Genomic DNA, 57,671 nt, shown 5'->3' with positions numbered 1-57,671 from the left:
CGCTCCAGGCCACCATGGCCGTCCTGCTGTCGAAGCTCGGAGCCGGTGACGACATCGTCATGGGCGCCCCGATCGCCGGACGCACCGACGAAGCGCTCGATGACCTCGTGGGCTTCTTCGTCAACACCCTGGTACTGCGCACGGACCTGTCCGGGAACCCCTCGTTCAGCGAACTGCTCGGCCGCGTCCGGGAGACCGACCTGGCCGTCTACGCCCACCAGGACCTGGCCTTCGAACGGCTCGTGGAGATCATCAACCCGGACCGCTCGACGTCCCGGCACCCGCTGTTCCAGGTCATGATGTCGCTGGCCAACACCGACCGCGCCGACCTGACGCTGCCCGGCCTCGACGTCGCACCCCTCGACACCGGGACCGGCGCGGCCAAGTTCGACCTGGACTTCACCTTCGGCGAGCACTTCACCGACGACGGCGCACCGGCCGGAGTGACCGGACAGCTCCGGTACGCCACCGACCTGTTCGACCACGACGCCGCGACGGCGCTCACCGGCCGCCTGGTCCGGGTCGCCGAGGCGGTCGTCGCCGCCCCGGAGCGGCCCGTCCGCGCCATCGACGTCCTGACCGCGGCCGAGCGCCACCAGGCGCTGCACGAAGGCAACGACACCGACCGCGAGGCGCCCGCGACCACCGTCGTGCAACTGCTCCAGGACCGGGCCGAGGCGAGCCCGGACGCGGTCGCGGTCGAGGCCGACGACGCACTCCTCACCTACCGGGAACTGAACGAACGGGCCAACCGGCTCGCCCGCCGTCTCGCCGCGCTGGGCGCCGGACCGGAGCGGTTCGTCGCCCTCGCCGTGCCCGGTTCGGCCGCGATGCTGGTGGCGATGCTCGCGGTACTCAAGTCCGGGGCCGGCTACCTGCCCCTCGACCTCGACCACCCGGCCGACCGGCTCGCGTACGCCCTCGACGACACCGCGCCGCTGTGCGTGCTCACCACCACCGAAGCGGCGCCGCGACTCCCGGAAACGGCCCCCACCTGCCTGCTGCTGGACTCCCCGGAGACGGCGGCGGCCCTGGCCGGACTGCCGTCGCACGACCTGTCCGACGCCGACCGCACGGCTCCGCTGCTGCGCCGGCACCCCGCCTACGTGATCTACACCTCGGGCTCCACGGGGCGGCCCAAGGGCGTGGTGGTCGAGCACCACTCGGTGGCGAACTACCTCACCTGGGCGGTGCGGCACTACCCGGCCGCGCGTGGCGCCACGCTGGTGCACTCCTCCCTCGCCTTCGACCTGACGGTCACCGCCCTCTACACCACCCTCGCCTCCGGCGGCCGGGTCCACCTGAGCAGCCTCCGCGAACTGGCCGGCCGGAAGCCGGCCGACGGCGCCCCGGTGACGCTGATGAAGGCGACCCCCTCGCACCTGCCGCTCCTGGCGGAGCTGCCCGCGGACTGGTCGCCCACCGAGACGCTGATCCTCGGCGGCGAGGCCCTGACCGGCGAAGCCGTCGCCGCCTGGCGGGACCGGCACCCGGCCGCCACCGTGATCAACGCGTACGGCCCGACCGAGCTGACCGTCAACTGCGCCCAGTTCGAGCTGGCGCCCGGCGCCGAGCAGCCGTCCGGACCGGTGCCGATCGGCCGCCCGTTCTGGAACATGCGCGCCTACGTCCTCGACGCCGGGCTGCGGCCGGTACCGCCCGGCACGACGGGTGAGCTGTACGTGTCCGGAGCCCAGGTCGCCCGCGGCTATCTCGGACGTCCGGGACTGACCGCGGAGCGATTCGTGGCGTCGCCGTTCGAGCCAGGGGTGCGGATGTACCGCACCGGCGACCTGGCGCGCCGGCGCCCCGACGGCCTGCTGGAGTTCGCGGGCCGCGCCGACGAGCAGGTCAAGGTGCGCGGCTTCCGCATCGAGCCCGGCGAGATCGCGGCCGTGCTCGGCTCGCACCCCGCCGTGCGGCGGGCCGTGGTCGTCGCCCGCGAGGACGGCCCCGGCGGCGCCCGGCTCGTCGGCTACGCCGTGCCCGAGCGGGGTACGGCCGAGCCGGACGTGCGCGCGCTCCGTGCCCACGTGGCGGAGCGGCTGCCGGAATACATGGTTCCGGCCGCCGTCGTGGCCGTCGAGGACATACCGCTGACATCCAACGGCAAGCTCGACCGCGCCGCCCTGCCCGCACCCGACTTCGCCGAGGCCGGCCGCGGCCGGGCACCGCGCACCCCGCACGAAGAGGTGCTGTGCGGTCTGTTCGCGGAAGTCCTGGAGCTGGAGCGGGTCGGCGTCGACGACAGCTTCTTCGACCTGGGCGGCCACTCCCTGCTCGCCGCCCGGCTGATGAGCCGCATCCGCGGGGTGCTCGGTGTGGAACTGCCGCTGCGCACGCTCTTCGGCGCGCCCACCGTGGCGGGGCTGGCCGCCCGGCTGGAGACGGGCGGTGACGGGAACGCCCTCGACGTGCTCCTGCCGCTGCGCCCGCAGGGCAGCCGCCGCCCCGTCTTCTGCATCCACCCCGGAAGCGGCCTGGGCTGGTCCTACGCCGGTCTGCTCCAGTACCTCGACAGGGACACCCCGGTGTACGCGCTGCAGGCCCGCGGCTTGTCGGGCGGAGAGCTGGCGAAGTCCGTCGAGGAGATGGCCGAGGACTACCTGGAACAGATCCGGCGTGTGCAGCCCGAGGGGCCGTACCACCTCCTGGGCTGGTCGTTCGGCGGAGTCGTCGCCCACACGGTCTCCGCGCTGCTGGAGGAGCGCGGAGAGCAGGTCGCGCTGCTGACGCTGCTGGACTGCTTCCCGGTGAACCCGGTCAGCCGCCGCGAGGTCGAGGAGTCGATGCCGAAGGTGCGGGTCGCCGACGTGCACCGCGCCATGCTGGGCCTCTTCGACATCGAACTCACCGACGACGAGGCGGCGCAGCTCACCCACGAGACCACGGTGGAGCTGCTGACCACGAAGAACTCCGCCCTGGCCGGCCTCGGCGAGACCGAGGTCGCAGCCATGATGCACCTGACCATGAACCACACCGTGCTCGGCCTCGACAACAGGCCCCGGTCGGTCTCCGCGCCGACGCTGATTCTCGCCGCGACCGGAGGCGAGCACGACCACCAGCTCGAAGCAGGGACATGGGACCCCTACCTCACCGGCTCAGTCGAGTTCCGGCAGCTGAACCACCGGCACACCCAGATGATGAACCCGGAACCACTGCGGGAGATCGGCCCGCTCGTGGCCGAGAAACTCCGGAAGGCCGCGTCGCCTCCCACGCCCCTTCCCGCATCCCACCCCATGTCCCATCCCACGTCCCACCCCACCGAGTGACCGACCGCCGGAACGGCCGCCCATGAGCCGACCCGGGCCGATGCAGCACGGATTCGACACCGTCAGAAGAGGGAGCGAGAAGTTGGACGCCAAGGCATCGTGCGAAGAGGCGCTGTGCGCCCTGTTCGCCGAGACGCTCGGCAGGGACCACGTCGGCCCCCACGACGACCTCTTCGAACTCGGCGGTCATTCGCTGACGGCGATCAGGCTGCTCGTCCGGATCCGTGCCACCCTCGGCGAGGAACTGAAGATCAAGGAGATCTTCGACTTCTCCACGCCCGCCGCGCTGGCCGGACGGCTCACCGGAGCGGCCGCCGACGGCGCACGCGCCCCCCTCACCCGGGTCGAACGCCCCGACGTGGTGCCGCTGTCGTTCCCCCAACGTCGTTTGTGGTTCCTGCACCGGATGGAAGGCCGCTCGGCGACCTACAACGTTCCGCTGGCCCTCCGCCTCACCGGCACCGTCGACGCCGAGGCACTGCACACGGCCCTGCTCGATGTCGTCGGCCGGCACGAGTCGCTGCGCACCGTCTTCCCCGACGTGCACGGCGAGCCCTACCAGCTGATACGGGACCTCGACGAGGCCGACTTCCGGTGGGAGCGGCGGTCGGTGTCCGAGACCGACCTGGAGCGCACCCTCCGCGAGACGGCCCGGCACACCTTCGACCTCTCCACCGAGATCCCTTTCCGCGCCTGGCTGTTCGACACGGACGCGGAGCACAGCACGCTGCTGTTGTTGCTGCATCACATCGCGGGTGACGGGTGGTCGATGGCTCCGCTGACGCGTGACGTGGTGGAGGCGTACACCGCCCGTGTCGAGCAGCGCGACCCGGAGTGGTCCGAGCTGCCCGCGCAGTATGTCGACTACACGCTCTGGCAGCGCGACCGGCTCGGAGACGTCGACGATCCCGAGAGCGTCTACGCACAGCAACTCGACTACTGGCGTGCGGAGCTGGCGGAGCTGCCGGAGCAGGTGACCTTCCCGACCGACCGGCCCCGGCCGGCCACCGCCGGCTACGAGGGGATGCGGGTCGACTTCCGGCTGGACGCTGAGTTGCATCGGGGTCTGGTGGAGTTGGCGCGGCGGTCGAACACGACGGTGTTCATGGTGTTGCAGGCCGGTATGGCGGCGCTGCTGACCCGTCTGGGTGCGGGGACCGACATCGCACTGGGCAGTGGTGTGGCCGGCCGCACGGACGAAGCCCTCGACGACCTCATCGGTCTCTTCGTCAACACCTACGTCCTGCGGACGGACACCTCGGGCGATCCTGCCTTCGAGGAGCTCCTCGCCCGGGTGCGGGAGCGCAGCATGAGTGCGCACGAGCACCAGGACGTGCCGTTCGAGGACCTCGTCGAGGTGCTCAACCCGCAGCGCTCCACCAGCCATCACCCGCTGTTCCAGGTCGCCATGGTGCTGCAGAACGCACCGTCCGAAGACTTCCGCCTTCCGCACCTTCAGGTGAGCACCGAGTTCATCAGCACCGACACCTCGCGTTTCGACATGCTCGTCGAGATGTACGAACGCCACGACACCGCGGGTGATGTGGCGGGCATCGAGGCTCTGGTGGAGTTCGCGACGGAGTTGTTCGATCGGGTGTCGGTTGAGGGGTTGTTGGCGCGGTGGGTGCGGTTGTTGGAGCAGGTGGTGGCGGATCCGTCGTTGTCTGTGGGTGCGGTGGAGTTGCTGTCTGAGGGGGAGCGGGGGCGGCTGGCCGGGTGGAATGACACGGCGAGGGTGTTGCCGGAGGTGTCGCTTGCGGGGCTGTTCGAGGAGCAGGCGCGGCGTGACGGGGATGCGATGGCTCTGGTGTGTGGTGAGCGGTCGCTTTCGTATGGGGAGTTGAACGCGTGGGCGAATCGGCTGGCGCACTGGCTGATCGGCCGGGGCGTGGGGCCGGAGAAGCTGGTGGCGGTGGAGTTGCCGCGGTCGGTGGAGTTGGTGGTTGCGGTGCTCGCTGTGGTGAAGGCGGGTGGTGCGTATGTGCCGGTGGATCCGGAGTATCCGGAGGAGCGGCGTGCGTTCATGATCGAGGACGCGAATCCGTTGCTGGTGCTGGGGCCGCAGGAGCTGGCGCAGGATCTTTCGGGCTTCCCGGATTCCGACCTCGGAGTCGACGTTGAAGGTCACCAGGCCGCCTATGTGATTTATACGTCGGGTTCGACGGGCCGGCCCAAGGGCGTCGTGGTTTCTCATCGTGGTGTGGTGAGTTTGGCTCGAACCCAGATTGAAGGGTTGGGGGTCGGTTCGTCGAGTCGGGTGTTGCAGTTCGCGTCGCCGGGTTTTGATGCGGCGTTCTGGGAGTTGGTGATGGCTTTCGGTTCCGGTGCCGTGTTGGTGGTGCCGGAGGGTGGTCGTCTGGTGGGGGAGGACTTTCACCGGGTGGTGGCCGATCAGGGGGTTACGCATGTGACGTTGCCGCCGTCGGTGTTGGGTGCGGTGTCGGTGGGTGTGGAGTCCGGGCTGCCGTTGTTGGAGTCGGTGGTGTTGGCGGGTGAGGCGGCGCCGCCGGAATTGATCGGGCGGTGGTCGGCGGGTGGTCGGCGTGTGGTGAATGCGTACGGGCCGACGGAGTCGACGGTGTGCGTGTCGATGAGTGGTGGTCTGGGCGAGGGGGTGGTGGCGCCGATCGGTCGTCCTGTGGTGAATACGCAGGTGTTTGTGCTGGATGAGGTGTTGCGGCCGGTGCCTGCCGGTGTGGTGGGTGAGTTGTATGTGTCGGGTGCGGGGTTGGCGCGGGGTTATCTGAGGCGTGCGGGGTTGTCGGCGGAGCGGTTTGTCGCGTCGCCGTTCGAGCCGGGTGCGCGGATGTATCGCACGGGTGACCTGGTGCGGTGGCGTGCGGATGGCCAGCTGGAGTTCGCTGGACGCGCGGACGAGCAGGTGAAGGTGCGCGGCTTCCGCATCGAGCCCGGCGAAATCGAATCCCTTCTGACCAGTGATGCAGGAATTCTCCAGGCCGCGGTGGTTGCGCGTGAGGACATTCCGGGAGACCAGCGGCTCGCCGCCTATGTCGTGCCGGATCTGCGGGCGGCCGCCCACGCCGGTGCTGACCAGGGAGCCGCCTCCTCGGGTGGGGACGCTCAGGTCGAGGAGTGGCGGGAGATCTATGACTCGGTGTATTCGGGGGTGGGGTCTGGTGGTTTTGGTGAGGATTTTGCGGGGTGGGACAGTTCGTATTCGGGTGAGCCGATTCCGTTGGGTGAGATGCGGGCGTGGCGGGATGCGGTTGTTGAGCGGGTGCGTGGTTTTGGTGGTGGTCGGGTTCTGGAGATCGGGGTGGGGTCCGGTCTGTTGATGGGCCATTTGGCGCCTGGGGTTGGGGAGTATTGGGGTACGGATCTTTCGGGTGCGGTGATCGAGCGGCTTCGTGGTCAGGTGGCCGGGGCGGGGTTGTCGGATCGGGTGTGGTTGAGGTGTCAGGCGGCGGATGAGGTGGGGGATCTGCCGTTGGGGTATTTCGACACGGTGGTGATCAATTCGGTGGTGCAGTACTTCCCGGATGGGGAGTATCTGGCCCGGGTTCTGGATCGGGCGCTGGAGTTGTTGGCGCCGGGTGGCCGTGTGGTGGTGGGGGATGTGCGGCATGCGGGGTCGCTGCGGACTTTGCATGCGGCGGTGCATGGGGATCGGGGTGTGCAGGCGCGTGCGGTGGTGGATCGTGCGGTGTTGTTGGAGAAGGAGCTGGTGGTGGCTCCTGAGTTCTTCACGGAGCTGGCCGAGGGCGATGCTCGTGTCGGGGCTGTGGATGTGCGGCTCAAGCAGGGCGACTTCCACAACGAGCTGACGCGGCACCGGTATGAGGTGGTGCTGCACAAGGCGCCCTCCTCGGTGGCGGACGTCGCTGAGCTGCCTTGTCGTGCCTGGACGCCGGAGTTCGACATCGCCGAGGTGCAGTCGCCGGTGCGGATCTCCGGGATTCCGAATGCGCGGCTGGTCGGTGAGGTGGCTGCCGAGCGCCGTCTCGACGGTCTCGACGCGGGGGATCTGGGTTCCGGGGTGGATCCGGAGGAGCTGGTGGTGCGGGGTGCTGAGCTGGGGTTGCGGGTGGTGGTGACCTGGTCGTCCCGGTCGGTGGCCCTGTTCGATGCGGTCGTGCTGCCCGGGGACGGGGACGGGTCTGTGCTGTCGGGTGTGTATGTTCCGGCTGCTTCGGGTGGTCCGTGGGTGAACAGTCCGGTGGCTGCGCGTGGCATTGGGACTGTGGTGAAGGCGGCGCGTGACCAGTTGGTCAAGGGGTTGCCGGAGTACATGGTGCCCTCGGCGGTGATGGTGCTGGACCGGTTGCCGCTCACGCCGAACGGAAAGCTGGACCGCAAGGCACTGCCCGCTCCGGAGAACGCGGTCAGTGCGGGTGGCCGCAAGGCACGGACTCCGCAGGAGGAGACACTGTGCGGGCTGTTCGCCGAGGTGCTCGGTCTGGAGCGGGTCGGGATCGACGACAGCTTCTTCGACCTCGGCGGCCACTCCCTGCTCGTCACCCGGCTGGTGAGCCGCATCCGCAGCGTGCTCGGCGTCGAGCTTCCCATCAAGGACGTCTTCGAGGCCCCGACCGTGGCGCTGTTGGTCGAGCGGCTGCGTGGCGAAGGCCGAATACGTAGGTCGCTGGTGCCGGTGGAGCGGCCGGATGTGGTGCCGCTGTCGTTCGCTCAGCGTCGTCTGTGGTTCCTGCACAAGCTGGAGGGCCCCTCCGCGACCTACAACATGCCGCTTGCCTTCCGCCTGACCGGTTCCGTGAATGCGGAGGCGTTGCACGCTGCGTTGGCGGATGTGGCCACTCGGCACGAGTCGCTGCGCACCGTGTTCCCGGAGGTGGGCGGCGAGCCCCGCCAAGTGGTGCTCGATCCTGCTGATGCCGCGTTCGGCTGGGAACACCGTCGGGTGACCGAGGCGGAGCTGCCGACAGTGGTGCGGGAAGTCTCCCGCTACGGTTTCGAACTCGCCTCCGAGGCACCGATCAGGGCCTGGCTCTTCGACACGGATGGTGACACCAGCGTCCTCTTGCTGCTGTTCCACCACATCGCGGCGGACGGATGGTCGATGGGCCCGCTGGCGCGGGATGTGGTGGCGGCGTACACGGCGCGTTCGCAGGGTGGTGTGCCGCAGTGGTCGGAGTTGCCGGTGCAGTACGCGGACTACACGCTGTGGCAGCGTGAGCTGCTGGGCGACGAGACCGACCCGGACAGCCTCTTCACGCAGCAGGTCGGTTACTGGCGCGACAAGCTTGCGGATCTGCCCGAACAGGTGACCTTCCCGACCGACCGGCCCCGGCCGGCAGTGGCCTCGTACGCCGGTGAGACCGTCACGTTCGAGATCGAGGGAGCGCTGCACCAGCGCATGGCGGAACTGGCTCGCGGGACCGGTTCCACGGTGTTCATGGTGTTGCAGGCCGGTATGGCGGCGTTGCTGACGCGGTTGGGTGCGGGGACTGACATCGCGCTGGGCAGTGGTGTGGCGGGGCGTACCGATGAGGCGTTGGACGATCTTGTCGGATTGTTCGTGAACACCTTCGTGCTGCGAACGGACACCTCGGGTGATCCGGGGTTCGAGGAGCTGCTGGGCCGGGTGCGGGAGTCGAGTCTGGCCGCGTATGCGCACCAGGACGTGCCCTTCGAGCATCTGGTGGAGTTGCTGAACCCGAACCGGTCCACCTCCCACCACCCGCTCTTCCAGGTCGCACTCGTACTCCAGAACACCGACCAGGGGGACTTCACGCTCCCGGGGCTGCAGGTCAGCACTACCGAGGCCGATCCGGGCACCGCGCGGTTCGACATGCTGCTGTCGCTGACCGAACGGTACGACGCCGCCGGGGCCCCCACGGGGATCGAGACCGTCGTGGAGTACGCGACGGACCTGTTCGACCGTTCCACCGTCGAGGCGCTCTTCGACCGTTGGAAGCGACTGCTGGAGCAGACACTCAGCGATCCGGCGCAGTCCATCGGCAATGCCGTCCTGCTGACCGAGGCCGAGCGGCAGCAGACTCTGACGACCTGGAACGACACCGCGGCCGACGTGCGCCGAGAGACCCTCGTCAGCCTGATCGAGGCGCAGGTGACGCGTACTCCGGACGCCCCTGCTGTGCTGTCCGGCGACACGACGCTCAGCTACGCCGAGGTGAATGCGCGAGCCAACCGACTCGCCCGCCATCTGGTCACCCGGGGCGTCGGGCCCGAGCAACTGGTGGCCGTTGCGCTGCCCCGCTCCGCCGACACGATCGTGGCGTTCCTTGCGGTGATCAAGGCCGGTGCCGCCTATCTCCCGCTCGACCCCGAGGACCCGGTCGAGCGTCTCCGTCACACGCTGGATGACGCGCGGCCCGTACTGCTGCTCGTCTCCCGCGACCACGACCTCGGCGCCGTGGAGGCGGGGATCCCGTGCGTCGTCGTGGACGAGGGGTCGACAGTCGAGGCGGTCGCTCTGCACGACGCGTCCGACCTGACGGACGCCGACCGCGCGGCCCCGCTGACTCCCTCCGGCCCGCTGTACGTCATCTACACCTCCGGCTCCACCGGTCGGCCGAAGGGCGTCGTGGTCGAGCACCGCGGGCTGGCGAACAATCTGCAGTGGATGCAGGACGCCTACCCGGTCGGGCCCGGCGACGTGCTGCTGTTCCGCACCTCTGTGCGGTTCGACTCCGTCGGTCTGGAGATCTGGTTCCCTCTGCTGCACGGTGCCGCAGTCTGCGTGGCCCCCGGCGACGTGGTGCGCGATCCCCAGCGCCTCGTGTCCTTCATGGCCGAGAACAGCGTCACGGTCGCGCAGTTCCCGCCGTCCCTGCTGGCCAATCTGCCCGAGCCGCCTGCCGGGCATTCGGTGCGCCGTATCTGGGCCAGCGGCGAGGCTCTGCGTCCGGACCTCGCGACTCGTATCAGTGAGTCCTGGAACAGTGAACTCTCCAACTTGTACGGCCCGACCGAGATGACCATCCAGGTCGCCTCCTCCGTCTGGCAGGGGCCGGACGGTGCCGCGCACAGCGTTCCCATCGGACGGCCGATGTGGAACACCCGGCTGTTCGTTCTCGACGCGGGCCTGCAACCGGTCCCGGTCGGAGTCGTTGGAGAGCTCTATGCCGCCGGCGTCCAGGTGTCACGTGGCTATCTGCGGCGCCCGGGGCTGACGGCGGAGCGGTTCGTGGCGTCGCCGTTCGAGCCGGGTGCGCGGATGTATCGCACGGGTGACCTGGTGCGGTGGCGTGCGGATGGCCAGTTGGAGTTCGTGGGGCGTGCGGATGAGCAGGTGAAGCTGCGGGGCTTCCGGATCGAGCCGGGGGAGATCGAGTCGGTGCTGGCCGGCTGCGCGGGTGTGCGGCAGGCGGCGGTGGTGGCGCGTGAGGACGTGCCCGGTGACCAGCGACTCGCCGCGTACGTGGTGCCGGACCTCGAGGCGGCGGCCGCGGCCGGAGCCGACTCCGGTACGACGGCCGAGACCGCTGTGAGCGACGCACAGGTGGAGGAATGGCGGGAGATCTATGACTCGGTCTACGCCGAGAGCGCGTACGGCGAGTTCGGTGAGGATTTCGCCGGCTGGGACAGCGCATACACCGGTGAGCCGATTCCGTTGGGTGAGATGCGGGCGTGGCGGGATGCGGTTGTTGAGCGGGTGCGTGGTTTTGGTGGTGGTCGGGTTCTGGAGATCGGGGTGGGGTCTGGTCTGTTGATGGGGCACCTTGCGCCGGGGGTTGTGGAGTATTGGGGTACGGATCTGTCGGGTGCGGTGATCGAGCGGCTTCGTGGTCAGGTGGCCGGGGCGGGGTTGGCTGATCGGGTGTGGTTGCGGTGTCAGGCGGCGGATGAGGTGGGGGATCTGCCGTTGGGGTATTTCGACACGGTGGTGATCAATTCGGTGGTGCAGTATTTCCCGGATGGGGAGTATCTGGCCCGGGTTCTGGATCGGGCGCTGGAGTTGTTGGCGCCGGGTGGCCGTGTGGTGGTGGGGGATGTGCGGCATGCGGGGTCGCTGCGGACTTTGCATGCGGCGGTGCATGGGGATCGGGGTGTGCAGGCGCGTGCGGTGGTGGATCGTGCGGTGTTGTTGGAGAAGGAGCTGGTGGTGGCTCCGGAGTTCTTCACGGAGCTGGCCGAGGGCGATGCTCGTGTCGGGGCTGTGGATGTGCGGCTCAAGCGGGGTGGCTATCACAACGAGTTGACACGCCACCGGTATGAGGTGGTGTTGTACAAGGCGCCGTCGAAGGTTCGGGCAGTTTCCGGGATTCCCGGCCGTGTGTGGTCGCGGGAGTTCGATTTGGCGGATGTGGATGGTCCGGTGCGGATCTCGGGGGTTCCGAATGCGCGGCTGGTCGGGGAGGTGGCTGCCGAGCGGCGTCTGGACGGCTTGGATGCCGGGGATGCCGGTGTGGCGGTGGATCCGGAGGAGTTGGTGGTGCGGGGTGCTGAGTTGGGGTTGCGGGTGGTGGTGACGTGGTCGTCCCGTTCGGTGGCCCTGTTCGATGCGGTCGTGCTGCCCGACGACGGCGATGTAGGAGTGCTGTCGGGGGTGTATGTCCCGGCGGCTACGGGTGGTCCCTGGGTGAACAGTCCGGTGGCTGCGCGTGGTATCGGGGCTGTGGTGAAGGCGGCGCGTGACCAGTTGGTCAAGGGGTTGCCGGAGTACATGGTGCCGTCGGCGGTGATGGTGCTGGACCGGCTGCCGCTCACGCCGAACGGGAAGCTGGACCGTAAGGCGCTGCCCGCACCCGAGTACGCGGCGAGCGCGGGTGGCCGGAAGGCACGGACTCCGCGCGAGGAGACGCTGTGCGGGCTGTTCGCCGAGGTCCTGGGGCTGGAGCGGGTCGGGATCGATGACAGCTTCTTCGACCTCGGCGGCCACTCTCTCCTCACGACTCGGCTCGTCAGCCGCATCCGCAGCGTGCTCGGCGTCGAGGTTCCGATTGCGGCTGTCTTCGAGAACCCGACGGTGGCCGGCCTGGTGTCGCGCCTCACGGGCGACGGCCGCACGCGTGCGGCTCTGGTGGCGGTGGAGCGGCCGGATGTGGTGCCGCTGTCGTTCGCTCAGCGTCGTCTGTGGTTCCTGCACAAGCTGGAGGGCCCGTCGGCCACCTACAACATGCCGCTGGCGCTCAGGCTGAAGGGCGAGCTGGACGCGGATGCACTCGGCAGTGCCCTGCGTGACCTGGTCGTCCGGCACGAGTCGCTGCGTACGGTCTTCCCCGAAGCCGATGGCGAGCCCCGCCAGTCGATCCTCGATCCGCAGAGTGCGGAGCTGGACTGGCAGCGCTGCTCCGTGACGGAGGAGGAGTTGCCGAAGGTTCTGGAGGAGTCGGCTCGGTACGCGTTCGCGCTGGGGTCCGAGATACCCGTACGGGCATGGCTGTTCGACGTGGGACCGCAGGACGCCGTCCTGATGCTGCTGGTGCACCACATCGCGGGCGACGGTTGGTCCATGGGCCCGATCGCGCGAGATCTGGTGGCGGCGTACACGGCGCGTGTGCAGGGTGATGCCCCGCGGTGGTCGGAGCTGCCGGTGCAGTACGCGGACTACACGCTGTGGCAGCGTGAGCTGCTGGGTGACGAGAACGACCCGGACAGCCTCTACGCCCAGCAGGTCGACTACTGGCGAGACAAGCTGGCGGACCTGCCGGAGCTGGTGACCTTCCCGACCGACCGGCCCCGTCCGGCAGTCGCCTCGTTCGAGGGCACCCATCTCGACTTCACACTGGATGCGGAGCTGCATCAGCGCCTGGTCCAGCTGGCACGGCGGTCGAACACGACGGTGTTCATGGTGTTGCAGGCCGGTATGGCGGCGCTGTTGACGCGGTTGGGTGCGGGGACCGATATCGCGTTGGGCAGTGGTGTGGCGGGGCGTACCGATGAGGCGTTGGACGACCTTGTCGGGTTGTTCGTGAACACGTTCGTGCTGCGGACGGATACGTCGGGTGATCCGGGGTTCGAGGAGTTGCTGTCTCGGGTGCGGGAGTCGAGTCTGGCGGCGTATGCGCACCAGGACGTTCCCTTCGAGCACTTGGTGGAGGTGCTGAACCCGAATCGTTCGACCTCCCACCACCCGCTCTTCCAGGTCGCACTCGTACTCCAGAACGCGCCTGAAGGGGACTTCGATCTGCCGGGGCTGAGGGTGACGCCCGAAGACGTCGGGATCGGCCGGTCGCGCTTCGACATGCTGCTGAGCCTGGCCGAGCGCTCCGGCGAGCGCGGGGTGACCGGGACAGTCGAGTACTCCACGCGTCTCTTCGATCGGGTGTCGATTGAGGGGTTGTTGGCGCGGTGGGTGCGGTTGTTGGAGCAGGTGGTGGCGGATCCGTCGTTGTCTGTGGGTGGGGTGGAGTTGCTCTCGGGTGAGGAGCGGGAGCGGCTTGCCGGGTGGAATGACACGGCGAGGGTGTTGCCGGAGGTGTCGCTTGCGGGGCTGTTCGAGGAGCAGGCGCGGCACGATGCGGCTGCGGTGGCTCTGGTCCACGGACAGCGGAGCCTCTCCTATGGGGAGTTGAACGCGTGGGCGAATCGGTTGGCGCATTGGCTGGTGGGTCGTGGTGTGGGGCCTGAGGTGTTGGTGGGGGTGGAGTTGCCGCGGTCGGTGGAGATGGTGGTGGCTGTGCTTGCGGTGTTGAAGGCGGGTGGTGCGTATGTGCCGGTGGATCCGGAGTATCCGGTCGAGCGGCGTGCGTTCATGGTCGAGGACGCGGATCCGTTGCTGGTGCTGGGGCCGCAGGAGTTGGCGCAGGATCTTTCGGGCTTCCCGGAGACCGACCCGGGGGTGGCTGTGGAGGCGGCGCATCCGGCGTATGTGATCTATACGTCCGGTTCCACCGGCCGGCCCAAGGGGGTCGTGGTCTCCCACCGTGGTGTGGCCAGCCTGGCCCACACCCAGCTCCGGCGCCTGGGCACCACCCCCCGCAGCCGAGTCCTGCAGTTCGCCTCACCCAGCTTCGACGCGGCAGTCTGGGAACTGGTCGCCGCCTTCGCGGCCGGCGCCGCGATAGTGGTGCCCGACAGCGCCCGACTGGTCGGCGAGGCACTGCGAGATGTCCTGGCCGCCCAGCACATCACCCATGCGCTGATCCCGCCCTCCGTACTGGCGACACTTCCGGCGGGCTCCGAGGAGGAGCTCACGGAGTTCGCATGCGTGGTCGTCGGTGCCGAGGCGGCTCCGCCGGAACTGGTGGCGCGCTGGTCGCGGGGCCGTCGCGTGGTGAACGCCTACGGCCCGACCGAGTCGACCGTGGCGATCTCGATGAGCGACACCTTCTCCGATGACGTGGTGCCGATCGGTCGCCCGGTCGCGAACACCCGAGCCCACGTCCTGGACGAAGTACTGCGACCGGTTCCTGCCGGGGTGGTCGGTGAGCTCTACGCTTCGGGCGCCGGTCTGGCCCGTGGCTATGTCGGGCGGGCTGACCTGACAGCGGAACGTTTCGTGGCGTCCCCCTTCGAGCCCGGCACGCGGATGTACCGGACCGGCGACCTGGCCCGCTGGCGGGCCGACGGGCAGCTCGAGTACATGGGCCGTGCCGATGAACAGGTCAAGGTGCGTGGCTTCCGTATCGAGCCGGGGGAGATCGAGTCCCTCCTGACCGGCTGCGAAGGTGTCCGCCAAGCCGTGGTCCTGGCGCGTGAGGATGTGCCGGGGGACCAGCGGCTCGCCGCCTATGTCGTGCCGGATCTGGCGGCGGCGGCCACGACCGCCGAGGGCGATGCCGAAGAGACGCCGTCCGACGAGGACGCCCAGGTAGGTGAGTGGCGGGAGATCTATGACTCGGTGTATTCGGGGGTGGGGTCTGGTGGTTTTGGTGAGGATTTTGCGGGGTGGGACAGTTCGTATTCGGGTGAGCCGATTCCGTTGGGTGAGATGCGGGCGTGGCGGGATGCGGTTGTTGAGCGGGTGCGTGGTTTTGGTGGTGGTCGGGTTCTGGAGATCGGGGTGGGGTCCGGTCTGTTGATGGGGCACCTTGCGCCGGGGGTTGGGGAGTATTGGGGTACGGATCTGTCGGGTGCGGTGATCGAGCGGCTCCGTGGCCAGGTTTCTGAGGCGGGGTTGTCGGATCGGGTGCGGTTGCGGTGTCAGCCGGCGGATGCGGCGGGGGACCTTCCGTCGGGGTATTTCGACACGGTGGTGATCAATTCGGTGGTGCAGTACTTCCCGGATGGGGAGTATCTGGCCCGGGTTCTGGATCGGGCGCTGGAGTTGTTGGCGCCGGGTGGCCGTGTGGTGGTCGGCGACGTGCGGCATGCCGGATCGTTGCGAGCCCTGCATGCGGCGGTGCATGGGGATCGGGGTGTGCAGGCGCGTGCGGTGGTGGATCGTGCGGTGTTGTTGGAGAAGGAGCTGGTGGTGGCTCCGGAGTTCTTCACGGAGCTGGCCGAGGGCGATGGCCGTGTCGGGGCTGTGGATGTGCGGCTCAAGCGGGGTGGCTATCACAACGAGCTGACACGCCACCGGTATGAAGTGGTGCTGCACAAGGCGCCCACCACGGTGGCGGACGTCGCTGAGCTGCCTCGGCGGGCCTGGACGCCGGAGTTCGACATCGCCGAGGTGCAGTCGCCGGTGCGGATCTCGGGGGTTCCGAATGCGCGGCTGGTCGGGGAGGTGGCTGTCGAGCGGCGTCTGGACGGCTTGGATGCCGGGGATGCCGGTGTGGCGGTGGATCCGGAGGAGCTGGTGGTGCGGGGTGCTGAGTTGGGGTTGCGGGTGGTGGTGACGTGGTCGTCCCGGTCGGTGGCCCTGTTCGATGCGGTCGTGCTGCCCGACGACGGCGATGTAGGAGTGCTGTCGGGGGTGTATGTCCCGGCGGCTACGGGTGGTCCCTGGGTGAACAGTCCGGTGGCTGCGCGTGGTATCGGGGCTGTGGTGAAGGCGGCGCGTGACCAGTTGGTCAAGGGGTTGCCGGAGTACATGGTGCCCTCGGCGGTGATGGTGCTGGACCGGCTGCCGCTCACGCCGAACGGCAAGCTGGACCGTAAGGCGCTGCCCGCACCCGAGTACGCGGCGAGCGCGGGTGGGCGCAAGGCCCGGACTCCGCGCGAGGAGACGCTGTGCGCGCTGTTCGCCGAGGTGCTCGGTCTGGAGCGGGTCGGGATCGACGACAGCTTCTTCGACCTGGGCGGCCACTCCCTCCTCGCCACCCGCCTGATCAGCCGGATCCGCAGCGAACTACAGACGGAAGTCGCCATCGGCACGATCTTCGAGACCCCCACCGTCGCCGGGCTGGCCGATCACTTGACGACGGCCTCCCGCACAGCGGCGCGGAAGCGCCCGGCGCTGCGCCGCATGACACGACCGACCGGCAAGCCCTGAGGGATTCCCGGCGGCAGAAGGAGCCGCCCGGGAGAGAGCAAGCCGCGTGTCGGCTGAGCCACGAGATGGAAGAGAGAGGAACAGTCATGACCAACCCTTTCGAGGACCCCGACGGCACCTACGTCGTACTCGTCAACGACGAGGGACAGCACTCGCTGTGGCCCGAGTTCATCGACGTACCCGATGGCTGGACCGTCGCCAAGTCGGCTGACACGAGGGACGCCTGCCTCGCGTATGTCGAGGAGAACTGGACGGACATGCGGCCGGCCAGCCTGATCGCGGCCATGGCCGCCGCGGAGTCCTGAAGCGGCTGAAGGCCGCCCCCTGGTGGCGCTCTCAGTGGGAGAGCGCCACCGGTCTCCAACCTCTCTGGTAAGGGCACGGAATCGATGGGTACACCGACAGTGGCCGACGGCGGCACACCCCCCGGACCCGGGATTGCTTCGGCCGTTCCGCGGTGGCGGAGCGAGCCGCGGTATGCCGACACGCCGAGGACCGAGTACGAGTGCCCGGTCCCGGCCGACACGGTCCGGGGCCTCGGCGCACTCGCCGACCGGCTGCGGGTGCGGACCGAGTCCGTACTCCTTGCCGCGCACGCGAAGGTCCTCGCTGTTCTCTGCGGAGAGCGGGACCTCCTGACCGGGGTCGTCGCACCCGGCGGGGACGCCCCGGAGCTGTGTGGTCTGCTGGTGGCGGACGGCGACTGGCACCAGTTGGTGCTCGCCGCCGAGCGTGCCATGCCGTCGTCGGCGGGGCCCGAGCAGCTCGTTCCTGCTGCCTCCGGTTTCGAGGTGGTTCTCGACCTCTCGGCCTTCTCCGCCGCCGCCCCTGCCACGTCCGCGGTGCCCGCCGGCCGGACGGCGGGCACCGGCCGGACGGCCGATGACGGATTGCCGGGTACCTGCGTTCTGCGTGTCGGCTTCCGCGCGGAGCGGGACGGAGTGCGCCTGCGGCTGCTGGGCCGCAGCGACGTCCTCGATGGCCCCTATGCCGAGCGCGTCGGCGGATATCTGCTCACCGCCCTCGCGACGATGACCGCCGACGCCGCGGCGGAGCACCACCGGCAGAGCCTGTTGTCCGCCGCGGAGCTTGCCCACCAGATCGACGGGCTGGCCGGGCCGCGGCGTCCCCTGCCGGACCGGCGGATGCACGAGTTGTTCGAGGAGCGGGTGCGCGAGCACCCTGATCGCGTCGCCGCCGTGCACGACGGCACGGAGTGGAGCTACGACGTACTCAACCGCCGGGCGAACCGGATCGCCCACGCACTGCTTGCCCGCGGGCTGCGTCCCGAGGACGTGGTGGCGGTGGTCACCGAGCGGAACCTGCCCTGGATGGCGGCGGTCCTCGGTGTCCTCAAGGCGGGAGGTGCGTATCTCCCGGTGGAGCCGCACTTTCCGGCCGACCGGATCGCGGCCATGCTCGGCCGCAGCGCGTGCCGTTTCGTGCTCACCGAGCACGGCAGCACCGCGACCCTCGATCGGGCGTCGGCGGATCCCGGCTCGCGCGGGGCGTCCGGTCGGCCGACGCCGGACGTGGAGGTGCCGAAGCGTTTGTACCTCGCCGACGTTCTGGCGGAGGAGCGGGAGGGCGCGGACACCGATCCGGGTGTTCCCGTCGGTGCCGGGCAACTCGCGTACATCTACTTCACCTCCGGTTCGACGGGCGAGCCGAAGGGCGCGATGTGCGAGCACGCGGGCATGCTCAACCATCTCCTCGCCAAGATCGAGGATTTGGAGATCGGTGCCGGGCAGGTGGTTGCCCAGACCGCGCCGCAGTGCTTCGACATCTCCCTGTGGCAGCTCGTGAGCGGGCTGCTGGTGGGGGCCCGCACCCTGGTCGTCGGGCAGCGGGAGGTCCTCGACATCGAGCGGTACGTCGAAGCGCTGGTCGACGGCGGGGTCGAAGTGCTGCAGGTCGTCCCCTCCTACCTGGAGGTGATGCTCACCTGGGTGGAGGAGAGGCAGCGCGGACTCGGCAGGCTGCGAGTTGTCTCCGCGACCGGTGAGGCGCTGAAGAAGGAGCTGGTCGAGCGCTGGTTCGCGGTCTTTCCCGACATCAAACTGGTGAACGCCTACGGACTGACCGAGACGTCCGACGACACCAACCACGCCGTCATGGACCGGGTCCCCGCCCACGACCGGGTGCCCCTCGGCCCCGCGGTCCGCAACGTGCGGGTCTACGTGGTCGACGAGCAGCTCGTCCCGGTCCCGCTCGGGGCGCCGGGTGAGATCGTCTTCTCCGGGGTGTGCGTGGGCCGCGGCTACATCAACGACCCGGTGCGGACGGCCGCGGCCTTCGGTACTGATCCGCACCGGCCGGGAGAGCGCCTCTACCGCTCTGGGGACATCGGCCGCTGGCTTCCGGACGGTGCGCTGGAGTTCCTGGGCAGGCGGGACTCCCAGACCAAGATCCGCGGCTTCCGGATCGAGATCGGCGAGATCGAGAACCACCTGCTGCGCGTGCCCGGCGTACGGGACTCCGCGGTCGTCGTCGTGGAGGGCGGCGACGGGGAGAAGCATCTGGCCGCTTTCTACGCCGCGGACCTTCCGCTGTCCGTGGACGAGGTGCGCAAGGTCCTGGGCGATGCCCTGCCCGCGTACATGGTGCCGCGGATCTACCACCACCGGGAGGCCCTGCCGCTCACCGGCAACGGCAAGATCGACAAGAAGGCGCTGGCCCGGGAGGCGGTCGAGGCCGCGTCCCGCACCGCGGAGCCCGCCGCGCCCGGCGGCGACACCGCGCCCCGGACGGCGACGGAGCGGCGGCTGGCCGAGCAGTGGGCGCGGGTGCTGAACATCCCGGTCGCGGAGATCAGCCGGGGGCAGCACTTCTTCGAATCCGGCGGCACCTCGCTGTCGGCGGTCCGCCTCGGCGTCGAGAGCGGCGGCACCGCCTCCCTCGAGGACATCGTCAACAACCCCGTCCTGGCCGAGCTGGCCAGGGTCATGGACGAGCACACGCAGCAGGGGAAGGAACAGAGCGCATGACGCAGCCGTCCGCACCGACGCCGACTGCCCAGGAGCAGCCCGCCGACGAGCTCGGCCTGGAACTGACTCCCGGCAAGCCCCCGATCCTGCGGGTCGCCTCGCCGGTGGGTGCCGAGGCGCTCCAGGACTGGATCGGCGAGCGCGCAGAGTCGCTGGAGGCGGCCGTGCTCCGCCACGGGGCCGTGCTGATCCGCGGCCTGGAGGTGCGTGACGCGGCAGCTCTCGGCCGCATCGGCGAGCGGCTTCCGGGACGGCACCTGAGCCAGACGGAGGCGTTCGCGCGTCGCCGTCCGCTGGGCGGGCCGGTCTTCTCGTCTCTGGAGTGGCCGCCGGACCAGCCGATGTGCATGCACCACGAGTTGAGCTACGCGCTGGAGTTCCCCCGGCTGCTGCTCATGGGATGTTTCACGCCTCCGGCCACCGGCGGTGTCACCGGACTCGCGGACGCCGAAGCGGTGCTCGCGGCCCTGCCCCCGGAGGTCGTGGAGCGCTTCACGGAGGTCGGCTGGTCGCTGACGCGTTCCTACAACGACCTGGTCGGGGTTCCCTGGACGGAGGCGTTGGGCGCGCCCGACCGGGCGGCCGCGGAGAAGTACTGCCGGGCCAACGGCATCGACTACGACTGGCAGCCGGACGGCGGGCTGCGGACCAGGCAGCGCCGCTCGGCGGTGATCCGGCATCCCCGGACCGGGCGCCTGGTCTGGTTCAACCAGATCGCTTTCCTCAACGAGTGGACGATGGATCCCGCGGTGCGGGAGTACCTGGTGGCGCAGTTCGGCGCGGACGGGCTGCCGTTCAACAGCCGGTACGGCGACGGGTCGGCCGTCGGGGCGGAGGTCGTGGCGGCCATCAACGACGCGTACGAGGCGGCGACGGTACGCGAGCCGTGGCAGGCCGGAGACGTCCTCCTGGTCGACAACGTCCGCATGGCGCACAGCCGCGAGCCCTACACCGGATCGCGCGAGGTCGGCATGGTCCTGGGCGCCCCGGTGCGCCTCGCCGACTGCGCCCCCACCCATCTGCCCGACGCGGCTTCCTGAGCCGTCGGCCGCACCCCGCACACCTCCTCTCCGAGAACGGAGCCGCGCTTCGTCATGAACGCACAGATCCCTCCTTTCGCCGTCATCCCCGGCTCGCAGGTCCACCAGGTACTCACCGGGCAGGAGCGGCCGCTCATCGAGCTGATCGAGGACACCTACCGGGTGCACGGCGCGGGAGACACGGTCAACCCGCCCTCGTACTTCCTGCGCTTCCCCGACCGGCCCGCATCGCGCATCATCGCGCTGCCCGCGTCCGTCGGCGGGCGGACCCGGGTCGACGGGATGAAGTGGATATCCAGCTTTCCGCGGAACATCGAGGCCGGGATCCCCCGCGCCTCGGCCGTCGCGATCCTCAACGACCAGGAGACCGGCTATCCGATCGCCTGCATGGAGAGCTCCATCATCAGCGCCGCGCGCACCGCGGCCTCGGCAGCCCTGGCCGCGGACTGGCTGACCAGGGAGCGGGAGAGGCCGCGGCGCGTCGGCTTCTTCGGCACCGGCTTCATCGCCCGCTACATCCACACGTATCTGCACGCCGCCGGCTGGTCGTTCGACGAGGTGGGCGTGCACGACCTCAGCTCCGAGCACGCTGACGGCTTCCGCTCCTACCTGGAACGGTCCGGCGGCGGAGGTCAGGTCACCATGCACGCGACGGCCGAGGAGCTGATCGGCTCCAGCGACCTGGTGGTGTTCGCGACGGTGGCGGGAGTCCCGCACGTCAGCGATGTCTCATGGTTCTCGCACAACCCGGTGGTGCTGCACGTCTCGCTGCGCGACCTGGCGCCGGAGATCGTGCTGAAATCGGCCAACATCGTCGATGACGTCGAACATTGTCTGAAGGCCGACACCTCACCGCACCTGGCCGAACAGCAGGCGGGACACCGGGACTTCCTGGACGGGACCCTCTTCGACGTGATGACGGACCGGGTGCGGGTGCCCGCCGACCGTCCCGTGATCTTCTCGCCGTTCGGTCTGGGCGTGCTCGACCTCGCGGTGAGCAAACACGTCTACGACACCGTGCGCGAGCGGGGTGAACTGGGCGTCGTCGACGGTTTCTTCCACGAGATCAGCCGCTACGGGGAGGCCGGGGCCGACGATGAACACGCTTAGGGCGGGGTGGCCACGTTGACGGTGATCAGCGCACCGCAGGACTTCAACACCGAGGACCTCTACATAGATCTGCGGCCGCTTCTGGGAAGCGCGCTCCATCTCAAGTGCGAGGGATTCAACTTCGCCGGTTCCATCAAACTCAAGGCGGCCGCGGCCATGGTGGCCCAGGCCGAGGAGTCCGGACTGCTGACGGAGGACTCGGTCCTTGTCGAGTCCTCTTCGGGCAACCTGGGCGTGGCACTCAGCATGATCGCCGCGAACGCGGGCTACCGCTTCCTCTGCGTGACCGACGCCCGGTGCAACCAGAGCACGCGCCGGCTGATGGAGGCCATGGGCACCGAGGTGTACTCCGTGAACCGGCCGGACGCGGAAGGCGGCTTCCTGGGCGCACGGCTGGAGTACGTCCGGGACCTGTGCGCGTCCGACCCGCGCTATGTCTGGCTGAACCAGTACACGAACGCGCACAACTGGATCGCCCACCACCGGACCACGGCCCCCGCGATCGCCGAACAGTTCCCCGACCTCGACGTGCTCTTCGTCGGCGCCGGCACCACCGGCACCCTGATGGGGTGCGCCCGCTACTTCCGCGAGTCGGGACGCCCGGTGACCGTCGTGGCGGTCGACACCGTCGGCTCGGTGACCTTCGGGGGTGCGCCCCGGACGCGCATGATCCCGGGGCTCGGCGCGGGTGTCCGCCCGCAACTCCTGGACGCCTCCTACGTCGACGACGTGGTGATGGTGCCCGAGCCGGAGACGGTGCGCGCCTGCCGCAGGCTGGCCTCGGCGGGATTCCTGTTCGGCGGCTCGACCGGGACGGTCGTCGCCGGTGCGCAGCGGTGGCTCGCGACCCACCGGCCGGGAGCCGAGGTGACGGCTGTGGCGATCTCACCGGACCTGGGCGAGCGCTACCTGGACACGGTCTACCGGAACTCCTGGGTGCAGGACGTGTACGGGGTCGCCGCGTTCGCCGAGGAGGACTCGGCGCTGGACGGTCCGCCGCTGGCCGAGTTCCCGGCCCGATGAGCGGCACCTGCCGATCCGTCCCGGCCCGGCGGCGGACGCTGCGCACCGCCGGGCCCGGCGGAGGCACTCCGGGGTCGGCCGGTGCGGCCCGCACCGCACCGGGCGATCCGGGTGCACCGGTCGATCCGGGTGCACCGGTCGATCCGGGTGCACCGGCCGGCAGGCAGCGCGAGGTGCGGACCCCGCGCCGGTCCGGCTGCCGCCGGGGCTCAGCCGCGCTCGTCGGCCCGGGCGGCAAGCAGCCTGCGGTCGACCTTTCCGTTGGGATTGCGGGGCAGGGACTCCAGGTGGTGGACGCTGTCGACGATCGAGTGCCGCGGGAGTTGCTGCGCGCAGTGGCGCTTCAGCTCGATGAGGGACGGCGCGGGCTCCGCGGCGGGCACCACGTGCGCGACGATGCGGGCGTCGATGCCGCTGCCCGCCACCTGGACCGCGGCATCCGCCACTCCCTCGTGGCTCTGCAGCACGGCCTCGATCTCGCTCAGTTCGATGCGGTTGCCGCGCACCTTCACCATGCTGTCCCGGCGGCCGACGAACTGCAGGCTGCCGTCCTCCAGCACCTGGGCGAGATCGCCGGTCGCATAGGTCCGGTCGGTCACCGCCGGGCGGCCCCAGTAGCCGAGCATCACACTCGGCCCGGCGACGACGATCTCGCCTTCCTCGCCGGCCCCGGCCCGGCTGCCGTCCGGCCGCAGAACGGTCACGGAGTTTCCGCACGCGCCGGTGCCGATGGGTACCGGGAGAATGCGGTCCGGGTCGATCTCCTCGACTTCGTGGCCGGTGCTGATGATGGTCTCGGCCGGGCCGTAGAGATTCATGAAGCGGCAGTACGGGAGGTGGGCACGCAGCTCCCGTAGCGGACCGATGGGGAAGACCTCTCCGGCGAACAGCAGAAAACGGAGCGAAGGCACGGGGGTGTCCAGTAGGCCACCGTGCCGCATCATCAGCATGAGAGCCGCGGGAACCGAATACCAGACGGTTATCCGGTGGTCCAGCAGAAACTGCACCAGACTCTTCGCCGAATATGCGGTCTCCTGCGGCACCAGGTGCACGGAAGCACCGACGGAGAATGGCACATAGATGTCGTTGACGGACAGGTCGAAATGGAATGGGGCGTGATTGGAGTACCGGTCCGCCGCCTGCGCTTTCTGGGCCTCGGCCGCCCAGGAGACAAAGGCCCATGCGCTGTTGTGGCTGTGACACACACCCTTGGGTTCGCCGGTCGACCCGGAGGTGTAGAGGATGAAGGCGAGGTCGTCGCCGGTGCCGGTGCCGGTGCCGGTGCCGGTGGGCGGGGGAAGGGCCCGGTCCGGCGCGGGCGGCGGACCGGCGGGCAGACGGTCCCAGGGGGAGCCGTCCGGCCAGCGGCGCAGGGTCGCCGGAGCGGTGCCGAACTCCGCCAGCGACGCTTCCCGCTCCGGTGGTGCCACCAGGGCCCGGGGCGCGAAGTCGGCCAGCAGTTTCGCCGTGCGGCGCGGCGGCGCCTGCGGATCGAGCGGAACATAGGCGGCGCCCAGCCGCAGCACTGCCTGCATCGCGGCGACGGCGGCCGTCGATTTGTCGAGCCATATTCCGACCCGGTCCCCGCGGCCCACGCCGAGGCCGGCGAGTTCCCGGGCGAGCGCATCGGCCCAGGCGTCCAGATATCCGTATGTCGCCGCGCCGTCCGGACCGACCACGGCAGTGGCGTCCGGGGTATTTCGGGCTGCGTCCCGCACGAGGTGGTGGAGCATCACGGTACGTCTCCGTATCTCTTGGCCCGCACGACCGGGAGGATTTGGTCGAATCCTGCGAACCTTGACAGGTTTTCCGGCGGCTCAGTAGCATCCGCCAGCATAGTAGCGTGACGGCGAGTCGGGCGGTGCTTCCGGCGGAGAACTGATGCGAACTCGGGGGTCCAGGTGCGGGACAATGAGGTTTTCGAGGCTGTCAAGGGATATGTGGAGGACAGCGTCCTCAAAGGGCAAGGGGAAGTGGAGGGAGATACTCCGCTGTTGGAATGGGGGATTCTCGATTCCCTCTCCGTGGCCCGCCTCGGAAATTTCGTCGAGAAGCGCTTCGAGCTGGTCCTGCCCACCGGCAGCGCTGTGGGGGAGAGGTTCCACAGCCTCGACTCGATCTGCGCGTTCGTCACCGAGCTGCGCGCCGGACGTACCGAGCCCGAGCCGGCCGCTCCGCACGATGCGGCGTAGGGACGTCCCGCTCGGCGGGCAGGGAGAGGATGACTGATGGCTGCACGACTGGCGCTGTCCTCGGCTCAGACCGGAGTCTGGATGGCGCAGCAGCTCGACCCGGAGGACAGGTCCTTCAACATCGGGGAGTACTGCGACATCGCCGGGCCCGTGGACCCGGACCTCCTCCAGCAGGCGCTCCGCGAGGTCGTGGCGGCGACCCCGGCCCTGCGCGCACGGTTCGACATCGGTGACGAGGGGCTGTGCCAGTATCTCGACGACACCGTCGAGACACCGCTGCACCGCATCGACGTCAGCTGCGACCCCGACCCCCGGCAGGCCGCCGAGCGGTGGATGCGGCAGGACCTGGCCAAGGAGTACGACCTCGCCGAGGGCCCTCTCGTCACCTGGGCGCTGTTCACGCTGGGGGCCGAGCGCACCCTGTGGTACCGCGCCGCCCACCACATCGTCCTCGACGGCTTCGGACTGGCCCTGATCGCCTCCCACGTGGCCGACGTCTACTCGGCCCTGGTGACCGGTCGGGCCCGCAGGCCGCGCCCGCCGGGCACCTTGGAGCAGGTCATCGCCTCGGACCTCGCCTACCAGGAGTCCGAGGAGTACGCGCGCGACCGCGAGTTCTGGCTGGACCGGCTCGCCGGACAGACCGAGGCGGCCGCCTTCACCGACTGGCGGCCGACCGCCTCCCGGGCCTCGCTGCGCGAGAGCGGTCACCTCACACCCGCGGACTTCGACGTCCTGCGCGATGCGGCCCGCGCACTCGACGTGACCTGGCCCGAGGTGGTCGTCGCCGCGATTGCCGTGCGGTTGCAGCAGGCGACCGGCGTCCGGGAACCGGTCGTCGGCCTGCCGGTGACCGCCCGGACCGAACCGATGCTGCGCAGGGTGCCCGGCATGGTGACCAACGTGGTGCCGCTGCGGCTCTCGTTCGGCCCGGACACGCCCTTCGCGGACGTGGTGGCCCAGACCTCGCTGCGTCTGGAGGAAGCGCTCCGGCACCAGCGCTACCCGCAGGAGCACCTGGTGCGCGAGCTGCCCGGACTCCCCGAAGGAAGAAAGCAGTTCGGTCCCGACGTCAACATCATGTCCTTCAACTACCACGGGGACTACGCGGGCCGTCCCGCCACGGTGCACACCCTGTGCTCCGGTCCGGTCGAGGACCTGACGATCAACGTCTACGACCGGATGGACGGCCGCGGCCTGCAGATCGCCCTGGACGGCAACGCCGAGCTCTACGACCGCGCTCAACTGTCCCGGCACCTCGAGGACATCGTCGCCCTGCTCCGCTCCGTCACCGGCCGGCTGGAGCACGCACCCGCCGCGCCCTGAGCCGGTCCGGCACCGCCGGCAGCCGACCCGGTCCGGTCCGGTGGGCGGCCGCGGGGCGGAGACCGGGCGATGTCCGGTCCGGAGGTTCACCGCGGTCGGAACCGGTGCTTCGCTGGCTGCGGACCGCAGGCGGCGGAGGGAGCCGGCATGGAGATCGAGGGTGCGGCCGCGCCCGTGGTCGCGGTCGTCGGAGTCGTCGGGACGCTGCTGTCGGCGCTGCTCACCCAGCGCGCGGCCGACCGCAGCCGCCGCCGTGAGCAGGACCGCGCCGAGGAGCTGTGGCAACGCCGCAGCCAGGCGCAGGAGCTGCGGTCCTGCTACGTGGCGCTGAACACCTCCGCGCGGCAGTACCTGGCCGCACTCACCGACCAGTTGCACGCGCTGGGGCGCACCGCGGATCTGGCCTCCGCACGGCAGCGGCTGACCGAGGCCCGGGACCAGTACCGGGACGTGTACGCCGAGGCCCAGATGCGGGTGCCGGAGCGGGTGCTCGAACTCGCGGGCGGCCTCAGCCGCGACCTGGGCGCGGTCTACGGCACCGTCCGCCGCCTGGACGAGGGCGTACCGCGGGACGGGGACTCCCCGTCCGCGGCCCAGCGGCGCATCGACGCGCTGTGGGGCCGACTGCGGCAGGCGCGCCGCGAGATGCGCGCCGAACTGGGCGTCTCCCGGTCGGATCCCGGGCGTTGAGCGTGCAAGCGCGGGATCATGTCGCAACTGCGCCCGCAGGTCGGCATAGTGGCGGTGGCCCGAACGAGAGGCCCCACGTCTGTCGAGATCCAGGAGAGGCGGGTTGCCCGTGAACGGCGAGGAGACCGGTGGCGTCGCGGGACTGCGCGCCTGGGCGGCCGACGCCGCCGAGCGGGCCAAGCGGCTGCTGCCCGCCGTGCGGGGCGGTGCCGTGCCGTCGGGCGCGTACGACGCGTCCGTCGCCGAACTCGAGGAACTGGCACGGCTGCTGGACCACGATCCCGGTCTGCGCAGCACGGTGCGTGTCTGGCTCGGAGGTGCGCTGGCCGCGCGGAGTCTCGCCGGGTGCGGCGGGCCGGGGGACCGGGAGCGTGCCGAGGCGCTGCTGCGGGCCGCACGGAACCGCGCGACGGAGCAGGGCGCGGCGGCGGGCGAGGAGGACCGCCGCTGGGCGGCGTTCTTCCTGCTGCCGCTCGTGTCACCGCTGCAGATGCAGCCGGGCGCCTCGGGCGGCGCACCCGACCTCTCCGCTTACGCCGCGTGGGCGGCCCGGACCGGCCCCGCCGGAATGGCGCAGACCGCGGCGGAGCTCCAGACGCTGACCGAAGAGGTGCTCGAACTGCCGCTGCCGGAGGACTTTCTGGCACAGCTACGGCAGATGCACCGCGCCACCACCGCCCCGTCGGGACCGTCGCTCTCCGACCTGCTCGCGACCATGACGCCCGCGGGCTCGCCGTTCGCGGAGCAGATGCGGCAGACGATGGAGAACGCTTTCAACGCGCCCGGGGGCTCCGCCGGCAACAGCACCGCTTCCGCGGCCCCGCCCGGACCTCCGGACCGCGAGCCGGCCGGCCCCGGGCCAGGCCAGGACCGCGGACCGGACCCGGCTCCCGGGCCCGATTCGGCCTCCGAGCCGGACGCGGCCTCCGGCTCGGAGGCGGCCCCCGAGCCGGACGCGGTCCCCGAGCAGGGTCGGAGTCCCGAAGCGGAACCGGGGTCGCGTCCCGACCCGGGCGCGCCTCCCGGGCATTCCGGCGCTTCACCGGGTACCGGCTCGCCCCTGTCGGCCGAGCGGACCGACGCGGCCGGGGCGGCCACGGAACCCGGCCAGCCCCCACCCGCGGGCCAGCCCTCACCCGCGAGCCAGCCTTCACCCGCGGGCCAGCCCTCACCCCCGGTCCCGCCCCCGGGACCTTCCGCGGACAGCGTCCCGCCTCCGAGCGGTCCGCCTCCGTCTACGGGACCCGGGCTCACACCGGACGACATCCGCCGTCTCACCGCTGCCATGGACGCCGTCCATGCCACCACCTGGGGTCTGGAGGATGTGCTCAAGGGCAGCGACCACGAGGCACTCGATGCCCTGCTACGGCGTCTGCGCGCAGTGCAGGACCAGCCGCCTCCCGGCCCGGACCCGACTGATGCGATGGAGAGCCTGCGGGCGCTGCTGCTCAACATCTCTCCCGGCGTCGGCGGCACCCACGAGGACACCGCGGCGGGGCGCGCCCACCTGGCGACCGTCGTCGGCCACCTCAGCTCGCTCTCCGGCGCGCTGCCCGCCGGAGCCGGCGACCCGGCGGTCTGGGGTCGTGCGTTCGCGCTGTACACCCGGGTCATGGCGGCGGGGGAGACGGAAGACGTCCACACGCTCCGGGAACTGGTGGCCGAGGCCGAGGCACTGGAGGAGTCCGTCCCGGAGGACGAGCCGTTCCGGTTCGCCGCCCTGTGGGCCCTGGGCGCGGCCGTCGCCAGACTCGGCATCGTCACCGGGGACAGGACGATGGTGCTGCGTGCGCTGCCGCACATCGAGGCGGGGCACGCGGGGCTGAACGCCCTCCCGTTCGCCGACGAGCTGCCACTGCCGCTGCCGCCCCTCCCGGACCTCGACCTGCTCCGCGCGGGCCTCGGCGACGGCCCCGCGCCGGTGCACGAGCACGTTCCCGCGGCCCCCGACGCCTCGCCGGAGGAGCTGCACACCGCCGCACTCGACCTGGCCCTGCGCTTCTCCCTCACCCGCGACCCCGCCCTCCTCGACGCGCTGATCGGCCAACTCGAGCGGGTCCGCGACCGGGTCCGGGAGGGGAGGGCGCCGCGGATCGCCGCCGACGCGCTGTGGGAGCTGGCCCAGGCGTACCGCGAACGCGGGGTTCTCAAGGACGATGTGACCGACATCGCGGCGCTGGAGGCGGCCAAGGAGGCGCTGACCGCGCTCGCCGCCGACGTCCTCCTCCAGGCCGGTGCCGAGCACGGGCTGCTGGCGGCCCGCTCCGGTGCGAACAGAGGTGTGCAGGCCGCGCTGTGGGCGGCCTCCCAGGGGCGGCTGCACGAGGCGGTGGCCGTGCTGGAACTGGGCCGGGCGCTGGTGCTGCAGGCGGCGTCCACGTCCTCCGCGGTCCCCGAACTGCTCGACGCGGGGGGACACCACGGGCTCGCCGCGCAGTGGCGGGCGGCCCGAGGCGCGGCCGGGGACGCAGCGGAGAGCGACGAGGGAGGGGTACCGGGACGGATGCCGAGCACGCTGCGCCGCCAGGCACTGGAGGCACTGGGTTACCGGGACGAGGACGGTCTGCTCGGCACCCCGTCGCTGAGCGCGCTCTCGGACGGGATCGCGGACAGCGGCGCCGACGCGCTCCTCTACCTCGTCCCCGGCGAGGGCGAGAACCCCGGCGTGGTGCTCGTCGTGGCGCCCCGGCTCGGCGCCGCGGTGGGGGTGGCGCCGCTGCTGTCGGGTGCCGGATCCGGCCCGCTGGAGAACTACCTCGACGCCACCGCGACCCGCGACGCCACCGCGGGGAGCGGGCGCTCCGCGGACCCGTCCGCGGAGCAGACCTGGGACGAGGCCCTCGCGGCGCTCTGCGACTGGGCCCACCAGGTGCTCGACCCTGTCCTGGGCGGGGTGCGCGAGGGGCTGGCGGAGGAACGACCGGCGGAGGAACGGGAGGCCGGGGAACGGCCGACGGCGGACGGGCCGCGGGGGGACGGGCTGCTCCGGATCGTCCTGGTGCCCTGCGGACGGCTCGGCATCGTCCCCTGGCACGCCGCGAGCCGCGAGGGTGCGGCGGGCCGGGAGCACCTGTGCCGGACGACGGTGGTCAGCTACGCGGCGTCCGGCGGCGAGTTCCTGCGCTCGGTGCGCCGTGCGCCGCGGGATCCGGCGGCGGCGCCGGTGCTGCTGGCCGATCCGGGCATGGACCTGGCGCACGCGGAAGTCGAGGTCATGGCGTTGCGGGACGCCTTCTACCAGGAAGCGCGAATGTGCGGGGGGATCTTCGAGCTGCCGGAGGAGGAACTGCTCCCCGGCACACCCGAGGACGTACTCGCGCTCCTCGGCGACGGCGCGTCGCTCCTCCACATCGCCTCCCACGGGTCGGCGGGCACCCGCCCCACGGTCTCGGCCCTGCACCTCGCCACCCCCGGGGGAACCGGGTTCCCGGCAGCGGACGGGGCCGGGCCGGGAAACGGGCCGGATCCCGGCATGCTGACGGTGACCCGGCTGCTGGACCGGCCCGCCGCACCAGGCGGCGCCGAGCGCGCGGAGCCCACCCGGGCGCACGCCGGTGCTGGGGCGCCGCTGGTCGTGCTGAGTGCCTGCCAGACCGATCTGAGCACCCGCGACCACGACGAGGCGCTGACCCTCACCACGGCGTTCGTCTCGGGCGGGGCGCGGGATGTCGTGGGCTCCCGGTGGCGGACCGACGACGCCGTTTCGGCGCTGCTGATGGCTGTCTTCCACCACTACGTGACCGTCGACGGGCTCGGTCCCGCCGACGCGCTCAGGGCCGCGCAGCTGTGGATGCTCGACCCGGACCGGGAGAACCCGGGCTCGCTCCGCGGCCCGCTGCTGCGGCAGATGGAGCGACCCGATCTGGACCGGGCCCGCTTCTGGGCCGCCTTCATCCACCAGGGGCACCCGGGCCCGGGGCACAGGGGGCCGGACGCAGGACGTGGAAAGACGAGGAAGGGGAAGGGATGAGCGGCGACGGCGCGGGTGACCGGCCCGGCGCTCCGGCGCAACGTCTGCTCGCGCTGGTCGGTGAGCACCGGGAGGATGTCCGCGCGGTGCTCGACGAGGAGCAGTACGCGCTGCTGCTCGCCCGGTTGGAAGCCCTCGCGGGCACCGCGGTGGACGACGACCGGGCGGTGCGCAGGGCCTTCCAGGGCGTGCGCGTGCTTCTGACGCGGCTGCCGCTGCCCTACGACCATCCGGTGCACCTCGCGCTGGACTCCGACCGGCTGGCGGGGGTGCCGCCGGGACCGGCGACCGTGGTGGACGCACGGGAGCTGGCAGCTCTGCTGACGGGTTCCGCGCCGGCCGGTTCCGCCACCGGCCCCGGCGCCGACCCCGGTACGGGCGGTACCGACCCCGAGCCGGGCCCCGGTACCGACCTCGACCCGGGGCCTGGGGGCCTCCTCGGCGCCCGCGAGCGGCTGCTGCGCGCACCGGCCCTCCCCGCGGAAGAGGCGCGGGCCCGCTGCGGGGGAGCGGCGCCGCCCTCCGAACTGATCAGGCTCTCCGACCCGCTGGGGCGCGAGCACTACCCGGCGTTCCAGTTCCCCGCGGGCGACGGTGCCCCGCACGAGGTCGTCCTGGAGGTCAACCGGCTGCTGCTCGCGGACATCGACCCCTGGGGCGCCGCGGCCTGGTGGCTGGAGGGCAACACCTGGCTCGGCGGTGCGCCCGCCTCGCTGCTGGGCTGCCTGCCCGACCGGGAACTGGTCGGTGCGGCCACCGCGCTGGTGGAGGAGGACTGATGGGCGGCCTCTTCCCCATGACGCCGCTGCAACTGCGCCCCAATCACCGCGTGCTCCCGGCGGGCAGCCTGCTGTGGCGGGTGCACAGCGTGCGCCGCGCCCCGGACGCGTTCAACCCGACGCTCGCCGACCCCTTCGAGTTCCGGAAGGGCAACCGCTTCGACGGCACGTCGCTGGACCCGTACCACTGCCTGTATCTGGCCGACACCCCGACCACGGCGCTCGCCGAGAGCGTGCTGCGCTCGCGTCCCTTCGAACCGCCCGCGGGCCTGCGGCTCATTCCCTACGCCGCGGTCCGGGGCCGCTCGTTGAGCGCCGTGCGGACCAGGTGCGAGCTGAACCTGGTCTCGCTGATCGAGTCGGAGGACCTGGCCGCGGTCTGCCAGGACGCCACGCTCCTGGAGGACGAGCGCAACTACATCCCGGCCAGGCGCTGGGCGAGCGAGATCCGGGCGCAGGCGCCGGGCGCCATGGGGCTGGTCTGGCAGTCGCGGCACCACCGGCCGCAGCACGCGCTGGTGCTCTTCCACGACCGGTTCGCCCACTGGGACGGCAAGCCGCTGGAGGCCGTGCCGGACGGTGGTGTCCCGGCCCTGGAGTCCGCCGACGGCATCGCCGCGGCCAACCGCCTGCTCGAACCCCTCCGGGCGCGGATCTCCGAACCGGTGGGGAGGTGACGCGGGTCCCCGTCCTGGGATGCCGAGCGGAGGCGGTGCTCACGGCCGCGTCGATCAGCCTTGTCCGCGGCTGACGTCCGGTGCATGGTGGGCGTATGGCATCGACCGCGCCTGATGTGGCGTCACTTCTCTCCGAGTTGAAGAAAGTTCGGCGCGCCGGGCTGGTGCGGCTGCGGGGGCGCGCGCTGCCTGCCCTGGAGTCGGCCGCGGCGGTGGCGGCGACCGGAGCCCGCACCCCCGGCGCCGCTGTCGAGGAACTGCTCCGGCTCGCCGTGTCGCGGCTGGACGCCGGTACGCTGCGCACCGCCGCCGAGTACACCCTGGGGCTGGCGCAGGGCACCCGCGACTGGCCCGCGGCCTCCCGCCGCGTGAGGGCGGCCTCGGTGTACGGGGTGAGCGTCGAGCGGTTCCGCAAGGACCACGAGGTGATGGTCCTCGGTCAGGTAGCCGAGCACATCGTGGGCCTCGCAGGTCAGCCGGCCGCCGTGGCTGTCGGCGCGGCCGCGGCCGCGGCCGGGACCGCGGGCGGGGACGGCTCGGGCACGCACCGGACGGTACGGGTCGCGGCCGGCGGCCGGACCGTGGTGCTGTCCCTCCATGTGCACCCCGTGGATCTGCTGCGCGACGTGGACGCGGTCGTCTCCCCGGTCAACGTCCACCTCGCGCTGCCCGAGCGCTTCAAGTCCTCCGTGGCCGCGTCGCTGCGCCGGGCGGCCGCCGTGCACGGGGTGACCGGGGACCTGTTGGCGGACCCGCTCCGCGACGAGCTGCTCGGCTGGGCGTCCCGGCACGGCGTAGCGGGGCGCGCGGTGTTGGCCGGCACGGTGGCCGCCACCGGCGCGGGGGCGCTGACCGGGCAGGGGGTGCGGCGGATCTACCACGCGGCGGTCGCCGTTCCGCGGGCCGGGACCAACGACTACGACGTGCTGCAGTCCGATGTCACCCGGGCCGCGTCCCGGGCGCTCGCCGTCCTGGCGGAGGAGCGCCACCGCTTCGATCCGCCGCTCCGCTCGGTGTGCTTCCCGCTGCTCGGCTCGGGGCGCGGCGGGCTGTCGTACGGCGCCAGTCTGGCCGCTGTGTGGGCCGCGGTGGAGGCGGACGCGGCGCGCGGCGCGGACTGGGACATCCACGTCGTGGTGCGTTCTCCGGAGGCAGCGGCGCTGGTGGAGCGGCTTCCGGCCGGGATCCGCCCGGCGCACGACCGGCGGGCGACCAGATGACCCGGTGGAATGGGAGTGCATCCCGCGCCGCGTGAGCCGGTGCGGAGGATGTGTGCGGGAGGGCGCGCCGGGGGGTGCCCTCCCGCACGAAGTCCCCCGGAAACAAGCTGTTTTGACGATCAATCACCTAGGCTTCGCGGATGGGCGGCGGGATGGCGGAGTGGGCTCACGGGGCGCCGGGCCGGACCGTGACCTGGCCGGCTCCCGACACCTACGTACTGGTCGAGGGCGTGCTGCTGCGGATGCTTCCGGACGACCCCGGGACACCCGCGGGAACGGAGGTTGTCGTGGGGTACGACACGGAGCGGCGGCGGCTCGTCGCGTACCGGGCCGCGCCCGCCGGGTCCACCCCGGCGGGGCAGGAGGAGGACGGGGGTGCCCGCGGATGAGCACACCCGGCTTCGGGCCCGCGGAGAGCTACGACGAACGGCAACCCGTCGTGCTGCTCCTCGACACCTCGGCCTCCATGGCGCGGCCCGCGGAGAGTCCGCGGATCGACGAGCTCAACGCGGCGCTCGTCCGCCTGTTCGACGGTGTGCGGGTGAAACTGCGCCTGCGCGCCCGGGTGGAACTCTGCCTGATCACCTTCGACTCGCGGGTGCGCGTCCTCGACCCCGCACGGGGCGAACTCGTTCCCGTCGAGGAGGCCCCGGCCGACCGGCTCTTCGTGCCCGTCGACGAGCTGAGCCCGCCGCACCTGGAGGCATCCGGGCTCACCCGGCTCACCGAAGCCGTGGAGACGGCCCTGGACCTGGCCCGCGACCGGTACCGGACGCTGCAGGCACAGCGGGTGCAGGTGCGGCGGCCGTTCCTGTGGGTCCTGACGGACGGAGCACCCAGCGACGCGCACGGCCGCCGCGCGGACCCCGCGACTGTCGCCGCCACGGCGCAGAAGGTGCGCGGCGGGGAGGGGCGGGGCGAATGCGTCCTCCAGGCGATCGGAGTGCGGGGCGCAGACATGGAACTGCTCGAGGCTCTCGCGCCCAAAGGGGCGCTGAGACTCGAGGGCCTGGACTTCGAGCAGATCCTGGAGTCCATGTTCCAGAGCTCGGACGTCATCGGAGCCTTCGCCGCCGTCGACGACATCCACGAGCAGGTGTCGGCCGAGATGAAGCGGCAGGAGCGGATGCGGCTGCTCGAGGAGAAGCACCTGTGATCGTCGCGGGGGCCAGTGTGCAGGGCACCGGCCATCTGGCCGCAGGGCGGGACTGCCAGGACGCGTTCCGTGCGGCCGACCTGGGCGACGCGGTGGTGCTCGCCGTGGCGGACGGCGCCGGCAGCAGGGAGCGCAGCGGGCTCGGTGCGCACCTCGCCGTGGACACGGCCTGCCGGGTGCTGGCCGAAGAGGTCCCCGGCCCGCACGAGCCTCCCGAGGCGTGGACGGGATGGGCCGCCGCGCGCGGCACACGGCTGGTAGCCGACCATCTGCGGGCCGTCGAAGGGATACTGCGCGCGGCCGGGCCCCCGGCACGGTCCGGGCGGGCCGAGCCCCCGGACTCCGTGCTGCCCGGCGCACCCCCGCAACCCTCCGGGTTGCCGGAAGCACCTCCGGGGTCCTCCACGCTGCCGGTGGACACCGGAGCGCTGGCCGCCACGGTGGCCGCCGCCGTCCTCCGCCCGCCCTGGGTCGTGTTCGTCGCGGTCGGCGACTGCTTCGGCACCGTGCTCACCCGCGGGGCGGCCGAGCCCGAGCCGCCGATCGAGCTCGATGGGCGGTTCCCCGAGCACAGCGGGCCGCCGGTCGAGTCCCCCGTGCCACCGCCCGGGTCCGACGGGCCGCCACCGGAGGCCGCCGAGCGGTGCCACCTCGTCCTCCCGCCGCCCGGCCCCGGCGGTCCCGGCCCGGTCTTCCTCTCCTCGCCCGGCGCCGCGCTGCGGGTGCGGTCGTTCGCCGTATGGGAGCCGGAACTGACGGGAGTGGTCCTGGCCACCGACGGCTGTACGGCACTGACCCTCGACCATCCCTCGGCCCGTACGCTCCCGCCGCAGGCCGGTCCGCTGCCCTCGGAGCGGTTCTTCTGCGGACTCGCGGCGACCCTCCGCGCCAACGGCGGCGATGCCGAACCCCTCAGAGCACTGCTCTCCGGCCCGGAGGCAGCGCGTACCGGCGACGATCTGACGGTGCTGTGCGCCCTGACGGACGGGTGGTGACGGTGTCTCTCACGGTGGTGTCCTCCGCAGGGCGCGCGTGGCGCCTCACCGAGCGGATCGGCAGCGGCTCGGAAGGAGTGGTCTACGGTGTCGAGGGCGACCGGCCTCTGGTGGCCAAACTCGTCCCGGACCCGCCGGATCCGGCCGCCTACCGGCGACGCCTCGCGCGGCTGGTCCGGCAGCGCCGCGAGCCGCGCACGGTCCGGCTGCTGGCCGCGACGCCCCCACGGGCCGCCTGGCCGATGGTGCTGGTGCGCATCCGGAACGCCGGCGCGGACGGCTATCTGATGACCGACATGCGCCACGCCTACCGGCCCTTGGCGCAACTGCTCTTCCCCGCCGCCCGCCGGCGCTTCCTGCCGGGCGCGACCTGGGCGACTGCGCTCGCCGCCGCCTGCTCGCTCGCCCGGCTCCTCGCCGATCTGCAGGCCGAGGGCTATGTGGTGGGCGATCTCAAGCCCGACAACCTCTGGGTCGACGACCGGGGCGGGGTCGGTGTCGCGGATGTGGACTCCTGGCAGTTCCGGGACGGTGCCGAGGTGTTCCCCGGACGGATGAGCACCCCCGGCTACACGGCCCCCGAGCGGATCGGCGCACCCGCCGGCACGCCACCGGACAGTGCCTCGGACGACTTCGTCCTCGCCGTCCTCGTCCACCAACTGCTGGCCGACGGCCTGCATCCGTTCGCGGGGTACCCCGCCGACGGCGCCGACTACCGCTCCTACGACGACAACGTCCTGCGGGGACGCTGCCGGCTGCTGGATCGGCTCTCGGTCGTGCTGCCGCCCTCGGCCCCGCCCGCCGATCTGCTGCCGCGGCGGCTCCGGGAGCTGCTCCGGGCGGCGTTCGGCGGAGTGCGCCCTCCGGCGGCCGTGTGGGCCGAGGCGCTGGCGGCAGAGGCGGCCCCCGGTCGGTTGCGGACGTGCCCGGTCGACGCCGGGCACGTGCACACGGTCGAGCGCCCGTGGTGCCCCTGGTGCGACCTGGAGGAGCGGTGCGCGGACCGTTCCGGAGACCGGGCAGGGCGAGGCGGCCCGCCCACCGACGGCTCGGCCGGGAGGGGACAGGAGCGGAACGGGGCGCACGGAAGGAGGGACGGCACATGACGGAGGTGACCCGGCTCTCGGTGGCCCGGACGCTGGACCACTGCACCGTCCTCGGCCCGGGGACGCGCGCCGTGCTCTGGGTGCAGGGCTGCCCGCTGCGCTGCCGGGGCTGCGTCGCGGCCGAGACACTGCCCTTCGAGGGGGGCACCGACCGGACCGTATCCGAACTCGCCGACTGGCTGTGCGGGCTGCCCGACGTGGAGGGCGTCACCCTCTCCGGAGGAGAGCCCTTCAGCCAGGCGGCCGGGCTGGCCGCACTGCTCGACGCAGTCCGCGCGCGGCGCCCCGACTTCAGCGCGATGGCCTACTCGGGCCTCCGATACGAGGCCCTGCGCAGGGGCGGGGCCGACCGGCGCGCCCTGCTGCGGCGCCTCGACCTCCTCGTCGACGGACCCTACGTGGCGGCCCTGCACGGCAGCCTGCGCTGGCGGGGCTCGTCGAACCAGCGCCTCCTCGCGCTCACCGACCGCTATCCCGACCTGCGTTCCGAACCCGACACCAGCGCCGGGATCGAAGTGTCCGTGGAGCCCGGAGGCACGCTCTCCTGGGCCGGGGTGCCGCCGACCCCCGGCTTCCGCGCGGGACTCGAGGCGCACCTCGCGGAGCGCGGCTTCGTGCTGCACACCCAGGCCCGGAGGGACACATGAGTGGATCACCGAAGTACAGCACCGTGTCGGTCGCTTCCGCCTACGCGCGGCGCGAGGCGCAGCGACGTGCCCAACGTGAGGCCGAACGCCGCAGTCGGCAGGAACAGCGCGCCCGGGAGCGTGCCGAACTCGCCGCCCGGCGGGCCCGCGAGCGGGCCGCGCGCCGGGAGCGGGCGCAGGCCGACGTCGAGCGCAGACAGCGGGAGGCGGCCGACCGGCGGGCCTCGCAGCAGGAGGCGCATGCCTCCCGGGTACGCCAGGAGCAGGCCGCGGCCGACTCCCGCCGTCTCGACGAGGTGAGCGCCCTGCTCACGCGGGTGCGGACGGCCGAACCGGACGCACCGACCGCCGAACTCGCGGCGATCGAGAGCAGATTGGTCCAGTTGCGGGAGGAGGCCGGCCGCGGGGAACAGCTCGGCGGGGCGATCGAGGAGCTGCGCGGCCGCCTCGTTCTGCTGAGCAGCTCCGGGGACGCCCCGCAGCCGGGCGCCGGATACGACGTCGTACTGGCGGGGCTCGAACAGCGACTGGCCGCGATCGGACCGGACGGCGCGGCCCACGACCCGGAGGGTCGGCAGAACTGCACCGACCTGCTCGGCCGACTGCGCGCCGCGGCCGTATCGGACGCGGAAACGCGCTTCGCCGCGCTGCTCGGCACGGTGGAGCACGCTCTCACCCGCCATGCCGGCACCGCGCAGCACCTCGCCGACCAGGAGCGGCTGCGGGCGGCGGAGGAGGGGCGCAGGGAGGAGGAGCAGGCCGCGGCACGGGCGGCGGCCGAGGAAGCCGTCGAAGAAGCCGCGGAGACCGCGAAAGCCGAGGACGCCGAGGACGCCGAGGAAACGGCCGTACACGAGCGCCGTGCGGCGGCGCTCGTCGAGGCGGCCGACCGGCTGGGCATCGTGCGCGGCTCCGCCGAAGCCGCGGCGGCGGAGGCCCGCGAACTGGCGGATCCGGACCTTGCCGCCCGCGTCGAACGGGCTCTGCACACTGTCACGGGCGCACTCGGCGCGCAGGCGGCCGAGGACGCACTCGAGGCCGTCGGCGCCCTGGAGCGGCTGTTGCCCGAGGCCGAGGCCAGGTTGGACGAACTCCAGTTGGCCTTCACCCGGCGCAGCGACCTCGCCGAGGCGCTGCAGGACGCCATGTGCGGGGAGGGGTTCACCTTCACCGACGGCAGCGAGCAGGGCGCGGCCTTCGTGCTGCGTTTCGAGCGGCCCAGCGGGGCACGGTACGAGACGACGGTCGCCACGGAAGCCGACGGTACCTCCGTGCTCGTCTACCACGTCGAAGGCGAGCCGGACGTGACGCTGCGCCCGGCGGCGGAGGGGGCGGTCTGCGACCGCACCGAGGACCTGCTGGAGCGGGTGCACGAGGCGATCGGCGAGCGGGACGGCTTCCTCCCGGGTGAACTCACCTGGCAGGGCAAACCCCCGAGAGGGCAGACCCGATCGCTGCCGGGCGCGGGGCGGGAGCGACGCGGGTGAGCATGGCGAAGGGGGCCGGGCGGGGGGCCGGTACCGGTCCGCAGCCCGCGTCCGGCGACCGCCGCGGGGGAGCAGCGCCGGACGGGCAGCCGGTCGTGGCCGACGGGATGATGCCGCTGTGGGCGGTGTCCCTCGGCTGGGAACTCCGCCGCGGGCGGCAGGTGATCCTCAACGGGCAGATCCGGGACCGCTGGTGGTTCGACGACAACCCCGCCTCCTTCCGGGAGGTGGTCGCCGGAACGTTGGCGGCGCGCGGTGCCGAGGTGGTCGGCTGGTGGGATCCTGTCGGCGGCCTCACCTTTCCGCTGGCGGAGCACGCGGAGCGCTTCGACCGGCTGGCCGCCGCACCGTCCGCAACCGGACGCGGCGGCACGGGCACCGGCGGAGCGGACTCCGGCGGTGCGGGCGCTGACGGCGCGGACAGTGGCGGGGGAGCGCCTGCAGCCGCAGCAGCGGCGGAGAACAGCCGCGGACCACGGCGCGACGGGGAGGAGCCGCCTGCGGAAGAGCACGCGGCGGGGCGCACCCGGCGCGACGGGGAGCGGCAGCGCAGCCGCGGGCGGCTGTTCGCCGCCCGCTCTCCCGGACGGCCCCGCTCCTTCGACGACGTCGTGGCCACCGTGCAGCGCCTCGCGGCCTCGCCCGAGGCGGCCACGGCCTTCGTCTTCGAGGACGTCGACCACCACCTGCCGCCCGACCGGCCCGAGTCGCAGCTGGGCTATCTGCGGCTGCGGGCCGCGATGGCGGACGCCGTCACCCCGCACTCCGCCGAGGGCCCGCAGCCGCACGCCCGCAACGCCGTGCTCTGCGCGGTGGGCGACGTGGGGCGGCTGCCGGGCTGGTTCCATCTGGAGGACCCGCGGATCGCCGCGCTGCACATCGGCCCGCCCGACCCCAGCGAGCGGCGGTTGTGGCTGACCTGGCTGCTGCGGTACTTCGACGGCGGCCACGACGCCGCGCGGTCCGATCTCGAGGCGCTGGTCGGAGCCACCGACGGGATGGCGGGCTGGGACATCGAATCCCTGGCCCGGACGTCGCGGCTGCGCGGTGCGCCGCTGCAGAAGCCGGACAAGCTCCTGGAACTGCACCGGCTCAATGTCAACGTCGACCCGTGGGCCCAGTTGGACCGGGAGACCGTCGCCCGCGCGGCCGACGCGCTCGCCGCCCGCGTGGTCGGCCAGCCGGCGGCGGTGGAGGCCGTGGCCTCGGCTCTCCAGTCCGCCTTCGTCGGCGTCGACTTCGGCCACTCGGGGGCCGCCCGGCCGCGCGGCGCTTTCTTCTTCGTCGGGCCCACCGGGGTGGGCAAGACCGAACTCGCCAAGGCGGTGGCCGAGCTGATGTTCGGCGATCGGAGCGCGTACGCCCGCTTCGACATGAGCGAGTACCAGCAGGAGCACGCCGCTGAGCGCCTCGCGGGCGCGCCGCCCGGCTACATCGGCTACGAGCAGGGCGGCGAGCTGACCCGGCGGGTGCAGGAACGGCCGTTCAGCGTGCTGCTCTTCGACGAGATCGAGAAGGCCCACCCCAAGGTGCTGGACAAGTTCCTGCAGATCCTGGAGGACGGCCGGCTCACGGACGGGCGAGGGCAGACCGCGTACTTCTCCGAATGCCTGATCATCTTCACCTCCAACACCGGGGCCGAGGAGCTGCGGACGCTGCTGGAAGGCCGCGAGGACGAACTCCCCTACGCCGCACTCGAAGCGCACTTCACCCGGGCGGTGGAGGACCGGTTCCGGCAGAACGGCAGGCCGGAGATCTACGGACGGCTCAAGCCGGGCGTCGTCGTCTTCGACATGCTGCGCCGCGAGCACATCGTCAGCATCGCCGACCGGTTGCTGGCGCAGCTCACCGAGTCGGTGCGCGAACGCCACCGGGTCGAACTGGTCCACGACACGGGGACGCTGCACCCGTGGATCACCGCGCGGATGTCGGAGCCCGAGCACCAGGCGTACGGCGGGCGGCAGATCCGCAACGAGCTGGAGCAGGTGCGGGCCCAGGTCGTCCGCCATCTGCTGGAACACCGTCCGGTGCCGGGCAGCCGGGTCCGGACGCAGATCGGCCCGGACGGCGCGGTGCGGGTCACCACGGAAACGACGGACACCGCGAGCGCCACCGGCTCCACCGGTACGGCGGAGCCGCCCACCGCGGACACAGCTGCTGCGGCGGACACGGCCGGGCCGGGCGGCCCCGCGAGTACGAAGGAAGGGGGCGAGCCCGCGTGATCGCCATCGAACTCGGCCACCGGTTCGGCCGGGTGGCCCGTCTCGGCACCGGCGGACATCCGGAGGTGACCGCGACGGAGTTCGAGGCCGTGGACGGCGTCCTCGAACCGGCCCGGGCGCTGGCCGCGCTGCTCGACTCCGCCCCGGGCGGCACCGGCGCGGACGGCGCGGTCCTCGGCCTGTCCGCATCCGACGGCCGGGAGGAGGAGCTGCGGCGTGCCGCGGACCGCGCCGGGCTCCGCGTGGAGCGTGTCGTCCCGGAGCCGGTGGCCGTTGCCCTGCACTACGGGGCGGCCGGTGAGGGCGTGGACCGCACCCTCCTGGTCTGCGACCAGGGGGCCACCACGCTGGACCTGAGCCTCCTGGCCGTCACCCCTGACCTCACCCTGCGCGTCGTGCGGACCCGCAGTCACCGCCTCGGCGGGGACGACTGGGACGCGGCACTGGCCGCCCGGCTGGCCGGACGACTCCCGGACGGCGCCGATCCGCGTCGTTCGGCGGCGCTCCTGCGGCGGGCGCTGGGCGGTGCGGACAGTGTCACCGAGGAGGTGGCCGACGCCGCCGGGGAGCTGCACCCGCTGACCCTGGACCGGGCCGACGTGGAGGCGGCCGCGGCGCCGCTGCGGGAGCGGACCCTGGCTGCGGTGGGCGAGGAGCTGCTCGCCGCGGACCCCGCGCCGGACACCGTCCTGCTGGCCGGCGGCCTGTTCGCCATGGCCGGCCGGTCGGCCGGGATCCGGGAGCTGCCGGCCGCGCAGGGCCTCACGGTGCGCTGCGACCGGCCGGAACAGGCCGTGGTGCGGGGGCTGCTGGCGCTGCGGGACTTCGGGATCCTGCGGATCGCGTCGGGCCCCGCGGCCCGGTCGGCCGCTCCGCACGACGGGTACTTCCTCCCGGACCTCGACCCCGCCCCGCACTCCGAGGCCGCCCCGCACTCCGATCCGGACCCGCACGCCGATCCGGACCCGCACTCCGATCCGGACCCGCTCAAGGGGCCGAACGCCGATTCGCGGCCCGCGCCGAACCACGCCCCGGCCCCCCGGCCCGGCCCGGAACACGCTTCCCGGCCCGCGTCCGATCCGGCGCACGCGCCCGGACTCCGGCGCCCACCACAGGAGGAGCACCCCGCCGGAGCCGGGCCGGACGCCGCGGAACGGCTCGCCGCACGAGGCCCTGGCGCCGCACCCGCGGCGGGCAGCGCCCCGGCCTCCGCGCCCGACGGGGACGCCCCGGCCTCCGCGCCCGACGGGGACGCCCCGGCCGCCGCAGCGCCCCCGCGGGCAACACCACACACCCCTCGGGGCACTCCGGGACCGGGCGACGGCGGCACCGGGCAGCCGCGGCCGTCCCCGGCACACGGCGAACCGGACCCGCACGCCACCGCGAATCCGCCGCCCCCTGCACCGGGGGACGCCGAAATGTGCCCGCCCGACCCGGCACACCCCGCATCCACCGGCGGCGTCGGCGCGGATCCGCACGCTCTGATCGCCGTTCCGGTCGAACAGCTCCAGGCGCTCCGGCGCGGGGACCATCTCCTCGTCCTGTGGGCCTGGCCCGACGGCGCGCTCAGTGCCCGGGTCCGCTGGCGGCGGGAGGGAGCCCTCGCCGGCTCCGGGCCGCGGGAGGGGGATCTGGTCTGCCGGCGCCGGGTGTACGAGCACGACGGCGGCCTGGATCTGGCCGTCGGCCGGGACGCGGTCACCCTCACCGTGGAGGCACTGGTCGCGGATCCCGGCGTGGTCTGCGAGGCGGCCGCCTCGCTCGCCGTACCCGCGCAGCCGGCCCTGGTGGAGTACGAGCCCACCGTGCGGCGCCGCTTCGCGGGCCGGGTCGCGACGGTCACCTTCACTTCCGAGGCCGGCTGCTACCTGCCCCGCCTCCGCATCGTCCACAGCATCGGCCGGTTCCGCCCCACCAGCGCGTCCGAGGGCACCGTCGTGCACGAGGTGCCCGGTCAGCGGCTACCCGCGGGCACCCCGCTGGCCGTGGAGTTCTCCCTGCCCGCCACCCGAGGCCCCTCCTGGCTGGTCTGCTTCCCGGCGGACGCCGACGCGGGCACCGACTGCGACCTCGACATCCGTCCGACGGCGCTGCACAGACTGCGAGTGACCTGATGGCCAGACGGCACACCTGCCCCTACTGCTACGAGAGCTTCGCCGCGCGGGAGATCCGCTTCCGCTGCAACACCCGGCTGAGCCCGTCCGGGAAGAAGTGCGAGCGGCGCCGCGACCAGGTACTGGACGAGCGGATGGGCCCGCGCCGCAGCCACGACCTCGGCCCGGACTTCGCCGCCGACGGACGCCGCCCGACCGCGGTCTGCCAGGACTGCAAGGGCGAGACGACCTACCGGATCTGCCCGGTGTGCCACTCCGAACTGCCCGTGCAGTTCGGCATGGTGGACAACCGGCTGATAGCGATGGTCGGCGCGAAAGCGTCCGGCAAGACCGTGTACATGACGGTGCTGCTGCACGAGGTCAGGAACCGGGTCGGCGAGGCGTTCGGCGCCTCCCTGATGGGCCTGGACGACGCCACCATGCGCCGCTTCAGCACCGACTACGAGGACCGCCTCTTCCGTGACAAGCAGTTGTTCCCCGGAACCCAGACCGCTTCCACCAACCTCAACCGGGTGGACCCGCTGGTGTTCCGGTTCGGTCTGCGGCGGCGCACCCTGTTCGGCCACCGCCCGCAGCACACCGTGCTCTCGTTCTTCGACACCGCGGGTGAGGACTTCAGCTCGCGGGAGAGCGTGGAGCTGAACACCCGCTACCTGGCGGGCGCCGACGGCATCATCCTGCTGCTCGATCCGCTGCAGATGCCGGGCGCCCGGGACGGGGCCGCGCCGGGGACGCCGCTGCCGGGCACCGAGGGCCTCGACACACCCATGAACGTCCTCTCCCGGGTGACCGGCCTGCTGCTGGCACCCCGCAGCGGCCGCTCCGCGCAGAAGATCGACACCCCGATCGCCGTGGTGTTCTCGAAACTGGACGCCTTCTGGCACCTGCTGGAGAACAGCAGCCCGCTGCACGACCACGCCCCGCCGCGCGGCCGGTTCGAGGTGGGCGACAGCCTCAGCGTCCACGAGGAGGTGCGCAGGCTCCTCAAGGACTGGGACGGGGTACCCGTCGACAACCTCCTGGAGAACCACTACACCCGCTACCGCTACTTCGGAGTCTCGGCCCTCGGCCGCAACCCCACCCCCGACGCCCGCGTCGCGGCCACCGGCATCCAGCCCTACCGGGTCGCCGACCCGCTGCTGTGGCTGCTGAGCGAGTTCGGGTCGGTGCCGAAGGCGGGACGCGGATGACCGGCGACGCCGCACGGCGGCAGCCGGAAGCCGGACCCCACTTCCAACAGCTCTACTACACCTCCTGCGAGCACGGACTCAGCGGGTTCTCCGGATTCCAGTTCAACGCCGTCAGCGAAGGCGTCACGGCCGACACCCGGCAGGCCGTGGAGGCGCTCGCCGGGTACGAGCCGCCCCGCTCCATGGCGGAGTCGGACACCCCGGAACTGCTCGAGCGCTGTCCGGTCAACCTCTGCTACCGGCCGCACGATCCGCGGGGACGCAGCGGTACGGTGCTGTGCGTGCGCTACGCGGGCCGGGACTCGGCCCGCCGGTTCGGCAACTACTTCGCCCACGCCCTGCACAGCGAGGACTTCCCGGCCGCAGGCCGCGGGCTGCTCGGCATCGAGCTGTGGGGCTCGCCGGTGTGGGTGGCCGGCACCTCCCCGACCACCCGGATCCCGGTGCTCACGGCGCCGCCGCGCGGACCCCTGGACCCCCGCACGGTACGCGGCTTCCTGGACGCACATCCCCACGCCGAGCAGTTGCCGCACCTGCTGGCCGCCGCGTTCGCCGCGCTCACCGAGCACGGTTCGGTCGTGGTGGTCGACCGCACGACCGAGCGGATCGCGCACTGGTTCGCCGCGGTCTGCTACCTGCTGCCGCCGCCGCTCGCCCGCCGCCTCTCCTTCGCCACCTACGTCTTCCGCCCGGCCCGCAGCAGACTGCACCTGATCGGTACGGTGCCCGAGGTGCAGCTCGACTTCGGGCCGGACGAGGAGGACGCCTACACCGTCTTCGACTTCTGCCGCGGCCGGTTCCCCGACGACGTGCACGCCGCACCGGACGTGCACGCCCTGGTCGCGCTGCTCACCCGGATCGGTGTCGCAGCCGTGCGGCCGGTCTGGGCCTGGACCAAGGACTTCGCACACGGCGCCGAGGAGAGCCCCGGCGACTGGCACGCCCCCGTCGCCGCGGCCGCGTCCTCGGGCGGGGTCGCCCTCGCCGCCGCCGACGTCGACGCGCTGCTCGACTGGCTGCCCGCAGCCGAGCACCTGGGCCCGCTGGGCGCCCAGGTCGCCGCGGACCTCCACCGCAGGCACCGGAACCTGGACGACAGCCGGCTGCGCCTGCTCAGCGGCGTCGCGCGAGCCGCCGATGACACCGCACTGCACCAGGAGATCGAGGGGAGGCTGCTGGAGTCCCGCATGCGGGCCCATATGACCGGCGCCGTGGACGCGACGGAGCCCGCACCCCTCACCGACCCGGACCTCCGCGCGCGGGCCACCGCGCTGTGGGAGCGCCTGCTGCGGGACGAGGCGGCCACCACCCGCCGCCGGGTGCGGCTGCTGCTCTGGGCGCACGGCGCGCGGCTGGCGCCCCAAGCGGACATCGTCGAGCGCGAGACGCTCACCGCGGCCCGCGCCCTGCTGGGCACCTCGGCGCCGGGGGCCGCACTCCGGCGGGAGGTGGAACTGCTCGTCGCTGGCGAGCCCCGGATGCGGGGCGCTCTGGCGGCCGCCGTGCGGGAGGTGCTGGAGAGCCGCCCGGGGCAGGAGCAGCTCTTCTCGCAGTTCCCCGCCGCACTGCTCCAGGAGCGGGACCTGCGGGGCAGTCCGCTGCTGCTGGAGCACTACTGGCGGGCGCGCGCCGAACGCGAGCCGGCCCGCACCGTCGAGCTGATGTTCCGGATCCTGCGGGTCCGCGGCCGGCCGGTGCCCGACGACGCGCTGCTGGAGGCGCTGTGGCGGCATCCCGCACGGACCTGGACCCACCGGGAGGCCGGCGAGATCGCCCGCGGACTGCCGCCCGAGGCCCTGGCCGACCCGCTGGTCGGCCGGTGGCTCGACCGCGCGGTCAACCGGCGTATCGAGACGGCCGCGGAGCTCGACCGCTGCCTGGAGCTGTGCGGGCTGCTGACGGCGCCGGACCGCTGGGCACGGCTGCCCGCGGACGTCCGCGCCCGGGCACGGACCACCCTCGACCTGGCCGCGGCGCTGCGCGGAGCCCGGGAAGCCACCGGGCTCGCCCGTGCGTTCTCCGTGCCCGAGGCGGACAGATGGGCCGGGCCGCAGGCGCTCAAGCGCTATCGCCTGGTGCCCGCGATGCTGCGGCTGCCCGCCGACATCGGCGCCCTGGGAGAGCACCTCGGACACGCCGGACACGCCCAGGCCGACCGCTATCTCGCCGCCGTGCAGCGCGCGGCGGCTGGCAGCGACCCGGTCGACGACATCCGGCTCAGCCATGTCGCCGCGGCAGCCGCGGCACCGGCGCGGGCCGGGCTGGCGCAGGCCCACCTGGAGGCCGTCGACCGGATCCGGCTCCATGCCGCCCGGCACTGGCGGCCGGCGGACCTGCAGCGGCTGGAGGGCGCGGTGCGGCCCTACGACGCCCGGCTGGCCGACTGGTTCCATGCGTGCGCCGAGTCCCGGCTGAGCGGCCCGCGGCGGCTCGCACACCGGCTTCCGGGACTGCTGCGCGGCACCGGCGGCGCACGTTCCCGCGACGACTCCCGCGGAACCGGCCCCGAGGGCGCCGGAAGTGAACCGGACCGGCCGAGGTGGAGCCCGCGGTGGAATCCACGGAAGAACGACGGGGAGAGGTGACGCGCGGTGGCCGAGATCGTCGCCTATGTCGTCATCCCCGTGCTCTACCTCGCCCTGCTCGCCGTCTTCCTGCTGTTCGTCCCGCTCCTCGCCGGCCTGCGGGCACTCGCGTTCGTGGTGCAGCTGCTGCGCGGCCACCTGGAGTTGCTGATCGGTGTCCTGTACCGGCGCACTCCCGAGTTCCGCACCCTGCCGCCGTACCGCCCGCAGGACGAGGAGGTGAAGGCGTACCGCAACTACTTCTTCGGGCCGGGAGCCCGGGACCTGCGACAACTCGCCACCCTGGAGCGCCGTTCGTACGCGGCGGCGGTCGGCGACGCCTTCCGCGACGTGACGGCACGGCAGTTCACCTCCCCGGCACGGAGCAGAGCGCTCACCGTGCCGTACGGCCTGACGCTGTACGCGGGCCTCGGCCTGGGCGCGGCGCTGGCCGTACCGCCCCTGGGCGCCCTGCTGGCGCTGCACGCGCTCGTCCTCGCGCTGCTGATGGCGGGAGCCCGGATCACCGCCGGACTGCTGCGCGCCCTCGACCGTGCGGCCCTGTGGACGCGGCGGCTGTCGGTCGGCATGATCTGCCCGCACTGCTACGAACGCGTCCGGCATCCGGCCTACGACTGCCCGGCACCGGCCTGCCGGCGCCGGCACGCCGACATCCGCCCGGGCACCTACGGCCTCCTGCGCCGCCGCTGCGAGTGCGGGCACCGCATGCCCACCCTGCTGATCCTCATGAGGAGGCAGGCCCGGCTCCAGGCGTACTGCACCCATCCGCACTGCGGCCGGGCGATGAACGCCGACGCCGGGCACATGCCGGAAACCGTCCTCCCGCTGATCGGCGGCCGGGCCGCGGGCAAAACCCAGTTGATGGCCGCCATGCTGCTGACGCTGGAGAACGCGGCCGGCAGCGGCGGCCCCGCGCTCCGCTTCGCCGACGCCCGCTCCGACGCCGACTACCAGATCCTCCGCGAGGTGCTGCGGATCCGCGGCAACACCCGCGGCACCCAGAAGGACCTGCCCAGCGCGCACTCCTTCGTGCTCGGCACCGGCCGCACCGAGCGGCTCGTCCACCTCTTCGACACGGCCGGGGAGCGGTTCGTCGACCGCGACGAAACCGACGCGCTGCGGTATGCCCGGGCCGCGCGCACCTTTCTCTTCGTCCTGGACCCGATGGCGGTGGAGGCGTTCTGGGACCGGCTGGAGCACGCGCCCGGGCCCGGCCCGGACCGCAGCCTCGCCTCCACCGTCCATCCCGAGGAGGTCTTCGCCCGGTCGGTGCAGGCGGTGGCCGCGATGCGCGCACCCGTGCGGCACGCGCGCCTCGCCGTGGCCATCAGCAAAGCGGACGTGCTGGCCGAGGCCGGCCTCGGGCCGGGGAGCGCCGCCGGCAGCGACGAGGCCCGCGCCTGGCTCCAGGAGGCTCTCGGCCTGCACAGCCTCGTCCGCGCGATGGAACTGGACTTCCGCGAGGTCCGGTTCTTCTGCACGGCGGCCGTGGCGGACGAGGAGGCCCGGGTGGACACCAGCATCGCCGAGCTCGTCGACTGGTGTCTGGGGTCCTGACCCCCGAGGGCTCGGCAGGACCGGCGGGTGGGATGGCCCGCTCGGTGCGGAGCCTTCGGTTGCGGCCCGCTCGGCGGTCCAACAACGTTCACTCGATGGTGAGTTGAAAGATCTGTTCAGGGTCGGCCGGTGCTGCCACACTTGCCGTGCCCCAGTGAACCCCCCCATGGTCCGGTCGTTCCGGGCCCGTCACTTCGGAGGTCTTTCATGCGCCGCAGATTCGCCGTGCCGCTCGCTGCCGCAGCCCTCTCGCTCCCCGCCGTGCTCGTCCCCGCCGGCTCGGCCTCGGCCGCTCCCGCCGACAAGGCGCAGGTGCTCAGCTCCTGGACGCAGACCAGCGCCTCCAGCTACAACGCCTGGTACCAGGCCCGCCAGCACCAGGGCGACTGGTCCGCCTACGGCTTCGACTGGTCGACGGACTACTGCAGCTCCTCGCCCGACAACCCCTTCGGCTTCCCCTTCCAGACCGCCTGCGCCCGCCACGACTTCGGCTACCGCAACTACAAGGCCATGGGCACCTTCTCCGCGAACAAGTCCCGCATCGACTCGGCCTTCTACGAGGACCTCAAGCGGGTCTGCAACCGCTACTCCGGCGCGACCAAGACGGCCTGCAACTCGACGGCCTGGACGTATTACCACGCCGTCGACATCTTCGGCCTCAAGGGCGCCGACGAGGCAGCCGCCGACAAGGCCGCCTGACCGGTCCGCCGCACCCGCCCGCCGGGCGGGCACCGGGGCGCTCCTTCCGCGGTCCTTCAGCCACGGGAGGAGCGCCCGGCAGCCGAAGGCTCCCGCGGGTTCTCCCGTTCCTGCGGCTCCCGCCGCCCGGTGCGGCGGCCGAACACCCAGGCGCGGAAGAGGAGGAAGCGCAGCACCGTGGCAGCCAGGTTCGCGCACACCAGCACCGCGAGCTCGGCACTGCGCGGCGCCCCGGCGGCCGCGGTGTGCAGCGCGGCCAGCGAACCGCTGGTCAGCGCCAGACCGACGGCGAAGACGAGCAGGCCCTGGGCCTGGTGCCGGACGGCTCGCTCCCGGCCGCGCACCCCGAAGGTCAGCCGCCGGTTCGCGGCGGTGTTCCCCAGCGCCGACAGCAGCAGCGCCGACGCGTTGGCCGACTGCGCACCCAGGCCCTGCCGCAGCAGCGAGTAGAGCCCCAGATACAGCAGCGTGCTGAGTGCTCCGACCAGGCAGAAACCGATGAGCTGCCGCGGCAGCCCACCGGGCACGTCCGCCAGTTGACGGTCGCGCGGATCGTCGCCGAACGGGCGGCGCAGCCGGTCCAGCGGCAGCGCGCCCCCGGCCAGCGCCCGGCCGACCCGCCAGACGCCCTTGAGGTCGTCCGTGACGGTGCGGAGGATGTCCACCCGCGAGTCGGGGTCGTCCACCCAGTCCACCGGTACCTCGTGCACACGCAGCCCGGCGCGCTCGGCCAGCACCAGCAGTTCGGTGTCGAAGAACCAGCCGTCGTCCTGCACGAGCGGCAGCAGCCGGTCGGCCACCTCGCCGCGTACGGCCTTGAAGCCGCACTGCGCGTCGGAGAAGCGGGCGGCCAGCGATCCGCGCAGCAGCAGGTTGTAGCCGCGCGAGAGGACCTCGCGCTTCGGTCCGCGGACGACCCGCGAACCGGAGGCCAGCCGGGTGCCGGTCGCGACATCCGAGTGGCCCGAGATCAGCGGTGCGACCAGCGGCAGCAGCGCGTTGAGATCGGTGGACAGGTCCACGTCCATGTAGGCCCGTACGGGTGCGTCCGAGGCGGCCCACACGGTGCGCAGGGCGCGCCCCCGGCCCTTCTCCTCCAGGCGCGTCAACGAGACGGAGTCGAACTCCCGGACGAGTTCGCGGGCCACCTCCTGGGTGCGGTCCCGGCTGGCGTTGTCCGCGACAGTGATGCGGAAGCCGTAGGGGAAGTGCCGGGTCAGGAAGGCGTGCAGCCGCCGGACGCAGGGCCCGAGGGCCGCCTCCTCGTTGTAGACGGGCACCACCACGTCCAGCACGGTCGTGGGCGTCCGGGAGGGCAGATGGCGGCGGGAGGGCAGGGTCTCGCACGACGGCAGGCCCTCGCGCGACGGCGCGGTCTCGCGCCCCACAGGATCGGTCTTCGCACTCATGCTGCCGACCGTGGCGAACGGGCCTGTCAGCCCGGTGTGGCCAGGCTGTGCGCCACCTGTGAGGTGCCGGATCCGGCGGAATCCGCGGGCAGCCGCACGGTGAAGGCGGTCCGGCCGGGCCCGCTGGCGACCTGGACACCGCCGCCGTGCGCGGTCACCACCGCCGCCACGATGGCCAGTCCCAGCCCGGTGCTGCCGCGGTGCCGGGAGCGCGAGGCGTCGCCCCGCGCGAACCGCTCGAAGACGCGCTCCCGCACATCTGCCGGGATACCGGGACCGTCGTCCACGACCCGCACCTCCACCCGGCCCCCGTCCAGCGCCAGTTGCGCGCGCACCGTCGTACCCGGCGGCGTGTGACTGCGCGCGTTGGCCAGCAGATTGGCCAGCACCTGCCGCAGCCGCGACTCGTCGCCGGTCACCAGCAGCGGGGACGAGGGCACCTCCAGACGCCACACATGCTCAGGGCCGGCCACCCGCGCATCGCTGACCGCGTCGACGACCAGCGCCGAGACATCCACTGGCTCCCGCTCCAGCGGCCGCCCCGAATCCAGCCGCGCGAGCAGCAGCAGGTCCTCCACCAGCCCGCTCATCCGCACCGCCTCGGACTCGATCCGCTCCAGCGCGTAACCCGTGCCCGTGCCCGTACCCGGCTGCTCCCGGCGCGAGAGCTCCGCATAGCCGCGGATGGACGCCAGCGGAGTACGCAGCTCGTGGCTGGCGTCCGCGATGAACCGGCGCAGCCGCAGCTCACTGTCGTGCCGCGCCGCCAGCGCCGAACCGACATGCCCGAGCATCCGGTTCAGCGCCGCCCCGACCTGGCCGACCTCGGTCTCCGGGTCGGTGTCCCGCACCGGCACCCGCTCGCGCAGCCGCACCTCGCCGCTGTGCAGGGGAAGTTCGGAGACCCGGGTGGCGGTGTGCGCCATCCGCCGCAGCGGCCGCAGCGCGACCCGCACGGACGCGGCACCGGCGATCCCCGCACCCAGCAGTCCGGCACCGGCGACACACACCTCGACCAGCACGAGCGTGCTGATCGTGTCGTCCACCGCCGCGGTCGGCAGACCGACCACCAGGGTGCCGCCCGCCACGTGCACGGACGTCACCCGGTAGCTGCCCACCTGCGGCAGTTCCGCGGTGTGCGGACTGCTGTCGCGGGGCACCGAGGCCAGCGCCGCGGACTGCGCGCCGGTCAGCTTCCTGATGCCGACGCCGGGCATCCCGTCGGCCGGCTGCTGCTGCACGCTGCGGGCTGCGGAGCTGAAGGTACTGCCGGAACCGCCGGAACCGTCGTCGGAGGCGCCGTCGCCGCTGTCCTTGACGAAGGCGCCGACGGTACCCACCGGCTGCCCGCCCACCTTCAGGAACCGCAGCTTCTCCAGCCCCTCGGGCCGCTGATGGCCGGGCGGTCCGGGGCCCGCGGCGCGGAAGGTGACGTCCTTGAGCTGGCTGTCGAGCTGCTGGTACAGGTACGTGTGCAGCGCGATGGTCGTCACCGCGCCGATCACCGCGGCCACCACCGCGATCATCGCCACGACCGAGAGCACCAGCCGGGCACGCAGCGAACGGCGCACCCGCAGCCGCGCGCGCAGCCCGGAGAACAGCCGGAACACCGCCGCTTCCCTCACTCCGCTGCGGGCTTGAGCAGATAGCCCGCACCGCGCCGGGTGTGGATCATCGGAGCCCGCCCCGCGTCGATCTTCCGCCGCAGATACGAGATGTACAGCTCCACCACGTTGCCCTGGCCGCCGAAGTCGTAGGACCACACCCGGTCCAGGATCTGCGCCTTGCTCAGCACCCGCCGCGGATTGCGCATCAGATACCGCAGCAGCTCGAACTCGGTCGCCGTCAGCCGGATCTCCGCTCCGCCCCGGGCCACCTCGTGGGTGTCCTCGTCCAGCGTCAGATCGCCCACGGCCAGCACGGACGACGGCTGCCCGGCGGCAGTGGCCCCGGCCCGCCGCAGCAGCCCGCGCAGCCGGGCGATGACCTCCTCCAGGCTGAACGGCTTGGTCACATAGTCGTCGCCGCCCGCGGTCAGCCCGGCGATCCGGTCCTCCACCGCGTCCCGTGCCGTCAGGAACAGCACCGGAATCCCCGGAGTCACCGAATGCAGCCGGCCGAGTACGGTGAGCCCGTCGATGTCCGGCAGCATCACATCCAGCACCACCGCATCCGGACGCCAGTCCCGCGCCGTGCGCACCGCGGCCTCACCGCCGCCCGCCGCACGCACCTCCCAGCCCTCGTACCGCAGCGCCATCGACAGCAGTTCGGTGAGCGAGGGCTCGTCGTCCACCACGAGGATCCGCACCGGACCGCCGTCGGGCCGCCGCAACGGCCCCTGCCCCGGCGCCCCGGCCCGCCCGGCACCAGCTCGTGCACCACCCTCACGCGCGGCCGACACCGCCTTCTCGTCCATGCGAGCACCCTGCACGCCCAACCTGAGAGGAACCTGTGAAAACCCTGGGGGCCGGCTGAGAAGCGGGGCCGATGCCGGCAGCGCTGCCGGGGATCGAAGTCGGCGAACCGGTCGCGGCTCGTCGTGCCGAGCGTGACCAGCGACTCCCGGGTGAAACCCGGCAGCCGCAACCGCACCGCGCGCGGAGACTTCCGACGGACATCGAGTCGGACTGTGCTGTGCATCACATCGCCCTCTTGTCACGGATGGGAGGTCCGCTTCCATCTGGTGGTCGTCGGAAGCGATGGAGGAGGACGGAGCGGTGAGCACACAGCAGGAAACCGGCATGACGGTCACACACCGTGTGGTGGTCCTGGGAGCCGGGTACGCGGGGATGTCCGCGGCCATCCAACTGGCGGCCAGGAGTAACCGGTGCGAGGGCGTACGGGTGACCGTGGTGAATGCGCAGGAGCGGTTCACCGAGCGCATGCGGCTGCACATGACAGCGACCGGGCAGCGGCTCGCCGAGCTGAGCATCCCGGAGCTGCTGGAGGGCACGGGGGCGCGATTCGTACGGGGCTGGGTGACGGCGGTGGACGCGGACGCCAGGACTGTACGGATCGACGACGACCGGGTCCTGCACTACGACACGTTGGTGTACGCGTTGGGCAGTGTGGCCGACACGTCGGCGGTGCCGGGCGCCGAGGACCATGCGTACACCCTGAGCAGTGCCCCGGACGCCGAGTTGCTCGCCGACCGACTTCGGCGGCTCGGCAGCGGCACGGTGTTGGTCGCCGGCAGCGGGCTGACCGGCACCGAGTCGGCCGCGGAGATCGCCGAGCGGCACCCGGAACTGGACGTCGTGCTACAGGGCCGGACCGAGCCCGGCGCGGCCATGAATCCCAAGGCCAAGGCGTACGTGCACGCCGCGCTCGACCGGCTGGGCGTCCAGGTACGCACAGGGGCCGAGGTGGTGAAGGTTCTGCCCGACGGGGTGGAATTGGCAGGCGGGGAGCGCATCGCCGCCGACGCGGTCCTGTGGACGAGCGGTACCCGGGTGTCGCCGTCGGCGGCCGCCGCCGGGCTGGCCGTCGATCGTCGCGGACGCATCGTCACCGACGCCACACTGCGGTCGGTGTCCCACCCCGACGTGTACGCGATCGGCGACGCGGCCGCGATCCGCCAGCGCTACGGCGTGCTGCACGGCACCTGCCAGGGCGGCATGCCGACCGGGGTGCATGCCGCGCTGTCCATCGAGCGCATACTCAGAGGCAAGCAGCCCAAGCCGTTCCGCTTCGGCTACTACCACACGCCGGTGAGTCTGGGACGCGGCGACGCCGTGGTGCAGTTCACCCGCCCCGATGACAGCCCACGCCGGATCTTCCTGACCGGCCGCATGGCCGTCCGGTACAAGGAAACGGTGACAGCCTCGCCCTGGCCGACCTATGGCCGTATGAAGAAGATGCCCACCTCGGGTGCGTTCTGGCCCCGCGGGGGCCGCTTCACCCGTGTCCGGGAGGCCCGGTGATCAACCTGTCAGCCCACCCCGACCAGCAGGTCTTCCACGAGCACCGCAGCCTGCTGTTCTCCGTGGCCTATCGACTCCTGGGCACTGCGGCCGACGCCGAGGACGCCGTCCAGGACGCCTGGATCAAGTGGTCCGCCGCGGACCGCTCGCAGGTGGCCGACCCCAAGGCATACCTGACGCGGATCGTCTCGAACCTGGCGCTGGAACGGCTGCGCTCCACTCGGCACAAGCGCGAGACCTACCTGGGGCCGTGGCTCCCGGAGCCCATCCTCACCGGTGGGGATGCCTCCGAGGCCGTCGTGGACACCGAGTCGGTGTCGATGGCCATGCTGGTGGTGCTGGAGACGCTCAGCCCGCTGGAGCGCGCGGTGTTCGTGCTCAAGGAGGTCTTCGACTTCAGCCACGCCGAAATCGCCGAGGCCGTGGAACGTTCCGAACCTGCGGTGCGGCAGGCCGCGCACCGGGCCCGCGAGCACGTGCGGGCCCGGCGGCCGCGCTTCGCAGCCGACCGGACCAGGCAGCGCGAGGCCACCGAGCGGTTCTTCGCTGCCACGACCGGCGGTGACATCAACACCCTGATGGAACTGCTGTCCCCGGACGTCACCTTGTGGACCGACGGCGGCGGCAAGGTCCGCCAGGCCCTGCGCCCGGTTGTCGGCGCAAGCACGGTGGCCAACTGGTTCGCGACCATCGGTACCGTCCCGTACCAGGGCATCGCGCCGGCCGACATGCATGCCGAACTCGTCGTGATCAACGGCGGGCCGGGCATCGTCTTCAGTGCGCCGGGACGCGTGATCGCCACCGTCACGTTCGACTTCGGCGCCGACGGGCGCATCACCGCCATCCACAACGTGGCCAACCCAGACAAACTCCATGCCGTCGCCGACGGCACCGCCTACGACATCGGGGCGCCCTGAGCGTCCTCGCCGCGAGCTGTCGCCGGGCGTGGCGGGGCTCGTCGTCCGCGACCGCTGCTCATGGGCGGTATGGGCCGCACGGGTCCGGGCCGCTCCAGGACGATGTGCGGGGTGCCTCGGATGCTCCGCCCAGCTCGAGGCGCCGCCGACTGCGTGCGTTCGTCTCCGCGACGCGGGCGCTCAGCACGTCGGCGTGGGTCAGCAGCCGGACGCGGTCGGGGTCCGCGTCCCACTCCCGTCCCCCGCCCAGCGGGCGGAGCTGGAGATAGGGGCCCTCCCGCTCCATCACCACCCCGATCCGGTCACGGGCGAGATCCCGTACCGTCGAGCCGACGACCGGTTCCACGGGCGTGACGGCAACCGGCGCCTGCGGTCGGACTCCGCCGTCCGTCACCGGCCGGCACCCCGCGCGATCACGGCCGCCAGTGCGAAGGCGACGGAGGCCGAGCAGACGCCGAGGTGGACGAGCGCGTACCGGGCGGCCCGCGTGGAGTCCGGCATGTCGTGCTCGCCGCCACTCTCGTCACTACCTGGCAGTGCGTCCCGCCACGGGGTGCGTACGTCCATCGCCGGGAGCTGAACACCGGCGCGGGTCAGCGCCTCGGCGAGCGCGTCACGTGCCGCCACCGCCTCGCGGATCTTGCCGGCCCCGGCCGGTACCCGGCCCTCGGTCCAGCCTCGGAGCTCGTTCGGGTACGGGTCGGCGGTCGGGCTCTGGTGCGGGTCGCCGTTGCTGTCGTCGGCGCGGTCCGGGCGCTGCGGCGGGTTCGCCATGGGAAGTGCTCCTGAACTTTTCATGGTTTGTTCTGATATTTCGCCGCCCGGCGCGCACTGGCTGAACTACCGTGCGTGAGGGGCGCATTACGAGAATGCGTCCTGGCTGAGCTGCGCACACCGCAGACCGGTTGTGCTTCCCCGGCAGACCAGCGCATGTTCCACACCTTCCACGGAGGCACACCATGCCGACGAGGCGAGCGGTCACCGGCCGCAGCCGCGAACCACGCGCCCGGTTCGCGGAAGAACTTCGACGCCTGCGGGCGCAGCGCGGAGAGAGCCTTCGCCAGCTCGGCGACCGACTGGGCTGGGACTGGTCCCTGTTCGGCAAGATGGAGAGCGGCGAGACCCTGGGCGGGCCCGAAGTCGTCGAGGCCCTCGACCAGCACTACGGCACCCCAGGGCTGCTCCTGGCCCTGTGGGAGCTGGCCATCAACGACCAGACCCAGTTCCGCGAGCGCTACCGCCGCTACATGGAACTGGAAGCCAAGGCCACGAGCTTGTGGCACTTCGCGGTCAGCGTCCTGCCGGGGTTGTTGCAGACCCCGGGGTACGCGGGTGAGGTGCTCGCGGCTGGTGGCTCGAAGGGCCTGGACCTGGAACAGCAGGTGCAGGCCCGAATGAGTCGGCGCTCGCTGCTTGAGGGCGACGACGCACCGCCCTTCCGCACCATCCTGTCCGAGGCGGTGCTGCGCACGCCGCTGCGGGACGCGCGGGAGTGGCGCAAGCAGTTGGAGTACCTGATGGGGGCGGCGGACAGGGGGAACGTGACAGTGCAGGTGCTGCCGTTCCGGGCGGGCCCTTACGGGCTGGATGGGACTGACGTGTGGTTCCTCCGCCTGCCCGGCGGACATCCTGTTGCTTACTCCGAGAACGCCTACCGTGGGGAACTCATCGAGGAAGACAGGACTGTAGAACGCCTCCAACGTGCATACGATGCGGTGCGTGACCTGGCCCTACCCCCGGCCGAGTCACGGAAGTTCGTCCTGCGCATGTTGGAGGAAGTGCCTTGCGATCCCACGAATTGAGCGCCGTCACCTGGCGCAAAAGCTCCTACAGCAACTCTGATGGTGGCGCGTGCGTTGAGGTCTCCGACGACTTCGCCACCCTTGTCCCCGTCCGCGACAGCAAGGCGCCCCACGGGCCGGTACTGACGTTCCCGGCGGACGGCTGGTCGTCGTTCGTGTCGGCCGTCAAGGCCGGCGACCTGCGCGCCTGAGCGACAGCAAGGACAGGGAAGCGGGGGGGGGGGGGGGGGGGGGGGGGGGGGGGGGGGGGGGGGGGGGGGCCGCGCGCGGGGGGGCGGGGGGCCGGGCGCGCGGGCCGGCCCCCCCCCCCCC

Annotated in this window: 35 protein-coding genes and 1 pseudogene (1 of these 36 only partly in view); 30 read left to right on the top strand and 6 right to left on the bottom strand. The window is 72.2% G+C overall.

Annotated features, from left to right (window positions below):
• The 7 genes and pseudogenes from ACFYNS_RS27330 to sbnA all read left to right on the top strand — a co-directional run.
• Nucleotides 1–3,272, top strand: a pseudogene (locus ACFYNS_RS27330) (non-ribosomal peptide synthase/polyketide synthase) (its annotated part extends 18,940 nt beyond the left edge of the window); the annotation flags it as partial.
• 22 nt (nt 3,273–3,294) lie between these two features.
• Nucleotides 3,295–16,536 (top strand): amino acid adenylation domain-containing protein, encoded by a 13,242-nt coding sequence (locus tag ACFYNS_RS27325; protein WP_388605524.1) that lies wholly within the window; start codon nt 3,295–3,297, stop codon nt 16,534–16,536.
• Between the two features lie 86 nt (nt 16,537–16,622).
• On the top strand, nt 16,623–16,841 hold the full coding sequence (locus ACFYNS_RS27320; RefSeq protein ID WP_027761024.1) for an MbtH family protein: 219 nt from the start codon (nt 16,623–16,625) through the stop codon (nt 16,839–16,841).
• 84 nt (nt 16,842–16,925) lie between these two features.
• Entirely contained in the window at nt 16,926–19,523 is a 2,598-nt protein-coding gene (locus ACFYNS_RS27315; RefSeq protein ID WP_388605523.1) for an amino acid adenylation domain-containing protein, read from the top strand.
• Nucleotides 19,520–20,563 (top strand): TauD/TfdA family dioxygenase, encoded by a 1,044-nt coding sequence (locus ACFYNS_RS27310; protein ID WP_360299294.1) that lies wholly within the window; start codon nt 19,520–19,522, stop codon nt 20,561–20,563. Before ACFYNS_RS27315 ends, ACFYNS_RS27310 begins: the two co-directional genes overlap by 4 nt.
• A 54-nt stretch (nt 20,564–20,617) precedes the next feature.
• Nucleotides 20,618–21,673 (top strand): 2,3-diaminopropionate biosynthesis protein SbnB, encoded by a 1,056-nt coding sequence (gene sbnB, locus ACFYNS_RS27305; RefSeq protein WP_388605522.1) that lies wholly within the window; start codon nt 20,618–20,620, stop codon nt 21,671–21,673.
• Nucleotides 21,674–21,688: 15 nt separating this feature from the next.
• A complete protein-coding gene (sbnA, locus tag ACFYNS_RS27300; protein WP_037708303.1) occupies nt 21,689–22,696 on the top strand; it encodes a 2,3-diaminopropionate biosynthesis protein SbnA in 1,008 nt (335 codons plus the stop codon).
• Nucleotides 22,697–22,905: 209 nt separating this feature from the next.
• Here the strand turns inward: sbnA and ACFYNS_RS27295 are convergent, their stop codons facing one another.
• Nucleotides 22,906–24,429, bottom strand: coding sequence for an amino acid adenylation domain-containing protein (locus tag ACFYNS_RS27295; RefSeq protein WP_388605521.1), 1,524 nt, complete (start codon nt 24,427–24,429; stop codon nt 22,906–22,908).
• Nucleotides 24,430–24,690: 261 nt separating this feature from the next.
• Between ACFYNS_RS27295 and ACFYNS_RS27290 the strand changes: the two genes are divergently transcribed.
• The 19 genes from ACFYNS_RS27290 (at nt 24,691) to ACFYNS_RS27200 (ending at nt 49,308) form a co-directional block, all read left to right on the top strand.
• Nucleotides 24,691–24,888 carry a hypothetical protein gene (locus ACFYNS_RS27290; protein WP_388605520.1) on the top strand — a complete coding sequence of 66 codons (198 nt, stop codon included), beginning with the start codon at nt 24,691–24,693 and terminating at the stop codon, nt 24,886–24,888.
• A 36-nt stretch (nt 24,889–24,924) separates the two neighbouring features.
• Complete coding sequence (locus ACFYNS_RS27285; protein ID WP_388605519.1) at nt 24,925–26,214, top strand: condensation domain-containing protein; 1,290 nt, start codon at nt 24,925–24,927, stop codon at nt 26,212–26,214.
• Nucleotides 26,215–26,361: 147 nt separating this feature from the next.
• On the top strand, nt 26,362–26,904 hold the full coding sequence (locus ACFYNS_RS27280) for a hypothetical protein (RefSeq protein WP_388605518.1): 543 nt from the start codon (nt 26,362–26,364) through the stop codon (nt 26,902–26,904).
• A gap of 109 nt (nt 26,905–27,013) precedes the next feature.
• Nucleotides 27,014–30,874 carry a CHAT domain-containing protein gene (locus ACFYNS_RS27275; protein WP_388605517.1) on the top strand — a complete coding sequence of 1,287 codons (3,861 nt, stop codon included), beginning with the start codon at nt 27,014–27,016 and terminating at the stop codon, nt 30,872–30,874.
• Nucleotides 30,871–31,653 (top strand): hypothetical protein, encoded by a 783-nt coding sequence (locus ACFYNS_RS27270; protein ID WP_360291320.1) that lies wholly within the window; start codon nt 30,871–30,873, stop codon nt 31,651–31,653. The genes ACFYNS_RS27275 and ACFYNS_RS27270 overlap by 4 nt, the downstream gene beginning before the upstream one ends.
• Nucleotides 31,653–32,330 carry an RES family NAD+ phosphorylase gene (locus ACFYNS_RS27265; protein WP_360291323.1) on the top strand — a complete coding sequence of 226 codons (678 nt, stop codon included), beginning with the start codon at nt 31,653–31,655 and terminating at the stop codon, nt 32,328–32,330. The genes ACFYNS_RS27270 and ACFYNS_RS27265 overlap by 1 nt, the downstream gene beginning before the upstream one ends.
• A 95-nt stretch (nt 32,331–32,425) precedes the next feature.
• Entirely contained in the window at nt 32,426–33,550 is a 1,125-nt protein-coding gene (locus tag ACFYNS_RS27260) for a macro domain-containing protein (RefSeq protein WP_388605516.1), read from the top strand.
• 140 nt (nt 33,551–33,690) lie between these two features.
• Nucleotides 33,691–33,939 carry a hypothetical protein gene (locus ACFYNS_RS27255; RefSeq protein ID WP_360291328.1) on the top strand — a complete coding sequence of 83 codons (249 nt, stop codon included), beginning with the start codon at nt 33,691–33,693 and terminating at the stop codon, nt 33,937–33,939.
• Nucleotides 33,936–34,706: a hypothetical protein gene (locus tag ACFYNS_RS27250; protein ID WP_388605515.1), complete on the top strand. Its 771-nt coding sequence runs from the start codon at nt 33,936–33,938 to the stop codon at nt 34,704–34,706. The genes ACFYNS_RS27255 and ACFYNS_RS27250 overlap by 4 nt, the downstream gene beginning before the upstream one ends.
• Nucleotides 34,703–35,701, top strand: coding sequence for a protein phosphatase 2C domain-containing protein (locus ACFYNS_RS27245; RefSeq protein WP_388605514.1), 999 nt, complete (start codon nt 34,703–34,705; stop codon nt 35,699–35,701). Before ACFYNS_RS27250 ends, ACFYNS_RS27245 begins: the two co-directional genes overlap by 4 nt.
• Nucleotides 35,698–36,807, top strand: a complete 1,110-nt coding sequence (locus ACFYNS_RS27240; protein ID WP_388605513.1) for a hypothetical protein — start codon at nt 35,698–35,700, stop codon at nt 36,805–36,807. Before ACFYNS_RS27245 ends, ACFYNS_RS27240 begins: the two co-directional genes overlap by 4 nt.
• Nucleotides 36,804–37,454 (top strand): 4Fe-4S single cluster domain-containing protein, encoded by a 651-nt coding sequence (locus ACFYNS_RS27235; RefSeq protein WP_388605512.1) that lies wholly within the window; start codon nt 36,804–36,806, stop codon nt 37,452–37,454. Before ACFYNS_RS27240 ends, ACFYNS_RS27235 begins: the two co-directional genes overlap by 4 nt.
• A complete protein-coding gene (locus ACFYNS_RS27230) occupies nt 37,451–38,941 on the top strand; it encodes a hypothetical protein (protein WP_388605511.1) in 1,491 nt (496 codons plus the stop codon). The genes ACFYNS_RS27235 and ACFYNS_RS27230 overlap by 4 nt, the downstream gene beginning before the upstream one ends.
• 2 nt (nt 38,942–38,943) lie before the next feature.
• Entirely contained in the window at nt 38,944–41,163 is a 2,220-nt protein-coding gene (locus tag ACFYNS_RS27225; protein WP_388605534.1) for an AAA family ATPase, read from the top strand.
• On the top strand, nt 41,160–43,277 hold the full coding sequence (locus ACFYNS_RS27220; RefSeq protein WP_388605510.1) for an Hsp70 family protein: 2,118 nt from the start codon (nt 41,160–41,162) through the stop codon (nt 43,275–43,277). Before ACFYNS_RS27225 ends, ACFYNS_RS27220 begins: the two co-directional genes overlap by 4 nt.
• Nucleotides 43,277–44,467 (top strand): hypothetical protein, encoded by a 1,191-nt coding sequence (locus ACFYNS_RS27215; protein WP_360291345.1) that lies wholly within the window; start codon nt 43,277–43,279, stop codon nt 44,465–44,467. The genes ACFYNS_RS27220 and ACFYNS_RS27215 overlap by 1 nt, the downstream gene beginning before the upstream one ends.
• Entirely contained in the window at nt 44,464–47,052 is a 2,589-nt protein-coding gene (locus tag ACFYNS_RS27210) for a GTPase-associated protein 1-related protein (RefSeq protein ID WP_388605509.1), read from the top strand. The genes ACFYNS_RS27215 and ACFYNS_RS27210 overlap by 4 nt, the downstream gene beginning before the upstream one ends.
• A gap of 6 nt (nt 47,053–47,058) precedes the next feature.
• A complete protein-coding gene (locus ACFYNS_RS27205; protein WP_388605508.1) occupies nt 47,059–48,609 on the top strand; it encodes a hypothetical protein in 1,551 nt (516 codons plus the stop codon).
• Between the two features lie 207 nt (nt 48,610–48,816).
• The gene (locus tag ACFYNS_RS27200) at nt 48,817–49,308 is read left to right on the top strand and encodes a phospholipase (protein WP_276477409.1); all 492 of its coding nucleotides are present in this window, start codon (nt 48,817–48,819) and stop codon (nt 49,306–49,308) included.
• 56 nt (nt 49,309–49,364) lie between these two features.
• On the opposite strand, the gene ACFYNS_RS27195 is transcribed toward ACFYNS_RS27200, so the two are convergent.
• From ACFYNS_RS27195 to ACFYNS_RS27185, 3 genes are read right to left on the bottom strand one after another with little or no spacing between them, the layout of a single operon-like run.
• Complete coding sequence (locus ACFYNS_RS27195) at nt 49,365–50,717, bottom strand: glycosyltransferase (protein ID WP_388605507.1); 1,353 nt, start codon at nt 50,715–50,717, stop codon at nt 49,365–49,367.
• Nucleotides 50,718–50,743: 26 nt separating this feature from the next.
• The gene (locus ACFYNS_RS27190; RefSeq protein ID WP_388605506.1) at nt 50,744–52,327 is read right to left on the bottom strand and encodes a sensor histidine kinase; all 1,584 of its coding nucleotides are present in this window, start codon (nt 52,325–52,327) and stop codon (nt 50,744–50,746) included.
• 11 nt (nt 52,328–52,338) lie between these two features.
• Complete coding sequence (locus tag ACFYNS_RS27185) at nt 52,339–53,133, bottom strand: response regulator transcription factor (protein WP_360291356.1); 795 nt, start codon at nt 53,131–53,133, stop codon at nt 52,339–52,341.
• Nucleotides 53,134–53,434: 301 nt separating this feature from the next.
• Here ACFYNS_RS27185 and ACFYNS_RS27180 point away from each other — a divergent pair, with 301 nt between their 5' ends.
• Both ACFYNS_RS27180 and ACFYNS_RS27175 read left to right on the top strand, forming a co-directional pair.
• Complete coding sequence (locus ACFYNS_RS27180) at nt 53,435–54,640, top strand: NAD(P)/FAD-dependent oxidoreductase (protein WP_388605505.1); 1,206 nt, start codon at nt 53,435–53,437, stop codon at nt 54,638–54,640.
• Entirely contained in the window at nt 54,637–55,557 is a 921-nt protein-coding gene (locus ACFYNS_RS27175) for an RNA polymerase sigma-70 factor (protein ID WP_360291362.1), read from the top strand. The genes ACFYNS_RS27180 and ACFYNS_RS27175 overlap by 4 nt, the downstream gene beginning before the upstream one ends.
• A 58-nt stretch (nt 55,558–55,615) precedes the next feature.
• On the opposite strand, the gene ACFYNS_RS27170 is transcribed toward ACFYNS_RS27175, so the two are convergent.
• Nucleotides 55,616–55,903, bottom strand: coding sequence for a hypothetical protein (locus ACFYNS_RS27170; RefSeq protein ID WP_388605504.1), 288 nt, complete (start codon nt 55,901–55,903; stop codon nt 55,616–55,618).
• A 44-nt stretch (nt 55,904–55,947) separates the two neighbouring features.
• On the bottom strand, nt 55,948–56,331 hold the full coding sequence (locus ACFYNS_RS27165; RefSeq protein WP_360291365.1) for a hypothetical protein: 384 nt from the start codon (nt 56,329–56,331) through the stop codon (nt 55,948–55,950).
• A gap of 185 nt (nt 56,332–56,516) precedes the next feature.
• Between ACFYNS_RS27165 and ACFYNS_RS27160 the strand changes: the two genes are divergently transcribed.
• Together ACFYNS_RS27160 and ACFYNS_RS27155 are read left to right on the top strand one after the other, a co-directional pair.
• On the top strand, nt 56,517–57,359 hold the full coding sequence (locus tag ACFYNS_RS27160) for a helix-turn-helix domain-containing protein (protein WP_388605503.1): 843 nt from the start codon (nt 56,517–56,519) through the stop codon (nt 57,357–57,359).
• Nucleotides 57,341–57,550, top strand: a complete 210-nt coding sequence (locus ACFYNS_RS27155) for a DUF397 domain-containing protein (RefSeq protein WP_388605502.1) — start codon at nt 57,341–57,343, stop codon at nt 57,548–57,550. Before ACFYNS_RS27160 ends, ACFYNS_RS27155 begins: the two co-directional genes overlap by 19 nt.
• Nucleotides 57,551–57,671: the final 121 nt, after the last annotated feature.

The sequence above is a fragment of the Streptomyces sp. NPDC006925 genome, from assembly GCF_042869575.1.
Lineage (GTDB): Bacteria > Actinomycetota > Actinomycetes > Streptomycetales > Streptomycetaceae > Streptomyces.
The sequence above is the reverse complement of the archived record's forward strand: the minus strand, read 5'-3'. Positions and strand labels throughout refer to the sequence as shown.

Coding starts and splice junctions, on each gene's coding strand:
- sbnB (WP_388605522.1), top strand. CDS start 20,618: ATGAACGCACAGATCCCTCCTTTCGCCGTCATCCCCGGCTCGCAGGTC.
- ACFYNS_RS27250 (WP_388605515.1), top strand. CDS start 33,936: ATGAGCACACCCGGCTTCGGGCCCGCGGAGAGCTACGACGAACGGCAA.
- ACFYNS_RS27230 (WP_388605511.1), top strand. CDS start 37,451: ATGAGTGGATCACCGAAGTACAGCACCGTGTCGGTCGCTTCCGCCTAC.
- ACFYNS_RS27255 (WP_360291328.1), top strand. CDS start 33,691: ATGGGCGGCGGGATGGCGGAGTGGGCTCACGGGGCGCCGGGCCGGACC.
- ACFYNS_RS27325 (WP_388605524.1), top strand. CDS start 3,295: ATGAGCCGACCCGGGCCGATGCAGCACGGATTCGACACCGTCAGAAGA.
- ACFYNS_RS27260 (WP_388605516.1), top strand. CDS start 32,426: ATGGCATCGACCGCGCCTGATGTGGCGTCACTTCTCTCCGAGTTGAAG.
- ACFYNS_RS27315 (WP_388605523.1), top strand. CDS start 16,926: ATGGGTACACCGACAGTGGCCGACGGCGGCACACCCCCCGGACCCGGG.
- ACFYNS_RS27225 (WP_388605534.1), top strand. CDS start 38,944: ATGGCGAAGGGGGCCGGGCGGGGGGCCGGTACCGGTCCGCAGCCCGCG.
- ACFYNS_RS27270 (WP_360291320.1), top strand. CDS start 30,871: ATGAGCGGCGACGGCGCGGGTGACCGGCCCGGCGCTCCGGCGCAACGT.
- ACFYNS_RS27195 (WP_388605507.1), bottom strand. CDS start 50,717: ATGAGTGCGAAGACCGATCCTGTGGGGCGCGAGACCGCGCCGTCGCGC.
- ACFYNS_RS27185 (WP_360291356.1), bottom strand. CDS start 53,133: ATGGACGAGAAGGCGGTGTCGGCCGCGCGTGAGGGTGGTGCACGAGCT.
- ACFYNS_RS27265 (WP_360291323.1), top strand. CDS start 31,653: ATGGGCGGCCTCTTCCCCATGACGCCGCTGCAACTGCGCCCCAATCAC.
- ACFYNS_RS27235 (WP_388605512.1), top strand. CDS start 36,804: ATGACGGAGGTGACCCGGCTCTCGGTGGCCCGGACGCTGGACCACTGC.
- ACFYNS_RS27200 (WP_276477409.1), top strand. CDS start 48,817: ATGCGCCGCAGATTCGCCGTGCCGCTCGCTGCCGCAGCCCTCTCGCTC.
- ACFYNS_RS27310 (WP_360299294.1), top strand. CDS start 19,520: ATGACGCAGCCGTCCGCACCGACGCCGACTGCCCAGGAGCAGCCCGCC.
- ACFYNS_RS27215 (WP_360291345.1), top strand. CDS start 43,277: ATGGCCAGACGGCACACCTGCCCCTACTGCTACGAGAGCTTCGCCGCG.
- ACFYNS_RS27210 (WP_388605509.1), top strand. CDS start 44,464: ATGACCGGCGACGCCGCACGGCGGCAGCCGGAAGCCGGACCCCACTTC.
- ACFYNS_RS27280 (WP_388605518.1), top strand. CDS start 26,362: ATGGAGATCGAGGGTGCGGCCGCGCCCGTGGTCGCGGTCGTCGGAGTC.
- ACFYNS_RS27160 (WP_388605503.1), top strand. CDS start 56,517: ATGCCGACGAGGCGAGCGGTCACCGGCCGCAGCCGCGAACCACGCGCC.
- ACFYNS_RS27165 (WP_360291365.1), bottom strand. CDS start 56,331: ATGGCGAACCCGCCGCAGCGCCCGGACCGCGCCGACGACAGCAACGGC.
- ACFYNS_RS27295 (WP_388605521.1), bottom strand. CDS start 24,429: ATGCTCCACCACCTCGTGCGGGACGCAGCCCGAAATACCCCGGACGCC.
- ACFYNS_RS27320 (WP_027761024.1), top strand. CDS start 16,623: ATGACCAACCCTTTCGAGGACCCCGACGGCACCTACGTCGTACTCGTC.
- ACFYNS_RS27285 (WP_388605519.1), top strand. CDS start 24,925: ATGGCTGCACGACTGGCGCTGTCCTCGGCTCAGACCGGAGTCTGGATG.